The 53650-nt window shown below is 66.8% G+C and carries 52 protein-coding genes and 1 tRNA gene; 20 read left to right on the top strand and 33 right to left on the bottom strand.

Going from position 1 to position 53650, the window contains the following annotated elements:
* Positions 1–446 precede the first annotated feature (446 nt).
* The 17 genes from KDB67_RS17485 to KDB67_RS17405 form a co-directional block, all read right to left on the bottom strand.
* The gene (locus KDB67_RS17485; protein WP_291018294.1) at positions 447–1631 is read right to left on the bottom strand and encodes a thiolase family protein; all 1185 of its coding nucleotides are present in this window, start codon (positions 1629–1631) and stop codon (positions 447–449) included.
* Between the two features lie 71 nt (positions 1632–1702).
* Positions 1703–3289 carry a class I adenylate-forming enzyme family protein gene (locus KDB67_RS17480; RefSeq protein ID WP_291018290.1) on the bottom strand — a complete coding sequence of 529 codons (1587 nt, stop codon included), beginning with the start codon at positions 3287–3289 and terminating at the stop codon, positions 1703–1705.
* A 7-nt stretch (positions 3290–3296) separates the two neighbouring features.
* A complete protein-coding gene (locus KDB67_RS17475; protein ID WP_291018287.1) occupies positions 3297–3845 on the bottom strand; it encodes a twin-arginine translocation pathway signal in 549 nt (182 codons plus the stop codon).
* Positions 3842–4684: a hypothetical protein gene (locus KDB67_RS17470; RefSeq protein ID WP_291018285.1), complete on the bottom strand. Its 843-nt coding sequence runs from the start codon at positions 4682–4684 to the stop codon at positions 3842–3844. The genes KDB67_RS17475 and KDB67_RS17470 overlap by 4 nt, the downstream gene beginning before the upstream one ends.
* Positions 4654–4956 (bottom strand): hypothetical protein, encoded by a 303-nt coding sequence (locus KDB67_RS17465; RefSeq protein ID WP_291018283.1) that lies wholly within the window; start codon positions 4954–4956, stop codon positions 4654–4656. Before KDB67_RS17465 ends, KDB67_RS17470 begins: the two co-directional genes overlap by 31 nt.
* A gap of 10 nt (positions 4957–4966) precedes the next feature.
* Complete coding sequence (locus KDB67_RS17460) at positions 4967–6073, bottom strand: MCE family protein (protein ID WP_291018281.1); 1107 nt, start codon at positions 6071–6073, stop codon at positions 4967–4969.
* On the bottom strand, positions 6070–7194 hold the full coding sequence (locus tag KDB67_RS17455; protein ID WP_291018279.1) for an MCE family protein: 1125 nt from the start codon (positions 7192–7194) through the stop codon (positions 6070–6072). Before KDB67_RS17455 ends, KDB67_RS17460 begins: the two co-directional genes overlap by 4 nt.
* The gene (locus KDB67_RS17450) at positions 7194–8534 is read right to left on the bottom strand and encodes an MCE family protein (protein WP_291018278.1); all 1341 of its coding nucleotides are present in this window, start codon (positions 8532–8534) and stop codon (positions 7194–7196) included. Before KDB67_RS17450 ends, KDB67_RS17455 begins: the two co-directional genes overlap by 1 nt.
* A gap of 2 nt (positions 8535–8536) precedes the next feature.
* The gene (locus tag KDB67_RS17445; protein WP_291018277.1) at positions 8537–9703 is read right to left on the bottom strand and encodes an MCE family protein; all 1167 of its coding nucleotides are present in this window, start codon (positions 9701–9703) and stop codon (positions 8537–8539) included.
* Positions 9700–10707 carry an MlaD family protein gene (locus KDB67_RS17440; protein ID WP_291018276.1) on the bottom strand — a complete coding sequence of 336 codons (1008 nt, stop codon included), beginning with the start codon at positions 10705–10707 and terminating at the stop codon, positions 9700–9702. Before KDB67_RS17440 ends, KDB67_RS17445 begins: the two co-directional genes overlap by 4 nt.
* Before the next feature lie 11 nt (positions 10708–10718).
* Entirely contained in the window at positions 10719–11909 is a 1191-nt protein-coding gene (locus KDB67_RS17435; RefSeq protein ID WP_291018274.1) for an MCE family protein, read from the bottom strand.
* A 3-nt stretch (positions 11910–11912) separates the two neighbouring features.
* A complete protein-coding gene (locus tag KDB67_RS17430; protein WP_291018271.1) occupies positions 11913–12770 on the bottom strand; it encodes an ABC transporter permease in 858 nt (285 codons plus the stop codon).
* Positions 12771–12783: 13 nt separating this feature from the next.
* On the bottom strand, positions 12784–13563 hold the full coding sequence (locus KDB67_RS17425; protein WP_291018268.1) for an ABC transporter permease: 780 nt from the start codon (positions 13561–13563) through the stop codon (positions 12784–12786).
* A 180-nt stretch (positions 13564–13743) separates the two neighbouring features.
* A complete protein-coding gene (locus KDB67_RS17420) occupies positions 13744–13935 on the bottom strand; it encodes a ferredoxin (RefSeq protein WP_291018265.1) in 192 nt (63 codons plus the stop codon).
* 20 nt (positions 13936–13955) lie between these two features.
* Positions 13956–15140, bottom strand: coding sequence for a cytochrome P450 (locus KDB67_RS17415; RefSeq protein ID WP_291018263.1), 1185 nt, complete (start codon positions 15138–15140; stop codon positions 13956–13958).
* Positions 15141–15143: 3 nt separating this feature from the next.
* Entirely contained in the window at positions 15144–16034 is an 891-nt protein-coding gene (locus KDB67_RS17410) for an SDR family NAD(P)-dependent oxidoreductase (RefSeq protein ID WP_291018261.1), read from the bottom strand.
* 32 nt (positions 16035–16066) lie between these two features.
* The gene (locus tag KDB67_RS17405) at positions 16067–17533 is read right to left on the bottom strand and encodes an aldehyde dehydrogenase family protein (protein WP_291018259.1); all 1467 of its coding nucleotides are present in this window, start codon (positions 17531–17533) and stop codon (positions 16067–16069) included.
* A 216-nt stretch (positions 17534–17749) separates the two neighbouring features.
* Here KDB67_RS17405 and KDB67_RS17400 point away from each other — a divergent pair, with 216 nt between their 5' ends.
* On the top strand, positions 17750–18409 hold the full coding sequence (locus KDB67_RS17400) for a TetR/AcrR family transcriptional regulator (protein WP_291018257.1): 660 nt from the start codon (positions 17750–17752) through the stop codon (positions 18407–18409).
* A 2-nt stretch (positions 18410–18411) separates the two neighbouring features.
* On the opposite strand, the gene KDB67_RS17395 is transcribed toward KDB67_RS17400, so the two are convergent.
* Entirely contained in the window at positions 18412–19248 is an 837-nt protein-coding gene (locus tag KDB67_RS17395) for an enoyl-CoA hydratase-related protein (protein WP_291018254.1), read from the bottom strand.
* A 126-nt stretch (positions 19249–19374) separates the two neighbouring features.
* Between KDB67_RS17395 and KDB67_RS17390 the strand changes: the two genes are divergently transcribed.
* Entirely contained in the window at positions 19375–20019 is a 645-nt protein-coding gene (locus KDB67_RS17390) for a TetR/AcrR family transcriptional regulator C-terminal domain-containing protein (protein ID WP_291018253.1), read from the top strand.
* Between the two features lie 40 nt (positions 20020–20059).
* On the opposite strand, the gene KDB67_RS17385 is transcribed toward KDB67_RS17390, so the two are convergent.
* The 3 genes from KDB67_RS17385 to KDB67_RS17375 form a co-directional block, all read right to left on the bottom strand.
* A complete protein-coding gene (locus tag KDB67_RS17385; protein ID WP_291018251.1) occupies positions 20060–20341 on the bottom strand; it encodes a hypothetical protein in 282 nt (93 codons plus the stop codon).
* Entirely contained in the window at positions 20323–21513 is a 1191-nt protein-coding gene (locus KDB67_RS17380; RefSeq protein ID WP_291018249.1) for an acyl-CoA dehydrogenase family protein, read from the bottom strand. Before KDB67_RS17380 ends, KDB67_RS17385 begins: the two co-directional genes overlap by 19 nt.
* A gap of 105 nt (positions 21514–21618) precedes the next feature.
* Positions 21619–22593 (bottom strand): alpha/beta hydrolase, encoded by a 975-nt coding sequence (locus KDB67_RS17375; RefSeq protein ID WP_291018247.1) that lies wholly within the window; start codon positions 22591–22593, stop codon positions 21619–21621.
* Positions 22594–23048: 455 nt separating this feature from the next.
* On the opposite strand from KDB67_RS17375, the gene KDB67_RS17370 reads away from it, so the two are divergent.
* Positions 23049–26909 (top strand): Pls/PosA family non-ribosomal peptide synthetase, encoded by a 3861-nt coding sequence (locus KDB67_RS17370; RefSeq protein WP_291018246.1) that lies wholly within the window; start codon positions 23049–23051, stop codon positions 26907–26909.
* A gap of 85 nt (positions 26910–26994) precedes the next feature.
* Here KDB67_RS17370 and KDB67_RS17365 read toward each other — a convergent pair whose 3' ends face one another.
* Positions 26995–27825 (bottom strand): alpha/beta hydrolase, encoded by an 831-nt coding sequence (locus KDB67_RS17365; protein ID WP_291018301.1) that lies wholly within the window; start codon positions 27823–27825, stop codon positions 26995–26997.
* Between the two features lie 107 nt (positions 27826–27932).
* Here KDB67_RS17365 and KDB67_RS17360 point away from each other — a divergent pair, with 107 nt between their 5' ends.
* Entirely contained in the window at positions 27933–28514 is a 582-nt protein-coding gene (locus KDB67_RS17360) for a TetR/AcrR family transcriptional regulator (protein ID WP_291018245.1), read from the top strand.
* A gap of 24 nt (positions 28515–28538) precedes the next feature.
* On the opposite strand, the gene KDB67_RS17355 is transcribed toward KDB67_RS17360, so the two are convergent.
* Positions 28539–29741, bottom strand: a complete 1203-nt coding sequence (locus KDB67_RS17355) for a Fic family protein (RefSeq protein WP_291018244.1) — start codon at positions 29739–29741, stop codon at positions 28539–28541.
* A 277-nt stretch (positions 29742–30018) separates the two neighbouring features.
* Between KDB67_RS17355 and KDB67_RS17350 the strand changes: the two genes are divergently transcribed.
* On the top strand, positions 30019–31713 hold the full coding sequence (locus tag KDB67_RS17350) for an AAA family ATPase (protein ID WP_291018242.1): 1695 nt from the start codon (positions 30019–30021) through the stop codon (positions 31711–31713).
* Positions 31714–31809: 96 nt separating this feature from the next.
* On the opposite strand, the gene KDB67_RS17345 is transcribed toward KDB67_RS17350, so the two are convergent.
* Entirely contained in the window at positions 31810–32235 is a 426-nt protein-coding gene (locus KDB67_RS17345) for a DoxX family protein (RefSeq protein ID WP_291018241.1), read from the bottom strand.
* 232 nt (positions 32236–32467) lie between these two features.
* Here KDB67_RS17345 and KDB67_RS17340 point away from each other — a divergent pair, with 232 nt between their 5' ends.
* A complete protein-coding gene (locus KDB67_RS17340) occupies positions 32468–33829 on the top strand; it encodes a M1 family metallopeptidase (RefSeq protein ID WP_291018240.1) in 1362 nt (453 codons plus the stop codon).
* Between the two features lie 19 nt (positions 33830–33848).
* Positions 33849–35093 (top strand): polysaccharide biosynthesis protein, encoded by a 1245-nt coding sequence (locus KDB67_RS17335; RefSeq protein ID WP_291018239.1) that lies wholly within the window; start codon positions 33849–33851, stop codon positions 35091–35093.
* Here KDB67_RS17335 and KDB67_RS17330 read toward each other — a convergent pair.
* Positions 34999–35880: a glycosyltransferase family 2 protein gene (locus tag KDB67_RS17330; protein ID WP_291018236.1), complete on the bottom strand. Its 882-nt coding sequence runs from the start codon at positions 35878–35880 to the stop codon at positions 34999–35001. The genes KDB67_RS17335 and KDB67_RS17330 overlap by 95 nt on opposite strands.
* Before the next feature lie 89 nt (positions 35881–35969).
* Between KDB67_RS17330 and KDB67_RS17325 the strand changes: the two genes are divergently transcribed.
* Positions 35970–36725: a glycosyltransferase family 2 protein gene (locus tag KDB67_RS17325; RefSeq protein WP_291018233.1), complete on the top strand. Its 756-nt coding sequence runs from the start codon at positions 35970–35972 to the stop codon at positions 36723–36725.
* Between the two features lie 4 nt (positions 36726–36729).
* On the top strand, positions 36730–37071 hold the full coding sequence (locus KDB67_RS17320; RefSeq protein WP_291018230.1) for a DUF2304 domain-containing protein: 342 nt from the start codon (positions 36730–36732) through the stop codon (positions 37069–37071).
* A gap of 277 nt (positions 37072–37348) precedes the next feature.
* Here KDB67_RS17320 and KDB67_RS17315 read toward each other — a convergent pair whose 3' ends face one another.
* Both KDB67_RS17315 and rfbA read right to left on the bottom strand, forming a co-directional pair.
* Complete coding sequence (locus tag KDB67_RS17315) at positions 37349–37963, bottom strand: dTDP-4-dehydrorhamnose 3,5-epimerase family protein (RefSeq protein ID WP_291018227.1); 615 nt, start codon at positions 37961–37963, stop codon at positions 37349–37351.
* A complete protein-coding gene (rfbA, locus tag KDB67_RS17310) occupies positions 37963–38838 on the bottom strand; it encodes a glucose-1-phosphate thymidylyltransferase RfbA (protein ID WP_291018224.1) in 876 nt (291 codons plus the stop codon). Before rfbA ends, KDB67_RS17315 begins: the two co-directional genes overlap by 1 nt.
* A gap of 78 nt (positions 38839–38916) precedes the next feature.
* On the opposite strand from rfbA, the gene rfbB reads away from it, so the two are divergent.
* Positions 38917–39918, top strand: coding sequence for a dTDP-glucose 4,6-dehydratase (rfbB, locus tag KDB67_RS17305; protein ID WP_291018221.1), 1002 nt, complete (start codon positions 38917–38919; stop codon positions 39916–39918).
* Between the two features lie 296 nt (positions 39919–40214).
* On the opposite strand, the gene KDB67_RS17300 is transcribed toward rfbB, so the two are convergent.
* Positions 40215–41099: an alpha/beta fold hydrolase gene (locus KDB67_RS17300; protein WP_291018219.1), complete on the bottom strand. Its 885-nt coding sequence runs from the start codon at positions 41097–41099 to the stop codon at positions 40215–40217.
* A 98-nt stretch (positions 41100–41197) separates the two neighbouring features.
* On the opposite strand from KDB67_RS17300, the gene galE reads away from it, so the two are divergent.
* On the top strand, positions 41198–42217 hold the full coding sequence (gene galE, locus KDB67_RS17295) for a UDP-glucose 4-epimerase GalE (protein ID WP_291018216.1): 1020 nt from the start codon (positions 41198–41200) through the stop codon (positions 42215–42217).
* Between the two features lie 11 nt (positions 42218–42228).
* Here the strand turns inward: galE and KDB67_RS17290 are convergent, their stop codons facing one another.
* Together KDB67_RS17290 and KDB67_RS17285 are read right to left on the bottom strand one after the other, a co-directional pair.
* Positions 42229–44229 (bottom strand): DUF6541 family protein, encoded by a 2001-nt coding sequence (locus KDB67_RS17290; protein WP_291018213.1) that lies wholly within the window; start codon positions 44227–44229, stop codon positions 42229–42231.
* 39 nt (positions 44230–44268) lie between these two features.
* Complete coding sequence (locus tag KDB67_RS17285; RefSeq protein ID WP_291018297.1) at positions 44269–45519, bottom strand: MFS transporter; 1251 nt, start codon at positions 45517–45519, stop codon at positions 44269–44271.
* Between the two features lie 307 nt (positions 45520–45826).
* On the opposite strand from KDB67_RS17285, the gene KDB67_RS17280 reads away from it, so the two are divergent.
* Positions 45827–47056, top strand: coding sequence for an NADP-dependent malic enzyme (locus tag KDB67_RS17280; protein ID WP_291018211.1), 1230 nt, complete (start codon positions 45827–45829; stop codon positions 47054–47056).
* Positions 47057–47141: 85 nt separating this feature from the next.
* Here the strand turns inward: KDB67_RS17280 and KDB67_RS17275 are convergent, their stop codons facing one another.
* A complete protein-coding gene (locus KDB67_RS17275; RefSeq protein WP_291018208.1) occupies positions 47142–47438 on the bottom strand; it encodes a 4a-hydroxytetrahydrobiopterin dehydratase in 297 nt (98 codons plus the stop codon).
* Positions 47439–47548: 110 nt separating this feature from the next.
* Here KDB67_RS17275 and KDB67_RS17270 point away from each other — a divergent pair.
* The 3 genes from KDB67_RS17270 to KDB67_RS17260 all read left to right on the top strand — a co-directional run bounded on the left by KDB67_RS17270 (position 47549) and on the right by KDB67_RS17260 (position 48391).
* A tRNA-Thr gene (locus tag KDB67_RS17270) sits at positions 47549–47621 on the top strand.
* Between the two features lie 144 nt (positions 47622–47765).
* Entirely contained in the window at positions 47766–48002 is a 237-nt protein-coding gene (locus KDB67_RS17265) for a hypothetical protein (protein WP_291018205.1), read from the top strand.
* Positions 47999–48391, top strand: a complete 393-nt coding sequence (locus tag KDB67_RS17260; protein WP_291018203.1) for a type II toxin-antitoxin system VapC family toxin — start codon at positions 47999–48001, stop codon at positions 48389–48391. Before KDB67_RS17265 ends, KDB67_RS17260 begins: the two co-directional genes overlap by 4 nt.
* A gap of 2 nt (positions 48392–48393) precedes the next feature.
* On the opposite strand, the gene KDB67_RS17255 is transcribed toward KDB67_RS17260, so the two are convergent.
* Positions 48394–48648, bottom strand: coding sequence for a hypothetical protein (locus KDB67_RS17255; RefSeq protein WP_291018200.1), 255 nt, complete (start codon positions 48646–48648; stop codon positions 48394–48396).
* A gap of 58 nt (positions 48649–48706) precedes the next feature.
* Between KDB67_RS17255 and KDB67_RS17250 the strand changes: the two genes are divergently transcribed.
* The 3 genes from KDB67_RS17250 to sigJ all read left to right on the top strand — a co-directional run bounded on the left by KDB67_RS17250 (position 48707) and on the right by sigJ (position 51131).
* Positions 48707–48988 (top strand): hypothetical protein, encoded by a 282-nt coding sequence (locus tag KDB67_RS17250; RefSeq protein WP_291018197.1) that lies wholly within the window; start codon positions 48707–48709, stop codon positions 48986–48988.
* Between the two features lie 89 nt (positions 48989–49077).
* Positions 49078–50241, top strand: coding sequence for an FAD-dependent oxidoreductase (locus KDB67_RS17245; RefSeq protein WP_291018194.1), 1164 nt, complete (start codon positions 49078–49080; stop codon positions 50239–50241).
* Complete coding sequence (gene sigJ, locus KDB67_RS17240) at positions 50238–51131, top strand: RNA polymerase sigma factor SigJ (protein ID WP_291018191.1); 894 nt, start codon at positions 50238–50240, stop codon at positions 51129–51131. The genes KDB67_RS17245 and sigJ overlap by 4 nt, the downstream gene beginning before the upstream one ends.
* Before the next feature lie 97 nt (positions 51132–51228).
* Here the strand turns inward: sigJ and KDB67_RS17235 are convergent, their stop codons facing one another.
* On the bottom strand, positions 51229–51888 hold the full coding sequence (locus tag KDB67_RS17235; protein WP_291018188.1) for a LysM peptidoglycan-binding domain-containing protein: 660 nt from the start codon (positions 51886–51888) through the stop codon (positions 51229–51231).
* Positions 51889–52192: 304 nt separating this feature from the next.
* On the opposite strand from KDB67_RS17235, the gene KDB67_RS17230 reads away from it, so the two are divergent.
* Complete coding sequence (locus KDB67_RS17230; protein ID WP_291018185.1) at positions 52193–52678, top strand: hypothetical protein; 486 nt, start codon at positions 52193–52195, stop codon at positions 52676–52678.
* A gap of 3 nt (positions 52679–52681) precedes the next feature.
* A partial coding sequence (locus KDB67_RS17225) for a histidine kinase (RefSeq protein ID WP_291018182.1) occupies positions 52682–53650 on the top strand: 969 nt, incomplete at its 3' end.

The following is a 53650-nucleotide window of genomic DNA, read 5'->3' as shown; positions in this document are numbered from 1 at the left end:
TCGCAACGGCCTCAGGGATCAAGAAGAGGCCACCGCTTTACAACACCCCAAAACCGTTGCCACACAAGTCAGGCCGTCATCTCACCGGACCCTTCGTGACCCTCGCTCCTACGTCGCAACGGCCTCAGGGATCAAGATGGGACAAACCACTACGGCGTAAGTCAGGCCGTCACCTCACCCGACCCTTCGTGACCCTCGCTCCTACGTCGCAACGGCCTCAGGGATCAAGATGGGACAAACCACTACGGCGTAAGGCAGGCCGTCACCTCACCGGACCCAACGCGGCCCTCACTCGTTCCTCGCAACGGCCTCAGGGATCAAGATGGGCGACGGTTTACAGCTTGGCCACGCATCTTGATCCCTGAGGCTGAAGCGACGTAGGAGCGAAGGTCACGAAGGGTCCGGTGAGATGTGCGCCTGACGTCACCACCTCCCGCCGGAGCGGATCAGCTTGCGGTTCTGAGGTTTTCGTAGATGGTGGCGTTGGCGGTGCCGCCGCCTTCACACATGGTCTGCAGGCCGTAACGGCCGCCGGTGCGGATCAGGTGTGAGACCAGGGTGGTGGCCAGGCGGGCACCGGAGCAGCCGAGCGGATGTCCGAGGGCGATGGCCCCGCCGAGGGGATTGAGCGCGGCATCGGAGGCACCGGTCTCGGCCTGCCAGGCCAGCGGCACCGGCGCGAATGCCTCGTTCACCTCGAAGGCGGCGATGTCGTCGATGGACAGGCCGGACCGCTTGAGTGCCAGCGCCGTGGCCGGGATCGGCCCGGTCAGCATCTTCACCGGATCGTCACCGGTGACCACCGCGGTGTGCACCCGGGCCAACGGGCTCAGGCCCAGCGCGGCGGCATGGTCGGAGGTGGTGATCAGGACCGCGGCGGCGCCGTCGGAGATCTGGGAGGCGTTGCCGGCCGTGATCACGCCGTCGGCCAGGAATGGGGCCTTGAGTGTGCCGAGCTTCTCGACGGTCGATCCGCGCCGGATACCCTCGTCGACCGACACCTCACCGGATTCGGTTTGTACGGTGAGGATTTCGTCCTCGAAAGCACCCGCGTCCTGGGCGGCGGTGGCCCGTTCGTGCGAACGCACCGAATACTCGTCGAGCTGCGTCCGCGACAGGTTCCACTGCCGTGAGATCAGTTCGGCGCCCGCACCCTGGTTGAACTTGCCGTTGAAACCGGGTTCGGTGGCAAGGACGTCTGCGTAGCGGTCGACGGCCGGTCCGCCCATCCGGCCGGCGCTCTCTACGTTCGCCGATCCCATTCCGATCGTCGACATCATCTCCACACCACCGGCGATGATCACGTCGGCCTGCCCGGAGATCACCGTGGCCGCGGCCGTCGAGATGGCCTGCTGGGACGATCCGCACTGGCGGTCGATGGTGAAGCCGGGCACGCTCTCGGGCCAGCCCGCGCCGAGCACGGCCATCCGGCCGATGTTGCCGGACTGTTCGCCGAGGCTGATCACGTTGCCCCAGTGCACGTCGTCGACGAGTGCCGGGTCGATCCCGGCGCGGCCGACGAGACCGTTGAGTACCTGCGCCGACAGGTCGACCGCATGCACCCCCGACAGCCCTCCGCCCCGCTTGCCGATCGGTGTACGCGCCACCGCCACGATTACCGCATCCCTCATGTCACATTCCTTTCGTCGAATGCGCCGCCGCTGCGGCACAAAGAACTCACCGCCACCCGGTTGCGGCGGCGTCAGTGAAATCTTGCCGCCAAATCGTTCTTACGGATCTTGCCCGTCCCGGTACGCGGAAAATCGTCCACCACGAACCATTGCGCCGGTCGCATCGCCCGCGGAAGATGTTCTGCGGCAAAATCTTCTATCGCCCGGAGGTCGGAGTCACCGCAGGCCGGCCGGACAGCGGCCACCAGGCGTTCACCGAGACGCTCGTCGGGCACCCCGAACACCGACACCTCCCCGACAGCGGCGCAACCGGTGAGGATCTGCTCGATCTGCGCCGGATACAGGTTCTCACCGCCACGGATCACCACCTCGCGCAGCCGGGAATGGAAGGTGAGCACCCCCTGCCGCAGGGAGACGAGATCGCCGGTGCGCAGCCAGCCGTGTCCGTCCGTCGCCGATTCGACGCGCAGCGTCTCCCCCTCGCGCACAAGATATCCCGACATGATCGTGGTGCCCCGAACGCACAGTTCACCGATCTCGCCGTCGGCGACGACGGTGCCGCCCTCGCCCGCGACGCAGTAGTCGCGTCCGGGTGCGGGGCGGCCGATGGTGCGGGTGCGTTCGGGTTGCGGGTCGCCGAGCGCGCTCAGCGCCAGGCACGGCGCCTCGCTCTGGCCGTAGCCGACGAGGAACCGGATCCCCAGATCGTGTTCGACCCTGTCGATGAGTGCGGGATCGACTCTGGTGGCGCCACCCACCACCGACACCACCGACGCGAAATCGGCGGGCCGGGCGTTGCCGCGGTCGAGCATGTCGATGATCATCGTGGGCACGAGTCCGACGATCGACGGCGCCGTGCGGGCGATGACCGCGGCGACGGTAGCCGGATCGAATCGGCCGACCGCAACGTAGGTCCCGCCGAGAGTGAGTGCGCCGATCAGACCGGCGACCGACCCCCCGACGTGGTCGAGGGGCAGCGGATTGAACAGCGCGTCACCATCGCGGGCGCCGGCCCCGCGCACGTACTCATGGGCCGATCCGAGCACCGCGCGATGGGACAGCACCGCCACCTTCGGGGTTCCGGTGGTTCCGGAGGTGAACTGGTAGAGGAAAGGGTCGCCCGGGTCGATCGGCACCTGCGGGCCGTGCGGGTCGCCCTCGCCGAGGACGCCGGCGGTCGCCACCCGCGCACAGGCGAGGTGGTCGAGCGTGGCGTACCGGGAATCATCGGGCACCACAAGCAGATCGAGATCGACCTGTCTACAGCGCGCGGTGATCGACGAGACCGGACCGGCCGGTATCGGCACCACCACGCACCCGGCCCGGGCGATCGCGAACGCCGCGACGATCCACGCCGTCCGGTCCTCACCCAGGATGCCTACCCGGGCACCGGCGGGCACCAGCCGGGCGATGCCCACGGCGACGCGCCAGGACCGGTCGTCGAGCTCACGCCAGCGGACCGCTCGGACAATGCCATCGGAATCCACCCACCGGATCGCGTCGTGGTCGGGGGTGCGGGCCACGACCCGCGCCAATTGCTCCGGAATCGTCTGTGCCGGAGCATCTTCGGATCCCGGGTCACCGGAGCGCGGCAGATAGGAGTATCCGGGCCACGCCGGGGCGCCCGGTTCGGGCAGGTGCTCGACGGCAATGGTCATCGCGGGCTCACACCGGATCGAATTTCGCGATCCGCCAATCCCCGCCGACCTTGGCCAGTTCGACGCGGACGCTGCTCGCGGTGAGCGTGGGCGTCGCGTTGTCCGCGGTGACAGTGGATTGGTTGATGAACACCAGCACCACGGCCCGATCTCCGGAGGCGGTCGACACGGCGGTGCCCACGACACTGGCCTGGGTGTCCACCGACTTCTCCTTCGCCGCCGGAATCACCACCTTGCCGGTGAAGTCCTTGTAATACTCGGCGAATTCACCGGTGAGCAGCTTCTGCGCCTTGGCCACATCGGAATCGACCGAGCCGTGTTTGTAAGACAAGATGGCGACCGAACCTTTGGCGGCCACATTCCCCACCTCGGACCGGGTGGTGTCGGCCTGTTGTGCGGGGCGCACATTGTTCCAGTACTGATAGGCGGCGCCGGCGAAGAGCGCCACGATCAGCACAGCAACAACAGCGAGCGCTATTCGCTTGGTGCCCTGTGGTATTGAGATCTGGGGTTTTGATAGACGAGGCTTACGGATTCTCGCGGTAGTACCGGTCATGGCACGAACTCCACCTTCGACACCTTGGGGATACCGTCGACGTCGACGACGGTGACCCGCAACCGCCACGCCCGGTCCTCGTTCTGGGCGCCGGCCGCATTCGACACCTGCGAGTTGCTTGCGATCATCACCACCAGCGAACCGTTCGAGTTCTCCTTCTCCACCCCGGCCAGCGCCACCTGTCCCTTGGTAGCCACCTTGGACTTCTGGATCACCTCGGTGAACGCGGCTCCGCGCTTCTCGAAGTCGGTGCGGAACTCGCCCGTGGCACTGGCCAATACCCGGTCCACATCCCGCTGGGCGTGCTCGTGGTCGAGGGAGGTCATGTTGATGACCGTCTGCTTGGCGACCTCGACGTACCGGTCGCGCCGGTCCTGCGCGTCGGTGTGGTCGCGATGATCGAGATACAGCAGCACGTTCACGACGACCCCGGCGATCAGCAGCATTGCCGCGACCGCGCCCACGATGAGCATGGCCCGCGAGGGTTTGCTCGCGCCGACCGGTTCATGATCGACCGGATCACTCTCGACGGAATCGTCCTCGGTCGGCTTCTTGTCCAGATCGACGGCCGCCGACACATCGGTAGTGCCCTGACCCGCGCCGGATAGCTCGAGATCGTCGGCTTTCGTTGCAGCCGTGGATGATTCCCCGGCATCCGGGTCGTCATCGGTGAACGCGCGTTCGGCCTCGAGTGCGGCCTCCTCCGCGGCGGAAGCGGCTTTGGCGGCGGCGTCGGCGGCCCTGCGAGCGCGTTCGGCACGGGCGCGGGCGGCCTTCACCGGATCGTCGTCCGGCACGTCCGGACCGGTCACGCCGCCGGCGTCAGCATCGTCTGCCACGTCGTATCCTTTCCGGTCGTGCCCGCCCGCAGATCGGATTGGGTGAATGTGGTTCCGTCACGGGTCCGCACCCGGCCGGTGCCCGGATCATAGGGTGCCACAGATACTTTCGCGTCCGACTTCGACGACGACGGGGCGATCTCGGCGTTCAGCTGCGGATTGTCCGTCGTGGGAGTGGGATTGCCGATCCACGGATTGTTGCCGAGCGGGTGATATTGCTCGTCGCTCTTGCACATGGTGACCGTCGGCGCCCGCTTTCCGGGTTTGTCCATGCATGGCAGGTTACGGGCACCACGGACGGCGATCTGTGAGTTCTGCGGGACGGCGCAGTACAGGTCCTCGTCGGTGCGGGGCGGTGAGTCCACGGCCGAGCCGTCGCGGCGCTCCGATGCGGGCAGGAAGCCGGTGGTGCACGGTGGTGACGAGTTGAGGGTGCTGGTATTGAACGACAGGAAGCCGCGATCGGTGCCGTCCATGTTGGGCACTGCGATGGTGGCCAGCGCCGCCACACCCTGCGGCAGGACGACGAGGATCTGTTCGAGGCTCGGGTTGTAGGTGACGCCCACCTTGCCCAGGCTCACCAGGTTGGCCAGCAGGATCGGCAGCGTCGGCTGCATCTGCTGGAACAGCGCGTTGACCTGCCCCATCGCGGGAGCACCACGGGCCAGGATGTTGCCGACCTTCTCGTCGGTCCGGGCGGTCTGCACCGACAGGGTCTTCAGGTTGGCAGCCCACTTTGCGGATCGAGTCGCTGGTCACCGCCTGCGAGTTCAGCAGCGGTTCGATGTCCTTGATGAGCGTGGTTATGGGCACCAGGTTGCCCTTGGCATCCTTGGACAACCCGTGCACCGAGTCGAGCAGGGCGCGCATCGCCGGGTCGGCACCGGAGAACGCGTCGTATGACTCGTCGAGCAGGTTGCTCAGCTGATCGCGCGGAATGTCCTGCAGCGTCTTGTTGACCGATTCGATGAGCGGACCCACATCCTGCGGGATGGACGTCTGCTGCTCGGCGATCACGTCGCCGTCGCGCAGGTACGGGCCGCGCAGGTTCGGCGGCACCAGGTCGAGGTACTGCTCGCCGATGGCCGAGCGGCTGTGCACGTCGGCATGGCTGTCCTTGGGCACCTTGACATCTGAGTCGAGGTCGAGGGTGGCGCGCGCGCCGGTCTCGGTGACCTCCACCGCGGTGACCCGCCCGATCGTCGACCCGCGGTAGGTGACGTTCGACGACGCGTACAGCCCGCCGGTCTCGGGCAGATCCACCGACACCTGATACCGACCGATGCCGAACTTGTCGGGCACCCGCAGGAACGACATCGCCATCACGCTGATGCCCACCACCGTGACGACGGAGAAGATCAGCAATTGCCAGCGGATGAGCCGGGTCATCGGACACCTCCACGCAGGATCGGTGCGGTCAGCGGGTTCTTGGTGGCCGGGGTGGGCTGGCGGCCGATGGTGCGCCCGAGCAACGTCTCCAGTGCGGTGAGATCACCATCGGCAGAGGTCATCTGCAGGTAGGAGTTGTCTGCTCGGCCGAGCGTGAGATCGATGGTGGCACTGAGGTTTCCGCCATCTCCGCGGATGAACTGCTTGATACCGGCCTGCGGCCACGGGAAAGTGGCGAGCAGTCCGAGCGATCGGGTGAGATTCGGTCCGGCATTGGCGAGCTCGCGCAGGCTGGGTGCCACCGCTTCGAGGTTGGCCTGCAGCGATTGCGAGCTGCGCCGCACCACCGAGTCGGCGAGCGAGGCGAATTCGCCGAGCGAGGTGATCGCGGTGCGCAGGTTCTCCCGGTCGCGGGCGAGCACGTCGAGTGCCGGTGGAATCTTCGCCAGCGCCGCGTCAACGGTTCCCGAGCGGTCGTTGATGGTGGTCGCCAGGTCGTCGATGCCGCGCATGGCCGCGACGAGGTTGTCGCGCTGCGAATTCAGCGATCGGGAGAAGACGTCGAGCTGGGTGATCAGCGACCGTGCATCGGCGGTGTGCCCGTCGAGGGCGGCGTTGATCTGCTGGTTGATCTCCTGCAACTGGGCCAGCCCGCCGCCGTTGAGGACGGTGGACACCGAGGCGAGGGTCTGCTCGGTGGTGGGATAGCCGCCGGCCCGCTGCAGCGGGATCAGATCACCATCGCGCAGTTGACCTTTCGCCGGTTCGCCGAGGGGTTCATCGAGGGCGATGTGCAGGGTGCCGAGCAGGCTGGTCTGCGCGACGGTGGCGGTGGTGTTGGCCGGGAGCTTCACGTCGCCGCCGAGGCGGATGGTCACCAGTGCGTGCCAGCCCTGCAATTCGATGCCGGTGACGGTGCCGACGTTGACGTCGTTGACGAGGACCTGCGAGTTCTGTTCGATGCCATTGATATTGGGCATCTGGATGCGCACGTGGTACGAACCCTTGTCATCGCCCTTGGTGCCGGGCAGACCAACCGAGTTGGGTCCGGTCCAGCCCGAGCACGAGCTGAGCAACAGCACGGCCAGCGCGGTGATCGCGGCCTTGAGGAATCTGGTCATCACCGGCCTCCCGTCCCCGGCAGCCGCATCAGGCCGGCCAGGCCCGAACCACGGCGCACCATCTTGCGTCCGGAATCACCGGATGCGCTTGTCGCCGAGGTGAACACACCGGGCATCGACGTATTCTTCTGTCCTGAGCCGGGTTTCAGATCCGGCTGACTGTAGTCGATCTGTTCTGGGCGCATCTGCACGCTCTGAATGGCGTTGGTGCCTACCGGCGGATAGTTGAAGGCCACGCTGTTAAGTACCGGCCCCAGGTATTGCGCACAGCGCCGCGCCGATTCCATCGCGCCCTCTCCGGACGCCGATTGGATGGCGCCGCAGATGAATTGGATCGGATTCTGGAACTGGGTCACCGACAGCGCGCCGGTCAGGGTGCCCTGGGCGGGCTGATAGATGTTGTAGAAGTTGGCGAATGCGTTGGGTCCCACGTGCAGCAGCTGTTCGATATCGGGTTGGCTCTGTTTCAGGGCGGTGGTGACGCTCGCCAGCCTCGACACCGATGTGGCGAGTTTGTCGCGGTTGTCGCCGACGAACCTGGTCACCTGGTCGAGCACCGCATCCACGCTGGTCACCGCGGTGGACAGTTCGTCGTCGGTGGTGGTCAGCACCGAGGTCACCGACGCCAGATCGCGGTTGAACTGGGCCATCTGGTCGCCGCTGAGTGAGAGCGCGCTCGCGAACACCTTCAGATTGCGGATGGTGGCGAACATATCGGACCGACCGTCCCCGAGAGTCTGTGCCGCCTTCGACAGTTCGGTGAGGGTGCGGTTGATATCGGTGCCCTTGCCGTCGAGAGTGCTCGCGGCCGAGGAGATGAAGTCGCCGAGCGGTCCGCGGGCACCGTCGGCGCCGGTACCGATTGCGGTGCTCAGGGATTCGAGCTGATCGCGGAAATCGTCCCATTCCACCGGAACGGCGGTGCGGTCGATGGGGATGACCGCACCGTCGGCGAGGGTGGGTCCGCCGCTGTAACCGGGCGTGAGCTGAATGAAGCGCGAGGACACCAGCGTCGGCGACATGATGACCGCCTGCGCACCGGCCGGGACCTTCTGATCCTGAATACGGAAAACGACCTTCATCTTGTCGCCGTCGGCGGAGATCGAACCGATCTTGCCGACGGTGACGCCCATCAGTTTCACGTCGTCACCGGCGTACAGGCCGTTGGTGTTCTCGAAGTAGGCGGTGACCTGGGTGGACGTCGCCTTGGTGTAGAACTTCCATCCGATGATTCCGGCGACACACGCCACCACGAGCAACGCGGCGACGACGGCGGTGCGCCTGCTGATACCCGAGACGAAGCCGGCGACGTCGGCGCGGTAGTCGGCGAGGATTCCCATCGCTAGCCACCTCCGGTGCGGCGCTGGCCAGTCGGACAGCCTGCGTCCGTGGCGATCTCGGTGCCACCGCGTTTGCGGGTGCCGGCGGGTGTGTTGGCTCCGCAGGTCACCGGGTAGGTGGTCTTGCCCAGTTTGCTGATGTCGATGCCCTTTTCCTTGAAGGCGGCGTCGATGAACGGCTGCAGGAATTGCCCGGGCAGCAGATTCATCACGTACGCGTTGAAGAACGGTCCCGAGGCCACCGACTCACCGAGCGAGGTGGCGTACTGCTGCAGCGGTTTGAGCGAGGCCTGCAGGTCCTTGCGGTGCTTGTCGAGGAGTTCGGCCACGCGGTTGAGTTCGGTGAGCGCGGGGCCCAGCTGTGCGTCGTTCTCGTCGATGAGCGCCGAGATCTGCCGGGTGACGGCGGTGATACCCGTGAGCAGGGTGTCGACGTCGTCGCGGCGTGCGGCGAGTGCGGAGAACAACGCGCCGCCGTCGAGCAGCATGCGATTGATCTGCGTGCTGCGGTCGGAGAGCACCGACGTGACCGATTCGGCGTTGTCGAGCAGGCCGCGGATCAGCTCGTCGCGCGAGGCGATGGTGCCCGAGAACCGGGACACCCCGTCGAGGGCGGTCCCCAGGTTGGGCGCGGTCTTGTCGAGGGTGTCGCTGAGGACGTCGATCGCCGAGGCGAGATCCTTCTTCTCCAGGTTCTTCGACGTGAGCGTCAGGTCACCGAGGGCGTCGGTGAGCAGGTATGGGGTGTCGGTGCGGTCGAGCGGAACCACCTCGTCGGCGCCCAGAATCCGCGACCCCCGCGATTGCACGTCCAGGTATTTGGTGCCGAGCACGGTGCGCGTCTTGATCGACAGCCGCGACAGTTCCCTGACCTTGACCCCGTCGGCGTGGAAGGTGATCTTGACGGCGGGTCCGTCGATGGCGATCTTCTCCACCTGACCGACCTTGACTCCCGCGACGGCCACGTCGTCTCCGACCTTGAGTCCGCCTGTGTCGCCGAACATTCCGGCATAGGTGCGGTGTGCGCCGAGCAACGGAACCTTGTCGTAGAACTGGGCCGAGGCCACCACCATGGCGGTCAGCAGCATTCCGATCAGGCCCGTGCGGAAGGTACGCGAACCGGGGCGAGCGGAGCGACGGGAAATGTTGCCCGCATTGACGTTTCTCATAGCGGCGCGCACCGGCCCGCCCGCTGGCCGATGATGTCGATATACACCGGGTCGCCTTTCGGCCCGTTGACTTTCAACGTGGCATCGCAGAGATAGAAGGTGAAGAAGGCGCCGTAAAGTCCGAGCCGGCTCAGCGCGCGATAGCTTTGCGGCAGTTCACCGAGCAGCCTGTCGACGTAGCCGGAGTTACCGTTGACGGCCTCCGAGAAACGGCGGACCTGGGTGACGTCCTCGGCGATGGCCGGCCGGCTCTGATCGAGCAGGCTCGCCACCGACCGGCTGGCTCGCGACATGCTCGCCACCGATTGCGCGATGCGGTCGGACTGGGCACCGAGCCCACTGATCAACTGCTGCAAGGAATCCACACCCTGATCGAAGGCATCGTTCTGCTTTCTGACGGTGCTCAGGACGCCGTTGAGGTTCTCGATCACCGAACCGATGAGCTGATCCTCGTCGGCGAGCCGTTCGGTGGCCTGCCCGATCTGGCGCAGTACCCGACCCACCGACGAGCCCTGACCCTGGAAGACCTCGATCAGCGCCTGCGAGATGCCGTTCACGTCCTGCGGGTCGATCGCCTTGAGCAGTGGCCGGAAACCGCCGATGAGGGCGTCGAGGTCGAGCGCCGGACTGGTCCGATCCCGCGGGATCGTTGCGCCAGAACGCAATTCGTGCGGGTCTCCGGGTCCGTCGGAGATCTCCAGGTAACGATCGCCGATCAGGTTCTGGTACTTGATCGTTGCCCGGCTGCCGCCGTTCACACGGACCGCCGAGTCGATGGTGAACGACACCAGCGCCCGCTCGTCGTCGACCACCTTCACGCCGGTGACCCGGCCCGCGTCGACGCCGGCGACCCGGACCTTCTCGCCCTTCTTCAACCCCGACGCGGAGCTGAATTCGGCGCGGAATCCGGTTTCGTCGCCGAAGCGGAACTGTCCGAACACCACCACCAGCATCGCCAGGATCACGACCATCACGACGGCGAAGATCCCGAATTTGATTGCCACACCGCGAACGCTCACCGGCCACCCCCGGATGTGATCTGGCCGACCATGTACTGGATGAATGCCGGTGTGCCGGCCTTCAATTCGGTGGCGTAGGCGGTGCTGGCACCGGTGTCCATCACCAGATACGGCGCCGGATAGTTGGTCCGCGTGATCTGCGAGTAGCAGCCGGGCGAACCCTTGGGCCCGCCCTTGGCATTCACCTTGGGCAGATTGTCCGGATACCGGTAGGCGTTGTCGCCCAGCAGGAGTGCGACATCGAGATCGAGCGAATAGCCGTTGTTCTTGCCGCCGAACCGGCCCATGCCGTAGTCGAGGTTGTAGGTGGCCTGATCGGCGACACACTTGAACTCGGGCGAATACTTGGCCAGCAGTTCAGTGGTGGGCACCAGCAATCGGGAGGCATTGACGAACCGGGATCCGCTCGCGCGCAGCAGGTTTGTGCCCGAATTGCCCAGACCGATCGCCGAGGTGAGCAGTCCGTCGAGGTTGTGCTCGTTGTCGCGCACCGTCGTCGCGGTCACGGTGGCGTTGTCGAGGAGATCGAGGAGATCGCCGGCGGCGGAGTTGTAGACATCGGTGACCTTGGTGGTGAGAGTGGTGTCGCGCTCGATCTGCCGCCACAGCGGATTGATGCCGCGCAGCACCGCGTCGGAATAGCTGATGGTCTCGCCGAGTTCGCCGCCGCGCTCGCGCAGACCCCCGGCGACGGCACCGAGCGTGGCGTTCAGTTTGGCCGGGTCGACGGCCTGCATCACGCCGAGCAGATTCTCGAACAGAGTGTTGACCTCCGTGGCGACATTCACCGACTCGATGGTGGCACCGGAGGAGATCGTGCCTCGTCCTTCCGGCAACAGCGCAACATATTTGGCGCCGAATGCGGTGGATGCCTTGATCTGTGCCTTTGTGCCGGCGGGGATCTCGGCGAAGCTCTTGTCGTCGATGTCGAGGGTCAGCGATGCGGTGTCACCGTCGGTGCTGACCTTGGACACCGAACCGATGGTGACCCCGTGCATCTTGACCTTGGCGCCGGGCGCCATCACCAGCCCGGCGCGGTCCGATTCGACGACGAGCGATCGGGTCTTGTCGAATCCGCCGCGGAAGGAGTACAGCGACACCAGCGCACCCACCACCAGGACGGTGATCATGACCAGCCCGGCCACGAAGTAGTGGGGTTCACTGCGATGGGAACGTTCCTGCGCCACCGGTCATCCCGCCAGGTTGAAGTTGCCGGACGTGCCGTACACGGCCAGGGACACCAGCAGGCACACCACCACCACCGCCACCAGCGACGACCGGACCGCACGACCGACGGCCTCGCCGACGCCCGCGGGTCCGCCCGTGGCCATGTACCCGTGGTAGCAGTGGATTCCCATCACGACGATGCCCATCGTGACGGCCTGCATGAACGACCAGATCAGGTCGGCGGGCCGCAGGAAAGTGGCGAAGTAGTGGTCGTAGACACCGGCCGACTGCCCGTTGATGAAGATCGTGTAGGTCCGCGACGCCAGGAACGACATGAGCACCGCGATCGTGTACAGCGGGATGATCGCGATCACCCCGGCCACCATCCGCGTCGACACCAGATACGACATCGACCGAATCGCCATCACTTCGAGCGCGTCGACCTCCTCGGCGATCCGCATCGCACCGAGCTGGGCCGTCGATCCGGCGCCGATCGTTGCGGCCAGCGCGATACCGGCGGTGACTGGTGCCGCGATCCGCACATTGATGTAAGCGGCGAAGAATCCGGTGAGCGCCTCGACCCCGATGTCGCCGAGTGAGGCGAAACCCTGAATGGCCAGGAGAGTGCCCGCCGAGAACGTCATGAATCCGACGATCACGACGGTGCCGCCGATCACGGCGAGGGCCCCTGTGCCCATACCGATCTCGGCGATCAGCCGGATCGCATCCTTGCGGTATCGGAGCATCGCGTGCGGAATCTGGAACACCGCGTCGCGATAGAAGATGGCCTGGTGGCCCACCGACCGGACGCCGCTCACCGGTTTGCCCAGTGTCTTGGCCGCCCGCGGGTATCGGGCGTTCAACACCGATATCGAGGTCATTTACTGCTCCTTCTCACCCTGCGGTCACCTTCACCCCGACCGCTGTCAGCACGACATTGACGGCGAACAACGCCACGAATGCGTACACGACCGTCTCGTTGACCGCGGTACCCACACCTTTGGGACCGCCGCTCACGGTCAGACCCCGGTAGGAAGCCACCAATGCGGCGATCAATCCGAACAACCCCGCCTTCACCTCGGACAGGATCACTTCGGGCAACCCGGTGACCAGCGTCAGGCTCGACACGTAGGCGCCCGGGGTCACATTCTGCACGTACACCGAGAAATAGAAACCACCGACCAGGCCGATGGCCACCACCATGCCGTTGAGCAGCAGCGCCACCAGACAGGAGGCGACCACTCGCGGCACCACCAGCCGATGCACCGGGTCGATGCCCAGCACCCGCATCGCGTCGATCTCCTCGCGGATGGTGCGGGCACCGAGGTCGGCGCAGATCGCGGTGGCACCGGCACCGGCCACGATCAGCACCGTCACGAGCGGGCCGATCTGGGTGACCGAGCCTAGTGCGGCGCCGGCGCCCGAGAGGTCGGCGGCGCCGAACTCCACCAGCAGGATGTTGAGCGTGAAGATCACCAGCACGGTGAACGGCAGCGCCACCAGCAGGGTCGGCACGAACGCCACCGTCACCAGGAACCATGCCTGACCCAGCGCCTCTCGCCAGTGAAAGGGCCTGCGCCCCAACGCCCGAAGCGTATCGAAGCTGAGCTCGAACAGCCCGCCGATCGCCGCGACGGCGGCCCGCGCCTGACTTGGCTTCGTGTGCGTCGTCACGGCAGCGGACGGGGGATGAGCAGGTTCGCGATCATTGTCACGAATTGCTCGATCTCGTCGACGAAATCTAGATGCACCGGATCAAACCTCTTCGTTCATTCACATGCCGCTGGGCCGGCGGGGTCGGCTGGTAGGGGTCTCGGGGTCACTGCGTGGACGGACAACTCAGGGCGGAAAACATCACTCGACGATCACCAGCGCCTGCTCCGGGCAGGCACTGACACCCTGCCGGATGGGCGCCTCGTCCCCCGGACCGATCTCCCGATCACCGAAGGTAGAGTAGCCGTCGTCATCGATGGGAAACAGGTCCTCGTTCACCGCGAAGCACTGCGCATGCCCGACGCACCTGTCGGGGATCAGCTTGGCTCTCATATCGGGCACATCCTTCCCCGTTACACCGATACCGGAATACTCGTCGCGGTCCGAACGGCGACGTTGTCGTAGGTGAGCGCCGACAGGTCAAGGTCGTACTCGGGCAATATCCGCAATGTCTCCCCCACCGCCACCTTCAGTTCCAGCCTGGCCAGGTGCGACCCGATGCACCTGTGGATGCCGCTGGCGAACGCCATGTGGCTGAGCTTCTCACGATGAAAGTCGACGCGGAGCGGATCGGCGTGATAGGTCGGGTCGACGTTGGCCGCGGCCCAGAAGGCGTTCACCTGGGTGTCGGCCGGCACGATCAGACCGTCGCCGAGGTCGATGTCGGTCTGCGGATACCGCATTCCCGAAGGTACGGGAGACTCGAACCTCACCAACTCCTCGATGGCCACCCGCAGCAGATCCGGTTCGGTGACGAGTTCGGCCCGCCGATCAGGATTCTTGCCGAACCAGGCGAGAATGCACGAGAGCGACGCGGTGACCGTGTCCAAACCGGCGAACAACAGCAGGAAGAGCACATTGATCAGGTCGAACTCGTTGATCGGTTCGCCGTCGAACTCTGCGCGCATCAGGTTGGCGATCACGTCGTCGTATTCGTCGAGGCGAGTGCGCTTTTCCTTGAGGAAGGTATCGAAGTATTCGAGGAGTTTGCCGCCGGCCACCGCCATGTTGGCGTCGATCTCCTCGGTGGTCTCCCCCTTGGGATGGATAATGCCTTCCTTGAATTCCAGGAAGAATTCCAGATCCTCCAGGGGTGCACCCACCAGGCTCAGGAATGTCTGGCACGGCAGCGGAGTACACAGCAGATCGTTCAGGTCGCCTCCGCCGTCCGCGCGGACGCCTTCGAGGATTCCCCGCGCCAGTTCGCGGATCTGCTCCTCCATGAGGCCCACCCGCTTGGGCGAGAACATCGGGTCGAGAACGCGGCGCCACTTGCGATGGTCGGGGCCGTCGATCTCCAGCGGGATAAGCCTGCCGTCGTGTCCGAAACTCCCTCCGCGACCGCCGTTTCCGAGAACATCGGGGTGCTTGTTGACCGCGAGGATGTCCTCGTGCCGATAGAGATGCAGTGCGCCGTCGATGTATTCGGCACGCACATCACGTGCTTTGGCCATGTAGACAAGCTGCGGGTCGTGCAGGTCCTTGACCTGCTGCGAGAGCCCGGAGATACGCGGATCGAAACGTGTGACGGTATCCATTGCCTACCTTTCGATCTCGTTGCGGAGCTCGTCCGGGATCGCGCCGGAGGTGATGTCGTCGCTCTCACCGGTGTCGGTGGGGAACACGATGGACGTGCGGGCGAACTGGCCGCCGTCCGCCGACGCGATCGACTGTCCGGAGGTGTACCGCGACTCGTCGGAGACCAAAAACAGTGCGAGATAAGCGTTATCGCGGATCACCGGCGGGGTGTCCACGCGCAGCGGCATGGCCCGGTTGTCCGGATTCCACGGCGCCATCTCCTCGTACGACTTACCCAGCACCTCGGCCTCGGGCGGCAGGGCGAAGTTCACCGACATACCGTGCGTGGGGCAGATCGCGTTGGCGCGAATGCCGAACTTGCCGAATTCCAGCGACGCCGCACGCACCAGACCGTTGACCGCGGCCTTCGATGCGGTGTACATCGGGAAACCGGGGTAGGCGGTGAACGATGCCGCCGACGAGGTACCCAGCAGCGTGCCGGGGCGCTTGTTATCGATCATCCAGCGGGCCGCGGCACGCCAGGCCAGATAGATGCCGGTGGTGTTGACCGCGAAGATGTTGTTCCAGTCCTCAAGTGAGGACTTGTGCAGCGGCTGCATCCCGAAACCTGGTTCGGGAACACCGGCGTTGCCCCACATCACGTCGATGCGACCGTAATGATCGACGGTGGTGGCCACCAGATTGTCCATGTCGGCTTCCGACCGCACGTCGGCGTCGATACCGATTGCGGTGCCTCCGTTCTCGACGATCTCCTTGGCCACGGCCTGGGCCCGGCCGGGTACCACGTCGCTGACCACCAGCGTCGCGCCCTCGGCCGCGAACAGCAGCGCCGATTCGCGGCCCAGACCCGAACCGGATCCGGTGATGGCGATGACCTTGTCTTTCAAGCGCATTGAGCTACGTCCTTCTTCTCAGGTCCGTCGTGTTAGTGGCTGGGGCTGGCGATCGACTTGATACGCAGGTACTCCCGGAAACCGGCGATGCCGTGTTCGACGCCGTCGCCGCTGATCCCGTAACCGCCGAACGGGGCGTCGGGCGAGAGGTAGAAGGAGTTATTGATGTTGACGGTGCCCGCGCGCAGGCGACGCGCGACGGCCCAGGCCCGTTCCTCGTTCGTCGACTGCACATAGCCGGACAGTCCGTATGCGGAGTTGTTGGCCATCCGCACGGCCTCCGAATCGTCGCCCTCGTACCGCAGCACCGACAGGACCGGGCCGAACACCTCGGTCTGCGCGATCTCCGAGTTCTCGTCGACATCGACGAGAACCGTTGGCTGATACCAGAATCCGCGTTCCTGTTCGCCGCGCTTGCCGCCGACGAGCAGGCGGGCACCCTCGGCCTGGGCGCGATCGACCAGACCTTCCATGCGCTTGAGCTGTTCCTCGCGGATGATCGGGCCGACCAGGTTGACCGGGTCGTTGGGATCGCCCCATGGGATGTTGCCGACGATGTTCTCGAGCCGTTCGAGCACGGCGTCGTAGACGTCGGCATGCACGATCATGCGGGTGGCCAGCGCGCAGCCCTGACCCGAATTGGACAGGCACATGGCCACTCCCAGACCGCAAGCCATATCGAGGTTGGCGTCGGGCAGGATGATGTTGGCCGACTTGCCGCCCAGTTCCAGTACGGTGTGCCGGATTCCGGTGGCAGCGCGTTCGGCGATCCGCTGCCCCACGCCGGGCGAGCCGGTGAAGTGGTACAGGTCGATGCGCTGGTCGGCGGTCATCGCATCACCGACGATCGCCTTGTCCGACGAGCTGAGCGCGGCGAACGCGCCGGCCGGGGTGTCGGTGGCATCGCGCAGGACCTCGGCCATCAGGGCCGCGGTGAGCGGGGTGTCGGGGGCGCTCTTGAGGATCACGGCGTTGCCGGTGGCCAGGCCGTGATGGGTCTTCCACAGCGCGGTCATGAACGGGGCATTCCACGGGGTGATGGCACCGACCACGCCATAGGGCTCGTAGCGGACCTGCCGCTCACTGAGGTTGCCCATCACCTCATACGGACCGAGATCCTCTTCCCAGGGGAAATCGGTGATCAGGTTGTTGAAGTAGTCCATGCCCTCGATCATGAATCGCACATGCGTCCACATGTTGGCGCGCGCCACCCCGGCCTCGGCGACCATGATGTTCTCGAATTCGTCTGCGCGAGCACGCAATCCCTCCTGGAACTGAACCATGCAGCGCTTGCGGAACTCATGATTGGTCGTCCAGTCGGAGGTGTCGATGAAGCGGCGTGCCGCGGCGATCGCGTCGTCGACGTCCTCGACGCCTGCGTCGGCGGCCTCGGCGACCACGGACTCGTCGGCGGGGTTGATGATCGGATAGCGCTTACCCGAGCGGGCCTCGCGGAACTCGCCGTCGATGAACAGCCGGCCTTCCAGCGGTGCGGACATGGTGCCTCCTGTGGTCGTCGCGTCCCCAGCGCACGACTCGGTTACCCGCGGCCGGTCCGGGACTGTTGTCCGGGGCCGGCTCCGCGCGGGTCAAGGCTTCGGGCTGGTGTGATCTGAATCTCTGCAATCATTTAACTGTAAAGACGCCGCCACGTCAAGGGAGTGACACTCCCTTAATGTTCCGCGTATTGCGCCGCAGCATGACAAGATGGGGTGATGCCCGATACGTCCGCTCCCGAGAAAGCCGTTGCGCACAGTCCGCGTAAACGCCGTTCAACAGCGCAGGTGCGGTCGCTGATCACCACGGCCGCCTACGATGAGTTCGCCGAGCACGGCTTCGACGGCACCAGCATCCGCGCCGTCGCCGAACGCGCAGGCGTCACCGAATCCACCGTGTTCCGCCACTTCAGCAGCAAACCTGCGCTCTTCGAAACGACGGCGGTAGGTCCGCTGGTGCAGTTCATGTACGAGTTCGCGGCCAGTATCGCCACCCATCCCGACGAGAATCCGGCCGCGGTCACCCTCCGGTTCGTCTCCGGCCTGTACGACCTGTGCACCGTCAACCGGCGCATCCTGGTGTCGCTGGCGGCGCAGCCACACGAGACGGCCGACCAGCGCGAGCCCGCCTTCGACGCCTGCGCCAGGGCATTGGTCCGCGGCATCGAAACCTACATCGCCGAGAACGACCAGGCCACGCCGGTCGACATTCTCGACGCCGTCCGGATGGCGCTGGCCCTGGTACTCGGTGCCGTACTGAGCGACAACGAGCTGTTTCCGGCGGAGGCCGACCCCGCCCGCATCAAAGCGATGCTCAGTCAGTTCGTCCTCATCGGCGCCGGATACCAGCAGCCATCAGCCAGCGGCCAGGGCCGGTAAGGCTACCTCTGGCCGGTGGAGGCGCTGCGGGCGGCGAATGCCCGGACAGCGGCCTTGTGTTCGTCGCCGTCGGCGCACGCTCGGTAGCGGACCAGTTCGGCGTCCATCGCGGCGGCCAGATCCAGGTGCCGGGCCTCGCGCAGATTGGCCTTCATCGCACCGATGGCCTGCGCCGACGATCCGGCGAGCTGTCCGGCGATGCCGCGGGCGGTCGCTGCCACCTCGTCGTCGGGGACGAGCCGATTGAGCAGTCCGAGGCTCAGTGCCTCGTCGGCGCCGACACGTTCGGACAGCAGCATCAGCCGGGTCGTCTGCCCCGCGCCGAGCAGGTCGCGCAACTGCCAGGTCACGCCGAAATCGCCGGGCAGGCCGATCTTGATGAATGCGGTGGTGAAGAACGTCGACGGGCAGCCCACCCGCAGGTCGCAGGCCAGTGCGAGGCCGAATCCGGCACCGGCCGCCGCGCCGGGCATCGCCGCGATCGACGGGGTGTTCATCGACCGCAACTTGCCGACGATGCCGGTCTGCCTGCGGGTGCGATTGTCGAACCAGTCCTGCACGCTGTCGTCGCCGACCGGCACGTCGCCGCCGCGCTGGGCGAACGCCTTCACGTCGCCGCCCGCACAGAACGCCCGCCCGGCGCCGGTGAGGACGAGGGCCCGCACTCCGGTGTCCGCGTCGACGTCGGCGAGGACACCGATCAGGATGTCGATCATCTCCGGGGTGAGGGCGTTCTTGGCGTCGGACCGGTTCAGTGTGACCGTGGCGACGGCGTCCTCGAGGCTCAACAGCAGGTCGTCGGTACCTGTGTCGATGTGCTGCGACGATCGTTCGGACACGCCTTCTCCTTACCGTTGCCCCTCCGGTATACGGGACCGGTCCGAGAATAGCCGAGTCCGGTTGTGAGCAGGGATACTCTCCCATCTGCGCCGCAGGTCAAAACCGGCGTCGGTACACTCATGTCCGTGGCGAGACCCTCGAAACCCCTGATCAGCCGGGAGGCCGCGGTCGCTGCATGCATCGAGATCATCGACACCGACGGCCTCGACGCGTTCAGCCTGCCGCGCCTGGCCAAGCACCTCGGCGTGCGCGCCCCCTCGCTCTACCATCACTTCGCCGACAAGAACGAGATCCTCACCGAGGTGGCCCGCGACATCGCCGGCTGGTCCGTCGTCCGGCCCCGCATGAATCCGGGACCGGACTGGCCCGAGTACTTCGTGGCGCTCGCACTCAACTTCCGGCAGTCGGTGTTGCGCCACCGCAACGCCGCACCGATTCTGCTGCAACACTTTCCGCGCGAGCTGTTCGTCTCCACCTACGAGCGCACCGCCCGTTTCCTGCTCGATTCGGGAGTGCCCAGCGAACTGCACGTCCAAATCCTCGACGGCATGGAAACCCTGTCGGTGGGCGCGGTGCTGATGGAGGCGATGCGGCCGCCGAGCCGCAAGTCGACGATCTTCCCCAACGTCGACGCCGCGTCACAGCCCCTGCTGACCGACGCGCTCGCCGCCAACGAACTCAGCCAGAAACAGCTGTTCGAGTCGATGGTCCGCAGCTTTCTGCACGGCATCGTCCGCGACAACAACCTCGAACAGTTATTCAGTGCCTGAGTGTGCGGTGGTGACCAGGGGTATGGGACGGGAGTCCTTGTCAGTCGTCCTCGTCGTCGTCGCCGCGGCCAGGGGGCGGATTGCGGGGTGTCGGGGCGGGGGCGAGCTTACGTTTGCGGAACTGTAAGAACACCATTGCCAGGTTGACCACGATCATCGCGATGCCGACCAGGCCCCAGCCCCAGCGGCCGTCGGCGAACCAGCCGATCGACAGATAACCGACGCAGCCGATGAGGATGATCGAACCGGCGATCGTCATCGCCATCGATACACCGGCGGCGGTGCGCTGCATCTCCGAATAGGTCACCGAAACGCGTCCCATCCGGTGAGTGCCTTACCGATCATCAGCTGGTGCATTTCGCTGGTCCCCTCGTAGGTGAGTACCGATTCGAGATTGTTGGCGTGCCGGATCACCGGATACTCCAGGGTGATTCCATTGGCGCCCAACAGGGTTCGGGATTCACGGGCGATGGCGATGGCCTCTCGGACGTTGTTGAGTTTGCCGAGGCTGATCTGTTCGGGCGCGATCTTGCCCGCATCCTTGCGCCGGCCCAGGTGCATGGCGAGCAGGAAGCCCTTACCCACTTCCAGTGCCATGTCGGCGATCTTGGCCTGGGTGATCTGGTAACCGGCGAGCGGCTTGTCGAACACCTCGCGGGTACCGGCGTAGTCGATGGCGGTCTGCAGGCAGTCGCGGGCGGCGCCGACCACACCGAACACGATGCCGAAGCGCGCCTCGTTCAGGCAGCTCAACGGGCCCTTGAGCCCTTCGACGCCCGGCAGCATCGCCGACGCGGGCAACCGCACGTCCTCGAGGACGATCTCGCCGGTGATCGACGCCCGCAGAGACATCTTGTGCTTGATCTCCGGTGCGCTGAAACCGGGGGTGTCGGTGGGGACGACGAAGCCGCGCACACCGCGCGCACCCTCGGCGAGGTCGGTCTTGGCCCACACCACGGCGACGTCGGCGACGGGTGCATTGGTGATCCACATCTTGGCGCCGTTGAGGATCCAGTCGTCGCCGTCGCGTTTGGCCGCGGTGCGCATCCCGGCCGGGTTGGAGCCGAAGTCGGGTTCGGTGAGGCCGAAACAGCCGATGGCCTCGCCTTTGGCCATCCGCGGCAGCCATTCCTCGCGCTGCTCGTCGGAACCGAACGCGCGGATCGCATACATGGCGAGGGAGCCCTGCACGGACACGAAACTGCGCAGACCGGAGTCGACGGCCTCCATCTCCAGGCACGCCAGACCGTACGCGACCGCGGACGTGCCGGCGCAACCGTAACCCTCCAGGTGCATACCGAAGACGCCGAGCTCGCCGAGTTCGAGAGCCAGCTCGCGGGCCGGCAGGGTACCGTCCTCGAACCACTGCGCCACATGCGGGCGCAGGCGTTTGGCACCGAAATCGGCGACGGTCGAGGCGATGGCTCGTTCCTCGTCGTCGAGCAGGGCGTCGAAGGCGAACAGATCGGCCACACTGCGCGTGGATGCGCTCATCGGATCCTCCTTGATCAGCTCACGTCCAGGTCAACAGAACGGCCGTGGCGGGAAAATGGACACACCAACTATCGCAGCCCGACCATCCGAGCGTCAGCCCGTCTGTTAAACCGCCTGTTCGCCACGGTCCTCGGCCTCCCGGGCCGCCCGGACCGCCGCGGTCGCGAACTCCGACGTCAACCGCACCGCCTCCCGCGACTCCGGCAGATCCTCGATCAGCATCGGGAAGGCATGCACCTGCCAGGAGTAACTGTGCAACTGGACTTCGACGCCGGCCGCGAGCAGCCGTTCGGCGAGGATGATCGCATCCGGTTCGAGCAGCTCGTTCTCGGCGGTGATCAGGATGGTCGGCGGGAACAGCAGCGGATCGACGTCGACGACATTGCGTTTACCGGCCAGCGCGATCGGGCCCCGATCCAGCAGTGGCACCAGTGCGCGCATCTTGGCGATCGACAGATACGAATCGGACCGGCTGGAGCGGTCCGGATTGGTGTCGGCATCCAGATCCAGCCACGGCGAATAGCCGATCCACGCCGTCGGCGACGGTAGCCCCGCACCGCCGGCCAGCTCGATGACCTTGCCGCACAGGTAGCCGCCGGCCGAATCACCAGCGATGACGATGCGCCGGAAGCCGCGTTCGGTGAGCAGTTCCCGGTACGCGTCGAGGGCGTCGGCGACCGATGTTCCGACGCCCGCCTCCGGGAGCTGGCGGTATTCGAGCGCGAACACCGGCAGCCCGGTGGCCCGCGACAACCGGCCGGTAATGCCGCGATGGGTACCGATCCCGGCCACCACGAACCCGCCGCCGTGCAGATAGAGGACCGCGGTGTCGCAGTCGCCACGGCTCGGCCTGGTCGGCATCGTCAGCTCGGTGCGGCGACCGCCGAGCGTCACCCACTCGGTGACCACCCCGGCCGGCGACGGCGCCTTGTCGGTGATCTTCGCGTCGAGTTTGGGCAGGATCGCCATGGTGGTGTTGGTCAGCGGCCACAGTGACAGCAGCGGGCGCAGTGTGAGACGCAAGAACAGGAACACGAAGTAGGAGCGCGCACTTGGATGCCCGTGACGGGTGATCGACATCGTTGTCCTCTCGCCCGGCGGTGCGGGCCGTCGCTATAGTGCGCCCGGCATCTGCCCGCCGACCGCAACCCCCGCCGCTGAACCTACACGGCAGTACGCATGTGGGGATGTCGTCTCGTCAGGTGTCGCGCGTCACCGGACCCTTCGAGACGCTCGCTCGTACCTCGCATCGCCCTCAGGGATCAAGAGGGTGATCACCCTCTGAAAAGCCACCCCTGGGCACCAAGAACCGTGACCACCCTCCCACACGACCACCTTCTTGATCCCTGAGGCCGAAGCGACGTAGGAGCGAGGGTCTCGAAGGGTCCGGCGACGTTGCGCACCTCACGCAACCACCTCTGACGGCCGCGGAAATCGGTGGGTGAACAGTGATCGTCTTGAGCCACGGGGCACCCGGCCGGGCGATATTCTCTCCTGGTGACGAACGTAGGCGATGCATGAGCCAGACTCCGGGCATGAACCAGATTCCGGAGCACTATCTGCTGTCCGGACAGGCGAGCCCGCCGCGCACGCTGTGCGACATACTGGACGCCACCGCCACCAAGCATCCCGACGCCGCCGCCATCGATGACGGCGACACCACCCTGAGTTACCGCGAACTGCTGGCCGTGGTGCGGCGCACCGCCTCCCGGCTGCGCGACGCCGGGGTGCGGCGCGGGGGCCGCGTCGGGATCCGGATGCCGTCGGGGTCGCGGGATCTGTACATCGCGATCCTGGGCACCCTGTACGCGGGCGCCGCCTATGTGCCGGTGGACGCCGATGACCCGGAGGAACGCGCGACGCTGGTGTTCAGGGAGGCCGCGGTCGGCGCGCTGATCACCGCTGACGGGATCACAGCGCATGGCACGCCGACTGCCGATGAGACCGGTGACGGCCGTCCCACCACCGCCGACGACGCGTGGATCATCTTCACCTCCGGCTCCACCGGCACCCCCAAGGGTGTGGCCGTCACCCACCGCAACGCGGCCGCGTTCGTCGACGCCGAGGCGCGGCTGTTCCTGCAGGGTGACCCGCTCGGACCGGGTGATCGGGTGCTGGCCGGGCTGTCGGTGGCGTTCGACGCCTCGTGCGAGGAGATGTGGCTGGCCTGGCGCAACGGTGCATGCCTGGTCCCCGCCCCGCGGGCGCTGGTACGCAGCGGCATGGACCTGGGTCCGTGGCTGGTGCAGCGGCAGATCAACGTCGTGTCGACCGTGCCGACGCTGGCGTCGCTGTGGCCGCCGGAGGCGCTCGAAGCGGTGCGGCTGCTGATCTTCGGCGGCGAGGCCTGCCCGCCCGAGCTAGGCGAACGCCTGGCCGTCGACGGGCGCGAGGTGTGGAACACCTACGGTCCCACCGAGGCGACGGTCGTCGCGTGCGGGGCGTTGCTCGACGGCAAAGGTCCGGTGCGGATCGGGCTGCCGTTGCAGGGCTGGGATCTGGCCGTCGTCGACGCCGACGGGCACCCCGTCGCCGAGGGCGAGGCCGGTGAGCTGGTCATCGGCGGTGTCGGTCTGGCGCGCTACTTGGATCCGGCCAAGGACGCCGAGAAATACGCGCCGATGCCGTCGCTCGGCTGGGAGCGCGCCTACCGGTCCGGCGACCTGGTGAAGCTCGAATCGGAAGGGCTGCTGTTCCAGGGTCGCGCCGACGACCAGGTGAAGGTCGGCGGCCGGCGCATCGAACTCGGCGAGATCGACAATGCGCTGCAACAACTTCCGGGTGTCGGCGGGGCTGCGGTGGCAGTACGCAAGTCGGCGGCCGGAAACTCTTTGCTCGTCGGCTATCTGGTGTCTACAGACCCGGATTTCGATGTGGCACAAGCACATCGGCTACTGACCGAGCGGCTTCCGGCGGCGATGGTGCCGCGGCTGGCACTCGTCGACGAACTGCCCACTCGCACCTCCGGCAAGGTCGATCGGGCCGCCCTGCCGTGGCCGCTGCCCGGCGTCGCCGCCGACACCACCGGCCTCAGCGAAACCGAACAGTGGCTGGCCGGATTGTGGACCGACGTCCTCGGGATGCCCGTCGCCGATGCCAACGCCGACTTCTTCACCGAGGGCGGCGGATCGCTGTCGGCGGCGCAACTGGTGACCGCGATCCGTGCCCGGCATCCCGAGATCACGGTCGCCGACCTGTACGACCATCCGCGCCTGGGTTCGCTGGCTCAGCATCTCGATGAGAAGCACGCGCCCCAGATCATCGAGGAACGGTACGTCCGCCCGACGCCGCGGTCGGCGGGGCTGGCGCAACTGCTGCTGTCGATACCGCTGACCACCCTCACCGGGCTGCAATGGGCCACCTGGCTGGGTGTGGTCAACAATGTGGCCGCCGAAGTGGTCGACGCCGCCGACCGGCACGTCGACTGGCTCGTCACCGCCCCCTGGTGGCTGGTGATCCTCGCGTTCTGTGTGTTCATCACGCCGCCCGGCCGGATGGTCATCGCTGCCGCCGGATCACGCGCACTGCTGCGCGGGGTCGGGCCGGGTGACTATCCGCGCGGCGGCAACGTACACATCCGGCTGTGGGTGGCCGAGCGGCTCCTCGAAGCCAGCGGCGCCGCCAACCTGTCGGGAGCGCCGTGGATGATCCACCTCGCCCGGGCGCTGGGCGCGAGCATCGGGCACGGCGTCGACCTGCACACCATCCCGCCGGTCACCGGGTTGCTGACCGTCGGCGACGGAGCCTCGATCGAACCCGAGGTGGACCTGACCGGCTGGTGGATCGACGGCGACATCGTCCACATCGGTGCGATCGTCATCAAACGGGGTGCGACGATCGGTGCCCGGTCGACGCTGATGCCGGGTGCGGTGATCGGTCGCGACGCCGAAGTCGCGGCCGGGTCGGCGGTGTTCGGTAAGGTCAAGGCCCGCCAGCAGTGGGCCGGATCACCGGCGAAGAAGGAGGGCAAGGCGTCGCATCCGTGGCCCGACCAGCGGCCGGCGCGGCGCGCCTGGTGGGTACCGCTGTACATAACATCGTCGTTCTTCCTGGCCGCGGTGCCGCTGATCTCTCTCGGCGCGGGTCTGGCCGTCATCGGTACGTGGGCGCTGTACACCGACCGGCTGCGCGATGTGATGGTGCGTTCACTGATCCTGCTGCCGGTGGCCACGTTGACGTCGCTGGCGGTGTTCGCGCTGATCACGCTGGTATCGGTGCGGCTGCTGTCGTTCGGGATGACCAAGGGCTACCACCCGGTGCGATCGCGCGTCGGGTGGCAGGTGTGGTTCACCGAACGGCTCCTCGACTCGGCCCGTACCTACCTGTTCCCGCTGTACGCGAGCCTGCTCACGCCCATCTGGTTCCGGGCGCTCGGGGTGAAGGTGGGCAAGGGTACCGAGATCTCCACCGCGCTCGTGCTGCCCAAGTTCACCACCATCGACGACGGTGCGTTCCTCGCCGACGACACCATGGTCGCGTCCTACGAGTTGGGTGGCGGCTGGCTGCACATCGACGACGCGAAGGTGGGTAAACGGTCGTTCCTCGGAAACTCCGGCATCACCGGGCCGGGCCGTAAGGTACCGAAGAACTCGCTGGTCGCGGTGCTGTCGGCGACGCCCGAAAAGGCGAAATCAGGGTCGAGCTGGCTGGGTAGTCCACCCGTCCGGCTGCGTCGCACCTCCGCTACGGGTGACACCTCCCGTACGTTCGATCCGCCGACTCAGTTGAAGGTGGCGCGCTCCATCATCGAGACGCTACGGCTGATCCCGGTGATGGTGTCGTTCGGGCTCGGCATCTTCATGTTGCTCGGCCTGCAGTACATCGCCTTCCACACCAATATCGTCGTCGCCGGGGCGGTCAGCGGCCTGCTGCTGCTGGTGGCCGGTGCTTCCGCCTGCTGTATCGCCGCGGCCGCGAAATGGCTGGTCGTGGGCAAGATCCCGGTGTCCGAACAACCGCTGTGGAGTTCGTTCGTGTGGCGCAACGAGCTCTCGGACGCATTCGTCGAAACCGTCGCCGCGCCCTGGTTCGCCAACGCCGCCACCGGCACCCCGGTGCTGAATCTGTGGCTGCGGATGCTCGGGGCCAAGATCGGCCGCGGAGTGTGGTGTGAAACCTACTGGCTCCCCGAAGCCGACCTGGTGACCCTCGGCGACGGCGCCACCGTCCAGCGCGGCTGCGTGGTCCAGACCCACCTGTTCCACGACCGCGTCATGGCGATGGACCACGTCACCCTGGAAGCCGGCGCGACCCTGGGTCCGCACTGCGTCGCCCTGCCCGCATCGGGCCTGGGCGAATCGGCCACCGTCGGCCCCGCATCCCTGGTGATGCGCGGCGACGTCGTCCCCGCCCACACCCGCTGGCAAGGCAACCCCATCGCCCCCTGGAACGGGTGATCCGTTCCCGCGTCGCTAATTTCGTCGCGCTTATCGGTTGTCGCGATATCCGATAAGCAGGACGAAGTCTGCGACGCGGGAAGGCCTATGAGTGGAGGAAGGTGCGGAGGGCGGCCGCGAGGTGGGCGGGCTGGTCTTCGGGGATCAGGGTGCCGGAGTCTTCGATCTCGATCAGGTGAGCGTCGGGAAGGAGGTCTGCGAGGCGGCGGCCGTGGTCTTGCGGCATCATCGCGTCCTGGTTCGCCCAGACGACCAACGCCGGCTTGGTGAAGCCGCGCAAGCTCTCCGACCATTCCAGCAGCGTCTTGGCCGGCGGGGTGCCGGTCGCGAACGCGCGCAGGTCGCGGCGGATCGCCGGGTCCAGGCGCGCCGGATCGAACCAGGTGTCGAGGACGTCGTCGGGGATGCGGGTGCGGCTCACCGCACCCCAGGCTCGGCGGTTGTGCCGGAAGAACGACGTCCGCAGCAGTTGCATGAGCAGCCTGGCACCGCCGGGTACCCGGCACAGTAGTTCCGCCGGCCGAGCCTGTGGTGGCGGGAAATTGTCGAACGCCTCGCACGCCACGAAAACCAATCGCCCGACCCGCCGGTCGAGATTCTCCGAGACGATGAATTGTGCTCCACCCCAATCGTTCATGACGAGGGTGACGTCGTCGACATCGAGGGCGTCGAGGAAATCGGCAAGTATCGCGACCTGACCGCGATGGGTCAGATCCGTTCCCGGTTTCATCGGCGATCGATGCGCACCCATCGGCAAAGTCGGTGCGATGCAACGGAACTGGTCGTCGAGAAGCGGTATCACCTTGCGCCACTGGAGATGATTCATCGGGAAGCCGTGGGTGAACACCAGTGCCGGGCCGTCGCCGCCGGTGTCCTGGTAGTCGATCGGTCCGGCGGGGACCTCGATTCTGCTCAGCTCGATCGCAGCCATGCGGCCCACCTCACTCGGGAGTTGAATGATTGTTCTAGAACGATCATTCAAGCATACTGATCGTCGTACGTCGAGACCCGTGAAGGATGGACATGGCAGCCGACACCAGAGCGCGCATCGTGACCGCGGCCGGCGAACTGTTTCGCCGTCAGGGATACGCGGCCACCGGGCTGGCGCAGATCGCGACCGCGTCCGGCGCGAAGATCGGCTCGATCTACCACTTCTTCGCAGGCAAGGAGGCCCTCGCGACCGAGGTGATCGCGACGAGCGGGGCCGCATACGGCGCCTACGTGCTCGGCATCCTCGCCGACGGTCCCACCGACCCCGCCGAAGCACTCGCCTACACCTTCAACCGCGCCGCCGACGATCTCGTCGCCTGCGACTACGCCGACGCCTGCCCCATCGCCACCCTCGCCGCCGAGGTCGCGAGCACCAACGACCCCCTGCGGCAAGCCACATCAGAGGTGTTCGGCACCTGGCTCGACGGCCTCACCCTCTGGTGCACCCAGATCGTCGACCCCCCCGCCGCCAGCGACCTCGCGACCACGATCCTGGCAACCCTCGAAGGCGCCTTCATCCTCTGCCGCGCCCGCCGCGACCCCGAACCCCTACGAGCCGCCGGCCGCTCCCTCGCCACCCTCGCATCATCGACGCATGAGACTCGCGCGTCGTGAACTTCGTCGAACGCGGAAGTGGGGTCAGATGGCGACGTCTTGGCGCCAGGAGGGTGACAGGCGGAAACGTAAGGGGCGCTTCGTGACTGTCTCGATGATGCCGGCGTCTACCGGCTGCTCGATCCGTTTGCGGACGAACTGTTTCGACTTGCCTGCCGCGGCGGCGATCTCGTCCAGCGTGATCGCGCCGCCGGGACCGAACAAGACCGCCTGACCGACGATGAACACGATGTTCCGGGTGGGATCGTCCTCAAGCGGCAACTCCCCGATGACATCGGAAAGCCTGCGCAAGCCGGTCAGGCGATCTACCAAATCGGATTCCAGTCGGCTCTGCGCCGACGCGATGATCTCCAGCATCGCCACCACGAAAGGGGTGACATCACCACGGTTGAGCGGGTTCTCGACGTCGGCGAAGGCGCGGTAGTAGCGGTCCTTGTCGTCGGCGATGGTCGCCGACAGCGACAGCCAGGCGACCGGAGTCAGCGACCGGCTGAGTTCGACGGCCAGCAGGAAGCGCCCCGTGCGGCCGTTGCCGTCGTAGAACGGGTGGACGTTCTCGAAGATGAAATGGGCGACCACGGCCCGGACGAGCTGCGGGATCTCATCGTCGCGGGACTGCTCGAGCATCGTGGTCAGGCCCGCATTGATCGCCGATTCGGGAACGACCCCCGAATGCACAGCCTTCTGACCCGAGGTGATCGTGACCGGGCCCGTGCGGAACCGTTCACCGTCGGGAGCGTCCTCGTCGCGCACCTCACCTGCGGTCACCGAGTCGTATATCGACCGGATGTCATCAAGGTTCTCCGGACCGGTCACCGTCTCATCACCAAGGCTCGAGTACAGCCGCACCATCTCCTTGAACCGCCTGGTCCCGACGGTGTCGTCGTCCCGGAGCGCGTCGAGCGCCTCGCTGATCTCCTGGCGCGACGAGTGGACCGCCTCGATCTCGTTGGTGGCCTGGATCTCCTCGATGATCATCGACTCGAGGTAGTGCGCACGGGCCACACCTGGCAGCGCCGACCATTGGCCCCGGATCGTCGACTCCAAGCTCATGACGCGCTCGATGAGCACCGCGATCTCCGGTGTGATGAGGCAGAACATCGCGTGATCTCCGATGGAGAAGTCCCAGGTGACCGCGGCCGGTGACGTCCGGCGCGCGGCCTCCTCAGCATCGGCGGCCACCCGATCCTTGATGTGAAAAACTGCCTTCAGAGTGCGATACGACACCGACTACCTCCCCCTATTTGCTCTGAGTGCCAATCTAGACCAAATAGAGACCGAGATGGCGGGTGTATTTGATCTTGCGATCGGTGACGGAGCAATGTCGTCTCACCGGGTTTCGGTCGTCGGGCGACCTCGCGCCGCAACCGGTGGAGGGGCCGACGTTCCGCCCGAACGGGCGGTGGCGACGTTCTGTGACGTCGCTCAAATCGCGGCGTGTGGGGTTTGCTATCGCACATCGGTGACTTACATTGACCACAATCGCCGAACGAGCAAGGAAGGGATGGGTACGCACATGCGCGAGCAGAATCTGGCACGAACCGCGTGGTCGGCCGGGGCGCAGGCGTACCAATCCGGGCGCACCGCGTCCGCCACCATGCAGTTCGAACACGCCGTCGCCATCGACGACGGCATGGCCGATGCCTGGCTGGGGCTGCACGCGCTGTCGCACCGGCCCGACGAGGCGCTCGCGCAGATGGTCCGCCACTCCCACCGCTTCGGCGAGGAACGCCGCCGCGCCGACGTCGGCCTCGACTCCCGGTTCGTGATCGGACCGTACGTCACCTACCGTCTGAGCAGCCACGACGACCTCTGGTCGGCCGTCGCCGCATCGCACATCACCAACAAGGAACACAGCCTCGCCCACTCGGCCATCGCGCGCGTGACCCCGGGCACCGAACAATACATCTACCTGCGGGGTTACCACGCCTACGTGACGGGCGAACGCGACGACGCGATCGCCATGCTGCGCCGGGTCATGGGCCGCGACAAGTACCTCGACGCGTCCGCGCGACTGCTCAGCGCGATCCTGCTCGCCGAGGCCGGCGCGATGGCACCGGCCAAGGGCTACCTGAACTCCCTGCTCGAACAGGAATTCCTGCCGCAGATCCACGCCGAGGCGCTGCTGGTTCGGGGCCTGATCACCCGCGCCGAAGACGCCGAGGCCGCGGCGATGAACGACTTCCATCACGCATACGCGCTGCGCCCCGACCTGCCCGGCCTCAAAGAGGCGATGGCCGGCCGCGAGGCGACGCCCCGGATCGCCGTCACCCGGGCCACGGCAGCCGCCCCGGACACGTCCGCCCCCGTCGCCGAACCGGAGGCCAAGCACGCAGCCGACTCGGTCGACACCCTCGAAGCTGTACTCGCAGACCTCGACGGCCAGGTCGGGCAGGAATCCATCAAACAGCAGGTGCGCATCATCATGGCGCAGACCCGCGCCCAGATCGCCCGCCGCAACGTCGGCCTGCCACAACCCCGGACAACCGAACATTTCGTGTTCACCGGCCCGCCCGGCACCGGCAAGACCACCATCGCCCGCATCATCGCCCGCCTCTACAAGACGCTCGGCATTCTCGACGGCGGACACGTCGTCGAGGTGGACCGGTCCGGGCTCATCGGCCAGTACCACGGGCACACCGTCGCCCAGACCAAAGCCAAACTCGACGAGGCGATGGGCGGGGTGCTGTTCATCGACGAGGCGTACACCCTGCACACCGAAGGATTCACCGACGGCGACCCGTACGGCGCCGAGGCCATCGACACCATCCTCAAACGGATGGAGGACGACCGCGACCGATTCGTCGTGATCGCCGCAGGGTATCCCGAACCGATGCAACGTTTCCTCGACTCCAACCCGGGTCTGCGCTCACGTTTCACCACCACCATCGACTTCGCGGCGTACTCGGCGACCGACCTGGTCAAGATCGCCGACTCGATGGCCGCCGCATCGGGTGACCGGCTCACCCGCGACGCATACGGCGTGCTGGAGAACATCCTGGCCGTGCTCGACGCTCAGGGCCGTCTCAAGGATCCGTCGTTCGGCAACGCCCGGTTCGTGCGCAACCTGATCGAGAACGCGGCCCGGCAGCGCGATCTGCGCCTGTTCGCCGAGGTCGACGGCCTGCCCCCCGGTACCGACGAACTGACCACCATCACCTCCGACGACATCCGGGCCGCGGCGGGCGCGCTGCGCTGATCCCTCTGCCGACGGTGGTGGACATTGTCGTCTCACCGGGTTTCGAGACTCATCGCCCAACGACTCTTCGCACCTCGGCCGGCAGAGGGGACGGCGTCAGCCGTTGAGCTTCTTCTTGACCTTCGTGTACATCATGGTGCCCGCGGAGAACTTGCTGCCCTGCGCGAAAGTGATGGCCAGCAGGCCGGCGATGAGGGCCAGCGGATACTCGAAACCGCCCTCGGAGTTCCAGAAGCCGGCGTCGAGGTGGGAGAAGTAGATGGCGCCGGCGATGTCGACGATGAGCAGCAGACAGATGATCGGCAGGACCAGCCCGACGATCAGCGCGAGGCCGCCCAGCAGCTCGACCCACGTCGAGAACTGGGCCGCGTACTCGGGATACGGAATCCCCATCACATCGAAATCCCTTGTCACCTGACCAATTCCGGTGACGCGTAGCTTCTGCCAGCCGTGCATCACAAAAATGAACCCCAGGATCAGGCGCGAAACGAGAAGCGCGTACCCGTTGATGCCCTTGACCATCAGTCCTCCACTCCACCAATGCTGTGTCGAGAATATGCGCCACCACCGACACTCAGCCGCACCACACGCCCCATCCGACACAGCTAACGCACAATTCACCCGGCCGACAGCCCGGACACACCAGCACCAGCCGGGTGCCGATACCGCGCTGAGGGTAACGTGAGTGAGCGCACTGTCCCGGGCGACGGATCACGTGTGCGGGGGACCAGATCGACCAGCGAAGGAGCGATGCGTGCCGGGTAAGTCGGGCCGCCGAGCACCGGGAACACCCCTGCTCGGCGCACCATCGGACGCACTCGATCCGTATCTGCCGCGCAACGGCAACCTGGGGTTCCGGGTGCTGCGCTACGACCTCGAACTCGAATACAAGGTGTCCGGCAACCGGCTCGACGGCACCGCCACGCTCACCGCGGCGTCGTATCGGGAGCTGCGCCGGTTCACCCTCGATCTCGCGGCCACCATGCGGGTGAGCCGGGTCACCGTCAACGACAAACGCGCCCGCTACAGCCACCGCGGCGGCAAACTCGCCATCACCCCCGACGCCGCGATCCCGCCCGGCGGCGCCATGACCATCGCCGTGCGCTATACCGGATCGCCGCGACCCGTGAGCGGCGCATGGGGCGAGGTCGGCTGGGAAGAACTCACCGACGGCTCGCTGTGCGCCAATCAGCCCAATGGGGCGGCATCCTGGTTTCCGTGCGACGACCACCCCAGTTGCAAAGCGCCGTACCGGATCTCGATCACCACCGACAGCCCGTACTACACCCTGGCCAACGGGACGCTCGTGGACAAGCGGATCCGCGGCTCGCGCACCACGTGGGTGTACCAGCAGGTCGAACCGATGTCGACGTACCTCGCGTCGGTGCAGATCGGCCAGTACAAGCGGGTCAGCTTGCGACAGAAGCCTTTTCCGGTGAGCGCGATCTACCCGCCACGGCTGGGCCGCAACTTCGGCGTCGACTTCGCCCGGCAGCTCGACATGATCGACGCCTTCACCGAGATGTTCGGGCCGTACCCGTTCCCCGGCTACACCGTCGTCGTCACCGACGATGAGCTCGACATACCCATTGAGGCACAAAGCTTTTCGACGTTCGGGGCCAATCATTGCGACGGCAGTCGCCAGTCGGAGCGGCTGGTTGCGCACGAGCTGGCCCACCAATGGTTCGGCAATTCCGTGACGCTGGAACGCTGGCGCGACATCTGGCTGCACGAAGGTTTCGCCTGCTATGCCGAATGGCTGTGGAGCCAGCGTTCGGGCGGGCCGTCGGCCGACGAATGCGCCCGCAAGTACTACCAGAAACTGGCCGCGACGACGGTCCGGGTGCCGCTCGCCGACCCGACCCCCGCCAAGATGTTCGACGACTGGGTGTACAAACGCGGCGCCATCACCCTGCACGCACTGCGCCTGCGCATCGGTGACGGCAACTTCTTCGCGCTCATCCGCCGGTGGACCGAAAAATACCGGTACGGCACCGCCACCACCGAGGACTTCATCTCCCTGGCCGCCAACTACTCCACCGCATCACTCGGCGAACTGTGGCAGCAATGGCTGTTCACACCCGCCCTGCCGCCCTACCCCGGCACCGGCCGATGACGATTCTTCCCTGATCCCGATGGGGAGGGTGACGGGGGCGACGATCGTCGCGGCGGCGTCGGGGTATCTGGTGCTGGTGCTGGCCGCGCGTGACCTCGGGGCGACCGGGTACGGGGTGTTCGCGGTGTTCTGGGCGGCGTACGGGATGGTCACCGGCACCCAGAACGGTCAGCTGCAGGAGACCGCGCGGGCCGTGGCGGGCGGGGATCGCAATGGCGGTGACCGCGATGGGGGCCGGCCGGTGCGGGTGAACGCGGCGATCGGGCTGGGGCTGGCCGCGGTCGTCGCGCTCAGCTCACCGCTGTGGGCGACGCACCTGTTCGCCGACGACACCTGGTTGTCGGTGGGGCTGCTGACGGCGGGCGTCGCGGGGTTCGCGATGTACGCGCACCTGTCCGGGGTGCTGTCCGGGTCGGGGCGCTGGCCCGTATTCGCGGCGCTGCTGTGCGTCGACGCGCTGATCCGCCTGGCCGCGGCCGTCGTCGCGACCGTCGCAGGCTGGGGGTTGCCCGCGTTCCTGACGATCACCGTGCTGGGGACGCTGTCGTGGATCGTCATCGTCTGTGGGTCGTCGTCGGCCCGGGACGCGATGGGGCTGCCCGGGGACGCCGGTGATCGGGCACTGACCGTCAACACGCTGACCGCGATGGCCGCTGCTGCGGCGGCGGCGGTACTGGTGATGGGCTTCCCGGTGCTCATCAACCTGACCCGCCACCACGGCGACGCCGCCGACGTACGCGGCGCGATCATCCTCGCCGTCACCCTCACCCGGGCCCCGCTCCTGGTGCCACTGAACAGCTTTCAGGGGGTGCTGATCACCCGGTTTGTCGCCGCCCGCGACCATCTCGCCCGGGCGGTGGCCGTGCCGGTGGGTGCGGTCGCCGCCATCGCCCTGGTCGGTGCGGGTCTGGCGTGGGTGATCGGGCCATGGCTGCTGACCTCTGTGTTCGGTGCCGACTTCGAACTGAGTGGGGCCGCGCTCGCCGGATTCACCGTCGGCGCCGGATCGCTCGGGGTACTCACCGTGACGGGCGCCGCCACAATATCGGCAGACCTGCACCGCTGGTACGCGGGCGGTTGGTGGGTGGCCACCGCGGCCTCCGTGCTGCTGCTGACGGTGCCGGCCGGTCAGGTCACCCGGGTGACGCTCGCGCTGGTCGTCGGGCCGCTCATCGGCGTCGCGGTACACGTGGCCGGGCAAAGTCCGCTGCGCTCCGGGCGATCGCACGTAGCCGGGCCAGGCCGTGATGCAGACGCGAGGTGAGATGCACCTTCGCCGCCCGCTCGGCACGTGACCAACCCAGCGCCGCATAACGACGGGCCTCGGCGTCGAAGAACGCCGACTCCTCGATGAACCGGTCACCGTCTGCGGCGAGCACCGAACTCACCGACGCGGCATGCCGGCGATAGGAGAACACCACCCGCGGGTCGTATACCAGCGACGCCCCGCCGACCGTCAGATCGAGCAGCAACGCGAGATCGAGCACGACGTCCAGGCCCTGCCGGAAACCCTGCTCACCGACCTCCCGTACCACCTCCGTGCGCCACAGCAACGACGGAAAGTACGTCCAGTTGCCATGCAACAGGCTCACCGCCAGATCCTGCCCCGACAACACCGACGCCTCGCGCGGGGCCAGCCGATGCTTGACCCGGTCGCCCAACGGACGCACCACCGCACCTGCGTCATCGATGATCTGCACCCCCGGCGCGATCACCGCCGCCCGCGGATACGTGCCCGCCAACTCCACCACCCTGGCCAGATAGCCCGAATGCATCACGTCGTCGCACCCCATCACCACGAAATACTCCGCGGTGACCAGCTCGACGCACCGCCGGAAATTGACGTTGACGCCCAGATTGGTGTCGTTGCGCAGATACCCGACCCGATCGTCGGCCAGCGACTCCAGCCAGCGGCGCGGGGCGTCGTCGGGATAGCAGTCGTCGACGACGGTGATCCGGAAATCGCGGTGCGTCTGATACAGGACACTGAGAACCGCCTGCCGCAACTGGGTGAAATCCCCGTAGAACGGCATCATGACGTCGACCAGCACCCGACCAACAGTAGTGGGTCCGACTCCGTCCCGAAGGGTACGGGCGTGGCGGCGTCGGGCGGGGCGCCGCGAAGCGTAAAGTCGGGAACATGGTCGCAGGCCGTTCGCGGAATCCGCGGCCCGCAACCGGCGACGACAATTCCGGCAATGCGGATGTCTGGCTGATCGTGCCCGTGTACAACGAGGCACCGGTGATCGGCGACGTGATCGCGAATGCCTCCCACACCTTCGGCAACATCGTGTGCGTCGACGACGGCAGCACCGATGGCTCCGCGGAACAGATCAGGGCGGCGCAGCAGGTGGCGCCCGGGGTGCGGCTCGTGCGGCACCCCGTCAACCTCGGGCAGGGCGCGGCCATCCAGACCGGCGTCGAGTACGCGCGGGCGCGGCCGGGGGCACGGTACTTCGTCACCTTCGACGCCGACGGGCAGCACCGCGTCGACGACGTCGAGGCGATGATCGAACGGTTGCGTGCCGAGCCCGTCGATATCGTCATCGGTACGCGGTTCGGTGGGTCCCAGACCCTCTCGGTTCCGTTCCTGCGTCGGATCGTGTTGCGCAGCATCGTCTTTCTCAGTGTGCGCAATCGCCGGCTCGGACTCACCGACGCGCACAACGGATTACGCGCCTTCAACCGGACCGTCGCCGACGACCTCGATCTGCTGATGAACGGGATGAGTCACGCCACCGAATTCGTCGGCCTCGTCGACCGGCACAAATGGCGGGTCACCGAACAACCCGTCACCATCCTGTACACCGAATACTCACGCGCCAAAGGACAATCGCTGTTCAACGGCGTCAATATCCTGGCCGATGGCCTGCTGCACGCGCGGCTGAGGAGGTAACCCGATGCTCGTCATCCAGATCGTCCTGATCGCCGCCGCCGCAGGGCTGGTGTGGTTCTTCGTCACCAACCGCGGAAACTCGAAAGCGTCGGCCGGGTTCAAGCTGCTGTTCGTCGCGTTCGTGATGCTCGGGGTGTACGCCATGATCCGGCCCGACGACCTGACCGTCGTCGCCGGGTGGGTCGATGTCGGGCGCGGCACCGACCTCATGCTGTACTGCCTGATCATCGCATTCGCCTTCACCACCGTCGCCAGTTACCTACGATTCCGGGAGTTGGAGATCAGGTTCGCCCGGCTCGCCCGGGTGGTCGCGCTGCAGAACGCCGATGCGGAGGATCGGGAGTAGGGGTCACCGGACCCTTCGAGACGCGGTCGGCTCCTTCGTCGCGCGACAGCTCCTCAGGGATCAAGATGAGTGTCCGCGGTCAATTGTCCTGCCGCAAAACCGAAGCGGCCACACATCGTCACCCCCCCAAGACTCGAGCGGCCACACACTGTCACCCCAACACCCAAGCAGCCGCTCATCTTGATCCCTGAGGCCGAAGCGACGAAGGAGCGAGGGCCGCGTTGGGTCCGGTGACCTTTAGACACCTGACGGGACCACTCCCCGACCGACCCCGATGTCAGGTGAGAGACGCGAGGTAGGCGGCGACGGCGGCGTGGTCCGGGAGGAGGCCCGAAGCAGCGGCGTCGGCCAATGTGGGTGCTGCGGTGTCTTTTTCGGACAGCGAGTACGTGAGGGGGGTGCCATCGCGGGCGGTGGTGGGCCAGACGATACCCAGCGCCGGGTCGAGCGGGTTGATGCCGTGTTCGGCGGACGGGTTGTAGCCGGTCGAACAGAGATAGGTGACGGTGGAACCGTCTGCCAGGGAACAGAATCCGTGCCCGAGGCCCTCCGACAGGTACACGGCCCGGCGGTCGATGTCGTCGAGCAGCACCGTGTCGTAGGCGCCGAAAGTGGGTGAGCCGACCCGGATGTCGACGATCACGTCGAGGATCGCACCCGACGGACAAGTCACATACTTGGCCTGACCGGGCGGGACGTCGGCGAAATGAATACCCCGCAGTACACCCGCCGCCGACACCGACAGGTTGACCTGCGCGAGATCGAAACGATGTCCGACGACCCCCGAGAGCACCTCAGCCTTGAACGCCTCGGTGAACAACCCCCGCGAATCACCGTGCAGCGCAGGGGTGATCTCCCACGCCCCCGCGATCGACAATGGCCGAATCCGCATCAGAATCCCCTTCCACGCCCGAGAATATCGAGCAGATAATCTCCGTAACCGGATTTTCGTAACGGCTCGGCCCGCTCGCGCAGTTGATCGTCGTCGATAAAGCCACTGCGCCAGGCGATCTCCTCCGGGACCGCGATCTTCAGACCCTGCCGCTGCTCCACCGTCCGCACGAAGTTACCGGCGTCGAGCATCGAATCGAACGTACCGGTGTCGAGCCAGGCGGTACCCCGCGGCAACACCTTGACGGACAGCTTTCGCCGTTCCAGGTAATACGAGTTGATATCGGTGATCTCGTATTCGCCTCGCGCGCTGGGCTTGAGGCTCCGCGCGATATCGACCACCTCGTTGTCGTAAAAGTACAGCCCGGGCACCGCATAGTTGGATTTGGGACGCTGCGGCTTCTCCTCCAACGACCGCGCCACCCCGTGCTCGTCGAAGTCGACCACACCGTAGGCACCCGGATCGGCCACCCAGTATGCGAAGATCGCGCCGCCGTCGATGCCGTCGAAACCCCGCAACCGGCTGCCCAGACCGGGACCGTAGAAGATGTTGTCGCCCAGGATCAGTGCCACCGACTCGTCGCCGATGTGGTCGGCGCCCAGGATGAACGCCTGCGCCAGGCCGTCGGGCGACGGCTGCGCCACATACGACAGGTTGATGCCGAACTGTTCGCCCGTGCCGAGCAGGTACCGGAACGCGGACTCGTCGTGTGGGGTGGTGATGATCAGGATGTCGCGGATACCGGCCAGCATCAGCGTCGACAGCGGGTAATAGATCATCGGTTTGTCGTAGACGGGGATGAGCTGTTTGCTCACCCCCTGCGTGATCGGGTGCAGCCGCGATCCCGTTCCACCTGCCAGAATGATTCCACGCACGAGGGCCAGCGTAAGGCATGACCGGTCCGGCCATCGGTACCCTGGGGCCCGACAGCAACGGGCGGGAGAGGGTTTCGAATGCGCATACTGGTCACCGGGGGGGCGGGGTTCATCGGCGGCAACTTCGTGCTGCGCACGCTCGCGACCCGGCCCGACGCCGAGATCACCGTCATCGACAAGTTCACCTACGCCGCCAACCCGGCCGCCCTCGACTCCGTCGCCGACCGGATCTCCCTGGTCAAGGCCGACATCGCCGATACCGAGGTGGTCGACGAGTTGGTGGGCAAGACCGACCTGGTTGTGCACTTCGCCGCCGAATCGCACAACGACAACGCCCTGGCCGACCCGACGCCGTTCGTGCAGACCAACCTGATCGGTACGTTCGCGCTGCTCGAAGCGGTACGCAGGCACAAGGTGCGCTACCACCACATATCCACCGACGAGGTGTACGGCGACCTCGAACTCGACGACCCGGCCCGCTTCACCGAGGCCACCGCCTACAACCCGTCGAGCCCGTACTCGGCCACCAAAGCCGGCAGCGACATGCTGGTGCGGGCGTGGGTGCGCTCGTTCGGGATCGCCGCCACCATCTCCAACTGCTCCAACAACTACGGGCCGTACCAGCACGTCGAGAAGTTCATTCCCCGGCAGATCACCAACGTGTTGTCGGGGGTGCGGCCGCGGCTGTACGGCGACGGACGCAATGTGCGCGACTGGATTCACGTCGATGACCACAACGACGCCGTGTGGGCCATCATCGACCGCGGCTCGATCGGGGAGACGTACCTGATCGGCGCCGATGGCGAGGTGGACAATCGGGCCGTCGTCGAAACCGTCCTCGACCTGCTCGGACAGCCTCGGGATGCGTTCGATTTCGTCACCGACCGGCCCGGCCACGACCGGCGCTACGCCATCGACCCCACCCGGCTGCGCACCGAACTCGGCTGGACCCCGCAGTACGTCGACTTCCGCTCCGGCCTGGCCGCCACCATCGACTGGTACCGCGCGAACCCCGGCTGGTGGGCGTCCAGCAAGGTGGCGGCCGAGGCGCAGTACGCGAGAACCGAGCGCGTCCTGTGACGGTTGCGTCATGGCTGTCGGGTCACCGGACCCTTCGTGACGCTCGCTCGTCCCTCGCATCGCCCTCAGGGATCAAGAAGGCCATCACGCGACCTCATAAATCACACAACCGGCGCAACCAGACATCTTGATCCCTGAGGCCAGCGACACAGGCACCTAACGAATCCACCTCAGCCAGGGCAAATCACACAACCGGCGCGACCAGACATCTTGATCCCTGAGGCCGATGCGAGGGACGAGCAAGGGTCTCGAAGGGTCCGGTGAGACAGGCGCCTGACGAATCCACCTCGGACCGGTCAGTCGAGGGGGACCACCTGGTCCAGGAAGTCGACCTGGTCGGCGATGACGGCCTCGAAGGCGTCGCCGACGTAGATGTCGAAGTGGCCCTCGTCGTAGCGTTTGAGGGTGACCTTCGGGTTGGACTCGGCGGCCTTGATCGTCGGGCCGGCGGGCGCCACGGAGTCACGGTCGCACACGCACACCAGCGTCGGGGCGTGCGCCTTGCGCAGGGCGCGGGCGGGTGACAGCAGCGGGATGACCAGGCCGATGCGGGCGGCGACGGCATTGGTGAAGTCGTGGCCGTCGGGCACCAGGGCCAGGTAGCCCTCCGTCACGTCGGGGGCGGTCATCAGGGCCGTCGTGCCGGGATCGCCGGCCAATGCGACCCGGACCGGGCCGCGGCGCGCGACGGCCGAGATCACGTCGGCGACGGCCAGCGCCGTGACCCTCGCCACGACCAGCGGTTCCATCACCCGCAGCGACGCCAGCCCGCTGGTGAACGGGCACTGCGAGATCACCGCGGCCACATGTTGCCCGGCACCCACCGCCAAGACATGACCGCCGCCGAACGAGGTGCCCCACAGCACCACCCGCGAGCCGTCGACCTGCGGCAATGACCGCGCGAACGCGATCGCCGCCGACCAGTCGGCGCGCTGGCGGCGCACCGAGAGCAGTCCACGCGGCTCGCCGTCGCTGTCGCCGAAGTGCCGGTAGTCGAACACGAGGCACGCGTAGCCGGCGTCCGCGAAACGTTCGGCGAACGCACCCAGACGCATGTGCCGGACCCCGCCCAGACCGTGCGCCATCACGATGATCGGCGGGCGGGCACCAGCATCGGGCTCGTACAGCCAAGCCCGGCAGGTCACTCCGCCGGAGGTGAACTCGACGTCCGAACGCTTCATCACATCACTCCCCGACCGACCACCACATACCGAACTCACACCCTACGCCGAGCAGGTTGACAGTGATCGCACCCATGGCACGCCTACTCTGGATAACCATGCGAGTACTAGTGAGCGGCGGCGCCGGCTACATCGGGTCCCACACTGTGGTGCAGTTGGCCGGGGCCGGGCACGACGTGGTGGTGGTCGATGATTTCAGCAATTCCAAACCGACCGTCGTCGGCAGGCTCGAAGCCCTCACCGGCACGTCCATCCCGGTGCACGGTTTCAACCTCACCGACCCGGACAAGACCGAACAGTTCTTCGCCACCGAGCCGATCGACGCGGTCATCCACTTCGCCGGATTCAAAGCCGTCGGCGAGTCGGTGGCCAAACCGCTCGACTACTACCAGAACAACCTCGACTCGACGTTCTCGCTGCTACGGGCGATGAACGCGCACGGCGTGCGGCGGCTGGTGTTCTCGTCGTCGGCAACCGTGTACGGCGCTGAGCCGGTACTGCCGATGACCGAGGACCTGCCCACGTCGGCGACCAACCCGTACGGGTGGACGAAGGTGATGATCGAGCAGGTGCTGCGCGATGTGGCCGCCTCCGACGACGCCTGGCGGATCGCGGCGCTGCGCTACTTCAACCCGGTCGGTGCCCATCCGAGCGGCACGATCGGTGAGGACCCGAGCGGTATCCCCAACAATCTGATGCCGTTCGTCGCGCAGGTGGCGGTCGGCCGGCGCGACAAACTGTCGGTGTTCGGCGACGACTACGACACTCCCGACGGCACCGGCGTGCGCGACTACATCCACGTCGACGACCTCGCGGCCGGTCACATCGCCGCCCTGGACCGGATCTCCGCCACCGACGAACCGTTCTCGGTATGGAATCTCGGTACCGGGCAGGGTGTTTCGGTGCTTGAAGTGATCACCGCGTTCGAAAAGGCAAGCGGGCGGCCGATTCCGTACGAGATCGCCCCCCGACGGGCCGGTGACATCGCCGCCTCATACGCCGACGCTGCCCGCGCCAATAACGAATTGGGTTGGGCCGCAACCAAAACCATCGACGATATGTGCGCCGACACCTGGCGCTGGCAGTCGGCCAATCCCAACGGCTACCCCGACGCCTGACCCCGACCCTCCTATACCCGTCCCCGCAGCACGTCGTCGTCGACCTTGTAGACGCTCACGTTGCCCCGGTGGAATACCTTGGCCAACCCGGGCGGGGTGTGGCGCCGCAACGCAAGGAACGGGTCGCCCTTGCGCCGGTGGTCGGGTTCGGGGACGCCGTTCTGGAACTCCCAGTAGCTCGGCGGGCTGTCGATGACGAAGCGGATGTGCATGTCGCGGACCAACTGGTCGACGTGCGGGTCGCGGCCGATGTTCGGGGTGCCCCAGTACACCTGACGCTGGCGCGGGGACCACTTGTTGGCGCGGTAGAACGGGAACAGCGGGGTGAGCCCGGTGACCGGATAGATCCAGCCGGTCCCCTGATCGAGATTGTTCAGGATCAGCGACCCGCGGGCGCCGGGCTGCTCGGCGAGCCAGTGGTAGGCGGCGAGGTCGTCGGGACCGATGCGTTTGGGAGTGCGCTGGCGTGCGGCGGTGAAGGAATTGTCGTGGTAGCTGCCCACCGCGACACCCGCGATCACCGCGACCACCAGCACGAATGCCGCCGGAACCGCCCACATCCGCAACGGTTCTCGATGTCGCCACCGCTCGACTGCCCACAGCACCACGACCCCCACGCAGACACCCGCGGCGGCCGCCGAGAACATCGCCACCACGAACGTCAGCCGGTGACCGGAGTTGTAGAAGTAGCCACCGAACGCGCTCAGCACACCGTCGAGCGGGCCGAGCGGTACCACGGAATTGGCGGTGACCAGGACGAACAGCGCCCACGTCGCCAGCGCCGACCAGCATCGCCACCCCGCCAGCACGATCAGTCCGAGCAGCGTCGGGAGCACCAGCCACCACAGCGGATAGCGATGCTCGAGGGGGGCGGTGCCGTTGAACACGGCCTGTCCCAGCGCCTGCCACACGGTCGCGGTGTCGTCGCGGGATTCGAACCCGGACAGCTCGTTGTTCTCGGCGATCTTGGTGGTGCCGTAGATGACGGGGGCGATCAGCACCAGCGCCGTCGCACCGATCAACGCCAGCGTTCCGGTAGTACGCAACCGTCCGGTCGCCTCGATCAGCCACCACAGCCCGACGATCACCGCGACCAGGATCAGGCCTGACGGATGGGTCGCGGTGACACCGGAGATCGCGAGCGCGGCCACCGCGATGCGTCTGCGGTCGCGGGTCGCGCCGATCGTCAGGACCGCGGCGATCGGCGCCATCGACACCCCCACCGCATTCGGCACCGACGTCGTGGCGACCTCCACGTACGGCAGCGACGGGAACAGCGCCGACACCGCGGCGGCGATCCCGGCCACCTGCGCCGACGGCGTCGGGGCCAGCCGATGCCGGGCACACCAGTAGGCCAGGGCGGCCACCCCGAACGGCACCGTGACGGCCAGGACCGCCGGTGAATAGGTGTTGTACTGCTCGACCGGATTGGTGCCGGTGACCGGCATCAGCACCGCGCCGAGCGCGTGCCAGGTGTTGGGGTAATAGTTGAAGCCGTGGGTGTCGACGTTCATCAGTTCGCCCATGCGCAGCGACGACGCCACCCCGGTCTCGCCGATGAATCGCAGCGAGCTCGCATGCCACAGCGCATCCCACACCTGGGTTATGTTGTTCAGCCCGGCGAATCTGGCGTTGACGATCGGGCGGACGCAGGTGACGACGATCGTCACCGCGGCCAGGCCGACACCTGCGGCCACCGCGAGCAGGCCGGACGCGTCCGGCACGGCGTCGTGACCCGGTAGCGCCGGTGGCCGGTTCCGGCGGGAGGCCACGCGGGCACCCAGCAGGCAGACCGCCGGGGTCAGCCCGAGCGCGGCCAGGGCTGTCGGCAGGTTCCACGGCACGTCGGCCAACCCGAGCAGCACCGACCACAACCCGACGATCGCGAACGTGACGGGCGGCCCGGCTGCGACGGCCACCGGCCACGGCAGATGCAAGGCACGGCCGGTGAGGGCGCCCGGCACCACCACCGCCACAGCGGTCACCACGGCCACCCACGCCGCCAACAACATCGGGATCCTCCTTCGGCAGCCCCGTCCGGCTACCGCAGGCTACTCCGCGACAGCGCGCACGTCGGTGACCCGGACGTGCACGGGGTTGAGCCGATGCGCCGCGACCACCACGACGAGGCTGGTCAACGCGGCGCCCACCCCCACACCGAACATCATCGGGTAGGTGACCGACGGCCAGGTCTCGGAGATGAACGCCAGCAGCATCGGCATCGCGAAACCGAGGTAGGTGGCCGAGTAGAACACCGCGGTCAGGCCGGCCAGGTTGTCGGGTGTGGCCAGTTGCTGCACCTCCAGCAGACCGGACAGGACGGCCATTCCGTAACCGCAGCCCAGCACCGCGGCGGCGACCAGGGCGACCCAGATCGACAGCGTCCGGGCGGTGAGCACCGACAGCCCCATTCCCGCGGCCACCAGGACCAGCGCGAGCACCGCGCCGCGGACCGTGCCGGGCCGGGCGATGTGCCGCCCGACGACCTGGATGCCGAAGCCGACACCGAGCCCCAACAGGCAGCACAGCCCGGCGAACGCGATCGGGGCGCTCGAGGTCTTGTCGGTCATCAGTGACGGGATGATCGCGTAGGCCGTCGCGCAGGCCCCGAACACCCACGGCGCGACCGGCAGGACGATGAACAGGAACCGCGGATGCGCGAGGCCGGTGATCGGCAGGTCGTCGACGAGGCTGCCCGCGGACCTGTTGCGCGGCCGGGTCTCGGGTGCTCGCGGCAGCAACGCGAGCGCGATCACCGACAGCGCGATGTTGACCGCGTAGGCCAGCACGTGCGGCCAGGGTGCCCATTGCGCGAGCACCGCGGCCAGCCCGGCACCCAGACCGAAACCGGCGGTCAGGCTCATCGCGGCGCGTGTCGCCGCCCGGTTTGCGGCGCCCTCGCGGCGGCTGATCTCGGCGATCCAGCTGCCGCCGACGGCCATCGACAGGCCCAGCGCCACGCCACTGAACACGCGGCCGAGCGACATCAGGGTCAGCGATTGGGAGCCGAGCGCGAGCAGCACCGAACCGAGGGCGGCGAAGACCGGTGCCGGGAACATCAGGGGACGACGGCCCAGCCGGTCCGACAGCGGGCCGCCGATCAGCAGTGCCGGAACGATCCCCAGCACATAGGTGAACAGCAGGCCGTCTACGGCGACGTCCGAGAGTGATCCGTCCTGGCGGTACATCACCAGCAGCGGAGTGAACTCGTTGCCGCCCCACGCCGACGCGAACACGGCGAGGGAGACGGGGATCCAGCGGCCGGTTCCGGGTGCGGTGCTGCCGGGCGTCGAGGTCGACAGCGCCTCATCCGACTTGGACACGACTTGAACTGTAGATCGCTCGCCAGGTGCTTTGCCACCGTGAATGCAGGGAGGCCTGCACACCGGACCAGCGGGAAGTGCGATAATCACATCCGCGATGCGACGCGCATCACACGCGCACACGCACACCATGCGAGCCCACCCACGCTCAAACGCACACGCGAGCAGCGGCAATGCGAGAAGTCCGCAGCACAGCCGTCATCGCGCACTGACAGACTCGCCCCCGGGCCCAACCAGGGGCGAGAACAGTAGTCCGGTGCACACCGGACCTTGAGGGAGGACCACCGTGACCAGCACGGCCAGCAACAACTCTGCATCCGACGCCACGACCGGGGCGCCCGGGCAGCCGACGATCGCCGAACTGCCCATCACCGACGACGAGATCTTCCTCGCACACGTCGGCGGCAAACTGTCCGTCGAACTGCGCTCGCCGATCGACACCCAGCGCGACCTGTCCATCGCCTACACGCCCGGCGTCGCGCAGGTCTCCCGCGCCATCGCCGCCGAAACCGAACTCGTCGACAAGTACACCTGGACCGAACGGCTCGTGGTGGTCGTCAGCGACGGGTCGGCGGTGCTCGGCCTCGGCGACATCGGCCCCCGGGCCTCGCTGCCCGTCATGGAAGGCAAGTCGGCGCTGTTCCGCTCGTTCGCCGGCCTCAACTCCATCCCGATCGTGCTCGACACCAAGGATCCCGACGAGATCGTCGAGACCCTGATCCGGCTGCGCCCGAGCTTCGGCGCCGTCAACCTCGAGGACATCTCCGCGCCGCGCTGCTTCGAGATCGAACGCCGCGTCGTCGAGGCCCTCGACTGCCCGGTCATGCACGACGACCAGCACGGCACCGCCATCGTGACCCTGGCCGCACTGCGCGGGGCGGTCACGGTCCTCGGCCGCGACATCGCCGACCAGAAGGTCGTCATCTCCGGTGCCGGTGCGGCCGGTGTGGCCTGCGCCAACATACTGCTCGCCGCCGGTGTGAAGGACATCGTCGTCCTCGACTCCAAGGGCATCGTCAGCCGGGACCGCGACAACCTCAACGAGTTCAAGGAAGAACTGGCCGGACGTACCAATCCGCGTGAGCTGCGCGGCGGACCCGCCGAGGCCCTCGCCGGAGCCGACGTGTTCATCGGGGTGTCCGCGGGCACCATCGCCGAAGAACTCATCGCCACCATGGCGCCCGACCCGATCATCTTCGCGATGTCCAACCCGGACCCGGAGATCCGTCCCGAGGTGGCCGCCAAGTACGCGGCGATCGTCGCCACCGGCCGCAGCGACTTCCCCAACCAGATCAACAACGTGCTGGCCTTCCCGGGCGTGTTCGCCGGAGCGCTCGACGCCGGCGCCAAGCGGATCACCGAGGGGATGAAGATCGCCGCAGCCGACGCCATCCTGTCGGTGGTCGCCGACGACCTGCGTCGCGACCAGATCGTCCCCAGCGCACTCGACCGCCGGGTGGCACCCGCGGTGGCCGCGGCCGTCGCCGAGGCCGCCCGTGCCGAGGGCGTCGCCTGACGGTCCGGTTGTAGTTCAAGAACCGCCCCCGATCGGGTTGCTGCTGCGTATGTGCATCAGTGCCCTGCTCGGGGGTGGTTTTTGTTCAGGTCAGGCCGAGTTCGGCGGCGATCTTGCTGATCGCGTTCGCCAGGTCCACGTCCAGTTCGGTGAGCGCGCCCACGCTGTGGGTCATCAGCGCCAGATACACGCTCGAGTACCGGATGTCGATGTCGGGGTGGTGGTTCAGATCCTCGGCGGCATCAATGATGCGCGCCACGAACTCCCCTCCCCTGACCATGTTCGACGTCGCATAATCGGCGACCAGCATCCCGTCGGCCACCTGCCAGGGCTCCGCGACGGACGACGCTGCCTCGCGTTCGGAAATCGGTAAAGCGGACATGTCCATAAGGGTGCCCTAACGCCCCCTGGCATTGGAAGCGCGCCACGCGGGCCCGTTTTTGTTCCGGCGTCGCCAGTCGCTACACTCGTACCCGCTGCCCAGCGCAGCACGCCGCCTTAGCTCAGTCGGTAGAGCGATTCACTCGTAATGAATAGGTCAGGGGTTCGATTCCCCTAGGCGGCTCAGAAAGAGCAGGTCAGAGCCGGTCTCCCACACCAGGGAAACCGGCTCTTTTTGCTGTATCCGATGCTGATCCATCACTCTTCCGTCGCGGTGCGCAACCCCTGGATCTTCTCGATCATGCAGATTGCATGCTAGCGTCATGATATGAGTAACCTGCAGATTCGGAACCTGCCCGACGACCTCCACGCACAGCTCAGCGAGCGTGCCGGCCGTCTGGGAGTGTCCATGTCGGAGTACGTGACCCGACTTCTGCGCGACGACCTCAGCCGCCCCATGTTCGACGACTGGGCCGCGTCCATCACCTACGACACTCCGCTGCGACATATCGATACGCTGAGCGCACTCGATGCCGTCCGGGACGAATACGATCCGCCCCGGTGAAACGAGTCATCGACGCGAGCACATTGGTCGACGCGCTCCTTCCGGTCGAAGCTCAGCTCGCCGCACGACGAACGATGAAAGATCACAAGTTGTGGGCTCCGTCGATCCTCGACATGGAAGTGATGTCGGCAGTGTGGCGGCTCGAGCGCACGTCCGCGATCAGTCCGCAGGAGGCATCCCGTGCGGTCCAGGGGCTCCGGACCGCACCCATCCGGCGGATCGACTGCGCGCTACTTCTCCCTGAAGCATGGGCGATGCGTACGTCGGTGCGGGTGTCCGACGCATTCTACGTCGCCACCGCCCGGCTACTGGGCGCCGATCTCGTCACCTCTGACGCTCGACTTGCACGGGCACACGCACTCGGGATCACGGTCATTCTGCCGGGCTGACCTCATCTCTCCGCAGGCGTACCGTGGGGAGATCCATCCGAATCAGTGAGGCAGGCGTCCGCGCCGGCGCGCACATCGTCGGCGTCGCATCGACCGGAGGAGATGGCATGGGGAGACTCAGGCAAGTCCGTGTCGGCCATCTGGTCGTTCCAGATCGCCCGGACGATGTCGATCCGCAGTTCCGCGTCCTGCATGACGGCGAAATAGTTCGCCAGGGCCAGGCCACGCGGGCCCGCGTCGGCATGAAGGTCGATCATTCGGGCGACGAGCTTGGACTGCTCGCCGTAGATCGGGATCTGCGGTCCACGCGGCGCGATGAGACCGACGAAGTACAGTTTCTCCACCCCCTCCGGCAGGATTCCGCCGGCCCGCCTGCGGGGAACGCCTCCCTCGGATCCGCTACTGCCCGATCCGGACCTCGCCCCGCTGCTACAGGCCGATCCCGTCGTCAAGCACGAGACGATCACCCTGCCGGGTGGGCGTTTGATCGGTATCGACCCCGGGCACACCGAGTTCCCGTCGCTTCCGTGGCGGGCATTCATCATGGACGCGACGACGGTGACGGTGCCCGGCATTGCCGCCGACCCCCTCCGGTGAGGTAAGTGATCTACCTCACGGACTGTCACGCGCCGCGGCCGTACGGTGTCTCAGGGGTGTCCCGAATCGGAGATGCTCAGGAGATCACCATGAACACCACAGATCACGTCACCAGGATCGTCGTCGTAGGGGGCGGCTATGCAGGCACGATGGCCGCCAACCGGCTCGCCGGACAGGAGGGCTGCGACGTCGTGTTGCTCAATGCCCGGCCGCAGTTCGTCGAACGAATCCGGCTGCACCAGTGGGTGGCCGAGACCGGCGAAGCAGCCCACGACCTCGACGCGCTGCTCGGCGACGGGGTGCGGCTGGTGGTCGGGGTCGCGACGCTCATCGACACCGGACGGCGCCACGTCGTCCTGGAGTCGGGCGACGAACTGCCGTATGACCGGCTCGTGTACGCCGTCGGCAGTACGTCCAAGTCCGGTTTCGAGCATGCGTTCACCGTCGGCGACTGGGAGTCGGCTCAGCGACTGCGTGAGCATCTGGCGACCGAGCGGGGGCCGGTGACCGTCGTCGGCGGCGGGCTGACCGGCGTGGAGACCGCCGCCGAACTGGCCGAACAGGGCCTGCCGGTTCGGCTCGTGTGCAACGGCCCGCTCGTCCCGTCGTTCGGCGATCGGGGGCGTCGTGCCACCGCCCGGGCGCTCGACACGCTCGGGGTTCGGGTATTCGAGAACCGTCGCGTGGCCGCTGTGGGTCCGGGTTCGATCACCGTCGTCGGATCCGGTGCGGATGAGGAATGGCCCAGCGCCACCACGGTTCTCGCGACCGGATTCGATATCCCGCGACTGGCCGCCGACAGCGGTCTCACCACCGACCCCGACGGCAGGCTCGTCACCGACGAATCCCTCACCAGCGTCGATGATCCGCGCATCGTGGGTGCCGGAGATGCTGTGGCGCCGTCGAATACGCCGCTGCGGATGAGCTGCCAGGCAGCCATCCCGCTGGGTCTGCACGCCGCCGACACCGTCATCGCCGCCATCAATGGTGCTCCTGCGCAACCGATCCGGATCGGGTTCAGCGGCCAGAACGCGTCCATCGGCAGGCGTGCCGGTGTGATCCAAATGTGCCGCACCGACGACATGCCACGCTCGATGGTGATCAGTGGCAGGCTCGGTGCGTTCGTGAAAGAACAGGTGTGCCGCTTCGTCCTTCGCGGTATCGGCATCGAGGCCCGGCGGCCGGGCCGGATGCGCGGAATGTCCCGCAAACCACGGACCGCGGCCGAACTCGCCCAGGCGGTCGCGTCGTGACCGGAACCGATGCTCACGCAACGCAATTCACCCAGCTCCGGCCACTGCTGTTCACGGTCGCCTACGAAATCCTCGGCTCGGCGACCGAAGCCGACGACGTGCTGCAGGAAAGCTATCTGCGGTGGGCGCAGGTAGACCCGTCGACCGTCGGCAATGTGCGCTCCTATCTGGCGCAGATCGTCACCCGGCAATCGCTCAACATGTTGCGCTCGATGAGCCGGCGCCGCGAAGAATACGTCGGCCCCTGGCTGCCCGAACCGATCCTCATCGACGACGCCGACCCCGTCGACGACGTGGTGCTCGCCGAATCCGTGTCCACCGCGATGCTGATCGTCCTGGAAAGCCTAACCCCCGATGAGCGGGCCGTGTTCGTGCTGCGGGAGGTGTTCGCGTTCGGCTACGACGAGATCGCCGGTATCGTCGGCAAACCCACGGCCACCGTCCGGCAGATCGGGCACCGGGCCCGCAACCACGTGCATGCCCGCCGGCAGAAGTTCGCCCCCGTCGACGCCGCGCAGGCCACCGAGGTGGTCAACCGGTTCTTCGCCGCGGCACTGTCCGGCGACGTAGAGCAGCTGATGGCTGTGCTCGCCCCGGACGTGGTGTACCTCGCTGACAGCGACGGCAAGATGACCGCCGCCCGCAGGCCGGTGCGCGGCGCCAAGGCCGTCGCCCGGATGTTGCTCGGCCTGCTACGGATGTCGGGCGAGGACCTGCGGCTGGACGTCGGGATCTACAGCAGCATGCCCGGTTTCACCGTCCACTTCGACGGCAAACCGCAAGGCATCTTCGTTCTCGACGCCGTCGACGGGTTGTTGCAGAACGTGTACGCCATCCGCAACCCGGAGAAGTTTGCCGGGGCGGGCACGCCGCGGCCGATAGCGCGGTGAGTCGTCATAAACCCCACCGCTCAGGCCCGGCATGACAATTATTGCGATGCCGGGGCGCAGCGGTGGGGTTTCGGGCGAGCGCAGCGACGGGGGTTTGTCATGACGGGAGGGTCAGGCGCTGACCGGAGACAAGGTGGTCGGGGTCGGTTAAGCGGTTGGCAGCGGCGACTATGGCGATCCAGGTGTCCACCATGCCGGTGCCGTAGTGCTCGGTGCAGATGGTTCGCAGGGTTTGACCCTGTACGCGGTGGGTCTTGTTGAATCCGGGGCGGATGATGATGTGGCCGGGTTCGACCAGGTCGGTGTCGAGGGGGTTGTCGGCAGTGGTGTTGGCCAGGGTGATCATCGTCGCCAGGTCCGGGTCGCCGTACCAGCGTTCGGCGAGCGCCGGCAGGCGTTCGGGGACCACCACCGGATAGTGTTCAGCCGCTTCGAGTTCCGGTAGCAGTAACCACGCGCCGAGTTCGATGGGGCGCTGGTCGACGCCGTTGACCGTCTCCCAGAGGAGTTGGGTGTGTAGATCCGTTGTGCGGTAATGGGTTTGGGTGATGCTCTTGCGGGCCACGTCGCCGTCGGGGGTGGTCATCCGGTGCCGCTTCGTCACGTACGGAACCAGTAGATGCTGGCCGGGCTGCAGGAAGTCCGGGTGGGTCAGGTGGTTGGCGGCCGACAGCACCGGGCTCAGGCTGCCGTCGCCGTATTCGTCGCGGGCGATCGCGAACAGGGTGTCGCCCGGTTGCACTGTGTAGGTCTTCATGCCGCTTGCCTCCCCGGTCCTGGGTTCGGTTACTGGTCTCACCGTGCCACCGGTGAGGGTCGTGGGCATGAGTAGCGGACTACCTGTATTCGGGGTGGTTGCGGTGTGGGGGTGAGTAGTGGTGGTGCGGTCATGCGGCCGGGTCACCGGACCCTTCGTGACCCTCGCTCCTTCGTCGCATCGGCCTCAGGGATCAAGAAGTGTGGTCGCGACCCATCGGCCTCAGCGATCAAGAAGGTGGTCCCGTCGCGTTGGGTTCGGGTAGCAGACCATGATGGGGGGACGTCTATGGAAGGGACCGGGCATGGCAACGAGGAAGATCGTCAGCGGGATCGTGGCGGCGGCGGCATTGACGGTGGGGGCGGGAACAGCGGGGGCCGCACCGGCGCCGAGCATCAAGGTCAGTGACCGCACCGTGCATGTCGGGCAGGTCATCGAGTTCTCCGCGACCGGCCTCGACCCGGCGGGCGGCTACTTCATCATGCTGTGCCAGAACCAGCCGTCGTTCTTCGCGATCTGCGCCCGGCCCGGCAACATCGCCGACAGCTTCGTGCACCTGAGCAACCGGGACAACGAGGCGCACAAGATCAGTAAGGCGGGTACGGCGTCGGGCAAGCTGCGGATCGCCCTGCACGACACCTCGCTGCTCGGACCCATCCCCAACAACACCCGGATCAACTGCGCGCTCGGCGGATGTTCCGTAGCGATCGTCGAGGATCACCAGCATTCGACGTCGCCCGGCGGACTGGTGCCCGCGCGCCTGGCCACGGTCGGTTTGACGGTCCGCTAACGCGTGTCCGGTGCCCTGGCCGTCGCCCTCATCGTCGCCACTCTGGTGGTGGGGGCGGCGGTGATCATGCTCATCAGCACCCGCCACCGCGTCACCACTCCGACCGAACGTGCGGTGCATTCGACGCTGCACACGGCGTCGCTGGCGGCGGTGTCGCTGCGCGGGGGGCTCACCGAGTCGTCGGCGCGTGACGCGCTCCCGCATCTCGGGATGCTCACGGCCGCCGACGCCGTCGCCCTCTACGACGACACCGGCCGGCGGCTGGCCCACGACCCGATCGGCGACGAGATCTGGGACGCCGACCTGCTGCGGCATGCCGACGCCTCGGCCGTGGCGGCGCTCACCGACCAGCGCCGCGTGCTCGAAGGCGATCCGTGCGGCATCGAGACACCGGTTCGGGCATTGGTCGCGCAGCCGCTGCTCATCGGCACCGACGACGACGCGACCATCGGCGGGGTGCTGGTGGTGGCCACCACCCGACGGCCCGGCCCGGGCATGCTCGGGGCGATCGCCGAGGTCGCCCGGTACGTGTCCAGCCAGCTGGAGCTGGCCGACCTCGACGCCTCCCGGGCTCGCCTCGACCGCGCCGAGGTGCTCGCCTTGCGGGCGCAGATCAGTCCGCATTTCATCTACAACGCGCTCAACACGATCGCCTCGTTCGTGCGGACCGACCCGGCGCGGGCGCGTGAGCTGATCCTCGACTTCGCCGACTTCACCCGCTACTCGTTCCGGGCCGCCGGCGAGTACACCGTGCTGGCCGACGAACTGCGCAACGTCGACCGGTATCTGACGCTGGAACGGGCGCGGTTCGGGCCGAAACTGACCGTCAAGGTGCAGGCGGCCCCCGAGGTGCTCAACGTGGTGCTGCCGTTCCTGGCGCTGCAACCGTTGGTGGAGAACGCGGTTCGGCACGGAGTGGCAGCCAATGGCGGTGGGACCATCACCGTCATCGCGCGCGACGAGGGCACCGAC

The organism is Gordonia sp. (in: high G+C Gram-positive bacteria) (assembly GCF_020438995.1).
Classification (GTDB): Bacteria; Actinomycetota; Actinomycetes; order Mycobacteriales; family Mycobacteriaceae; genus Gordonia.
Note: the sequence above shows the minus strand (reverse complement) of the source record. Positions and strands in the feature narration are given on the sequence as shown.

What these genes read in the sequence shown, in the direction of transcription:
- KDB67_RS17485 (WP_291018294.1), bottom strand. Translation starts at nt 1,631, where the DNA reads ATGAGGGATGCGGTAATCGTGGCGGTGGCGCGTACACCGATCGGCAAG.
- KDB67_RS17480 (WP_291018290.1), bottom strand. Translation starts at nt 3,289, where the DNA reads ATGACCATTGCCGTCGAGCACCTGCCCGAACCGGGCGCCCCGGCGTGG.
- KDB67_RS17475 (WP_291018287.1), bottom strand. Translation starts at nt 3,845, where the DNA reads ATGACCGGTACTACCGCGAGAATCCGTAAGCCTCGTCTATCAAAACCC.
- KDB67_RS17465 (WP_291018283.1), bottom strand. Translation starts at nt 4,956, where the DNA reads ATGGACAAACCCGGAAAGCGGGCGCCGACGGTCACCATGTGCAAGAGC.
- KDB67_RS17460 (WP_291018281.1), bottom strand. Translation starts at nt 6,073, where the DNA reads ATGACCCGGCTCATCCGCTGGCAATTGCTGATCTTCTCCGTCGTCACG.
- KDB67_RS17455 (WP_291018279.1), bottom strand. Translation starts at nt 7,194, where the DNA reads ATGACCAGATTCCTCAAGGCCGCGATCACCGCGCTGGCCGTGCTGTTG.
- KDB67_RS17450 (WP_291018278.1), bottom strand. Translation starts at nt 8,534, where the DNA reads ATGGGAATCCTCGCCGACTACCGCGCCGACGTCGCCGGCTTCGTCTCG.
- KDB67_RS17445 (WP_291018277.1), bottom strand. Translation starts at nt 9,703, where the DNA reads ATGAGAAACGTCAATGCGGGCAACATTTCCCGTCGCTCCGCTCGCCCC.
- KDB67_RS17430 (WP_291018271.1), bottom strand. Translation starts at nt 12,770, where the DNA reads ATGACCTCGATATCGGTGTTGAACGCCCGATACCCGCGGGCGGCCAAG.
- KDB67_RS17420 (WP_291018265.1), bottom strand. Translation starts at nt 13,935, where the DNA reads ATGAGAGCCAAGCTGATCCCCGACAGGTGCGTCGGGCATGCGCAGTGC.
- KDB67_RS17415 (WP_291018263.1), bottom strand. Translation starts at nt 15,140, where the DNA reads ATGGATACCGTCACACGTTTCGATCCGCGTATCTCCGGGCTCTCGCAG.
- KDB67_RS17410 (WP_291018261.1), bottom strand. Translation starts at nt 16,034, where the DNA reads ATGCGCTTGAAAGACAAGGTCATCGCCATCACCGGATCCGGTTCGGGT.
- KDB67_RS17405 (WP_291018259.1), bottom strand. Translation starts at nt 17,533, where the DNA reads ATGTCCGCACCGCTGGAAGGCCGGCTGTTCATCGACGGCGAGTTCCGC.
- KDB67_RS17400 (WP_291018257.1), top strand. Translation starts at nt 17,750, where the DNA reads ATGCCCGATACGTCCGCTCCCGAGAAAGCCGTTGCGCACAGTCCGCGT.
- KDB67_RS17385 (WP_291018251.1), bottom strand. Translation starts at nt 20,341, where the DNA reads ATGGGACGCGTTTCGGTGACCTATTCGGAGATGCAGCGCACCGCCGCC.
- KDB67_RS17380 (WP_291018249.1), bottom strand. Translation starts at nt 21,513, where the DNA reads ATGAGCGCATCCACGCGCAGTGTGGCCGATCTGTTCGCCTTCGACGCC.
- KDB67_RS17375 (WP_291018247.1), bottom strand. Translation starts at nt 22,593, where the DNA reads ATGTCGATCACCCGTCACGGGCATCCAAGTGCGCGCTCCTACTTCGTG.
- KDB67_RS17370 (WP_291018246.1), top strand. Translation starts at nt 23,049, where the DNA reads ATGAACCAGATTCCGGAGCACTATCTGCTGTCCGGACAGGCGAGCCCG.
- KDB67_RS17360 (WP_291018245.1), top strand. Translation starts at nt 27,933, where the DNA reads ATGGCAGCCGACACCAGAGCGCGCATCGTGACCGCGGCCGGCGAACTG.
- KDB67_RS17350 (WP_291018242.1), top strand. Translation starts at nt 30,019, where the DNA reads ATGGGTACGCACATGCGCGAGCAGAATCTGGCACGAACCGCGTGGTCG.
- KDB67_RS17345 (WP_291018241.1), bottom strand. Translation starts at nt 32,235, where the DNA reads ATGGTCAAGGGCATCAACGGGTACGCGCTTCTCGTTTCGCGCCTGATC.
- KDB67_RS17335 (WP_291018239.1), top strand. Translation starts at nt 33,849, where the DNA reads ATGGGGAGGGTGACGGGGGCGACGATCGTCGCGGCGGCGTCGGGGTAT.
- KDB67_RS17325 (WP_291018233.1), top strand. Translation starts at nt 35,970, where the DNA reads ATGGTCGCAGGCCGTTCGCGGAATCCGCGGCCCGCAACCGGCGACGAC.
- KDB67_RS17320 (WP_291018230.1), top strand. Translation starts at nt 36,730, where the DNA reads ATGCTCGTCATCCAGATCGTCCTGATCGCCGCCGCCGCAGGGCTGGTG.
- KDB67_RS17315 (WP_291018227.1), bottom strand. Translation starts at nt 37,963, where the DNA reads ATGCGGATTCGGCCATTGTCGATCGCGGGGGCGTGGGAGATCACCCCT.
- rfbB (WP_291018221.1), top strand. Translation starts at nt 38,917, where the DNA reads ATGCGCATACTGGTCACCGGGGGGGCGGGGTTCATCGGCGGCAACTTC.
- KDB67_RS17300 (WP_291018219.1), bottom strand. Translation starts at nt 41,099, where the DNA reads ATGAAGCGTTCGGACGTCGAGTTCACCTCCGGCGGAGTGACCTGCCGG.
- galE (WP_291018216.1), top strand. Translation starts at nt 41,198, where the DNA reads ATGCGAGTACTAGTGAGCGGCGGCGCCGGCTACATCGGGTCCCACACT.
- KDB67_RS17290 (WP_291018213.1), bottom strand. Translation starts at nt 44,229, where the DNA reads ATGTTGTTGGCGGCGTGGGTGGCCGTGGTGACCGCTGTGGCGGTGGTG.
- KDB67_RS17275 (WP_291018208.1), bottom strand. Translation starts at nt 47,438, where the DNA reads ATGTCCGCTTTACCGATTTCCGAACGCGAGGCAGCGTCGTCCGTCGCG.
- KDB67_RS17265 (WP_291018205.1), top strand. Translation starts at nt 47,766, where the DNA reads ATGAGTAACCTGCAGATTCGGAACCTGCCCGACGACCTCCACGCACAG.
- KDB67_RS17255 (WP_291018200.1), bottom strand. Translation starts at nt 48,648, where the DNA reads ATGATCGACCTTCATGCCGACGCGGGCCCGCGTGGCCTGGCCCTGGCG.
- KDB67_RS17250 (WP_291018197.1), top strand. Translation starts at nt 48,707, where the DNA reads ATGAGACCGACGAAGTACAGTTTCTCCACCCCCTCCGGCAGGATTCCG.
- KDB67_RS17245 (WP_291018194.1), top strand. Translation starts at nt 49,078, where the DNA reads ATGAACACCACAGATCACGTCACCAGGATCGTCGTCGTAGGGGGCGGC.
- KDB67_RS17235 (WP_291018188.1), bottom strand. Translation starts at nt 51,888, where the DNA reads ATGAAGACCTACACAGTGCAACCGGGCGACACCCTGTTCGCGATCGCC.
- KDB67_RS17230 (WP_291018185.1), top strand. Translation starts at nt 52,193, where the DNA reads ATGGCAACGAGGAAGATCGTCAGCGGGATCGTGGCGGCGGCGGCATTG.